This is a genomic window from Rathayibacter sp. VKM Ac-2801, from assembly GCF_009834245.1.
GTDB lineage: Bacteria > Actinomycetota > Actinomycetes > Actinomycetales > Microbacteriaceae > Rathayibacter.
Map to the genome: position 1 here is coordinate 3159777 of NZ_CP047183.1, position 56248 is coordinate 3216024.

The window sequence follows — 56248 nt, forward strand, 5'->3', positions numbered from 1 at the left end:
CGTTGTAGGCGGGTCCGTTGTAGCCGAGGGTCTTGGTCGACGTGCTCTCGGAGCCGAGGACTCCGGTCGAGGCCGCGGAGGGCGCGGTCTTGACCACGCTCGGCTGCTTCACGCCGTTGCGGTAGAAAGCGACGTCCTTCGTGGCCTTGTCGTAGGTCGCGACGACGTGCGTCCACTCCCCCGCGGGGAAGAAGCCCGAGCGCGGGGTCTCGACGGCGACCTTGTACGGCTGCCCGCTGGAGGGGCCGATCGAGAGGGCCAGCGGAGTGCCGTCGCCCTCCGAGGTGAGGTACCAGCCGTCGGAGTTGTAGGTCGTCTTGTTCCAGGTGAGCACCTGCTCGCCGCTCATGGCGCCGGAGGGCTTGAACCAGAACGACACGGTCAGGTCGGCGGGCTGCAGCGCGGCGGCGGTGCCGAGCTTCACCGCGTTCGACCCGGTGAACTCGAACGCCTGGCCGCCGAGCCCGGTCCCGTATGAGGCGGTGCCCTTCTGCATGCCGAGGGCGTTCCCGCGGCCGCTGGTGTCGGCCAGCGATCCGTCGAAGGGCAGTTCGAGGACCTTCGCCGAGTCGAGCGAGGTGGTGGGGGCGGCCTGGGCCGTGGGGCCGACCGACAGGAGACCTGCCGTCAGCGCCATCACCGCCACGGTGGCCAGGGGGAGTCGTCGTCGCATTCGTGAGGCCTCTCGTCGTTGAGAAATCCGGCCCGAGGGGGCGGGCCGCCTCGAATGTTACCGTTAACAATAGCTTTCGGTGAGGTTTCGGTGAGAGGACTGACAGGCTCCCCGGCGCTCAACGGCGCCGGTCCAGGGCCGCCCGGAGGTACGGAGCGGTGCGGCTGCCCGCGGCCTCGGCGACCTCCTCCGGAGTGCCCGTGGCGACCACCGAGCCTCCCGCGCGGCCCGCCCCCGGACCGAGGTCCACGACCCAGTCCGCGTCGGCGACGACGCGCATGTCGTGCTCGACCACGATCACCGTGTTGCCCGCGTCGACCAGGTGCTGCAGGTGCTCGAGCAGGCGGTCGGCGTCGGCGGGGTGCAGGCCCGAGGTCGGCTCGTCGAGCAGGTAGAGCGTGTCCCCGCGCTGGGCGCGGCGCAGCTCCGAGGCGAGCTTCACCCGCTGCGCCTCTCCCCCGGACAGCTCGGGCGCCGGCTGCCCGAGCGAGACGTAGCCGAGCCCCACGTCCACCAGCGCATCGAGGTGGCGCGCGACCTCGCGGTCCTCGGCGAAGGCCTCGCGCGCCTCGGCGACGCTCAGCGCGAGGACGTCGGCGATCGTCCGGCCGCCCAGGGTGACCTCGAGGGTCTCGTCGTTGTACCGCGTCCCGCCGCACGCCGTGCAGGGCGCCTCGACGGTCGGGAGGAACAGCAGCTCCACCTCGACGGAGCCCTCGCCCTTGCAGACGGGGCAGCGCCCGCTGGGCAGGTTGAAGGAGAAGCGGCTCGCGGAGAAGCGGCGGCGCTTCGCCTCCGGGGTCGCCGCGAAGAGCGTCCGCACCCGGTCGAACAGGCCCGTGTAGGTCGCGACGTTCGAGCGCGAGGTCCGGCCGATCGGGGTCTGGGTCACCTGCACCACGCGGCGCAGGCGGTCCGCGGGCCCGGAGGCGGTGCCGCGGGTCGCCGCCGCGGCCGCGTCCAGCAGCGGGTCCGCCTCCCCGCCCTCCTCCGCCGGCGCGTCCTCGGCGACGTCGGCGCGGAGCGAGGCGCGCAGCAGATCGGGCAGCGCCTGGTTCACGAGCGTCGACTTGCCCGATCCGGAGACGCCGGTGACCGCGGTGAGCACCCCGACCGGGAGCGCGACGGAGAGGTCGTCGAGGGTGTGCCGCGAGACTCCGGCGAGCTCGATCCACTGCTCCGCGGTGCGGCGGGAGCGCAGCGGCGCCGGGTCGCCCTCGGGGAAGAGGTAGCGGCGGGTGACGGATCCGCGGGCGCTCGGCAGGCCGTCGAGCGGGCCGGAGTAGACGACGGTGCCGCCTCCGGATCCCGCGCCCGGGCCGATGTCGACGATCCAGTCGGCCTCGCGGATGACGTCGAGGGAGTGCTCGACGAAGAAGACGGTGTTGCCGGTCGCCCGCAGGGTCCGCAGGATGCCGAGCAGCGCCTCCGTGTCGGCGGGGTGCAGGCCCGTGGACGGCTCGTCGAGCACGAAGACGACGCCGAAGAGGCGCGAGAGCACCTGCGTCGCGAGGCGCATCCGCTGGAGCTCCCCCGAGGAGAGCGTCGGCGTGGAGCGGTCGAGTGAGAGGTGGCCGAGGCCCAGGTCGACGATCGGCGCGAGGCGGGCGACGAGGTCCTCGACGAGGCGCTGTGCGGCCAGGCGGGTCTGCGGAGCGCCGTCGGCCGGGCTCCAGCCGGGCTCCAGCACGCGCCGGGCGACGACGACCAGCTCCTCGAGCGGGAGCGCCGACAGCTCGGTGATGTCGAGCCCCTCGAAGGTGACGGCGAGCGCGTCGGGCTTCAGCCTCCGGCCGCCGCACACGGGGCAGGCGACGCTGACGACGAACGAGGCCGCGCGCTCGCGCATCCGGGCGCTCTTCGAGCCGGCGAAGGTGTCGAGCACGTAGCGGCGCACCCCGAGGAACGTGCTCATGTAGCGCGGCTCGTCCCCGGCGGCGACGGAGGCGCGCACCTGGGCGGGCGAGCGGTCGGTCCACACGGGGACCTGCGGCGAGTCGGGCGTGTGCAGGATCCAGTCGCGGTCCTCCGCGGGCAGGTCGCGCCACGGAGCGTCGATGTCGTGGCCGAGCGAGATCAGGCTGTCGCGCAGCTGCTTGCCGTGCCAGGCGGTCGGCCAGGCGGCGAGCGCCCCGTCGCGGATCGAGAGCGAGTCGTCCGGCACCATCAGCTCGTCGGGGACGTCGTAGACCCGGCCGATGCCGTGGCAGCTCGGGCACGCGCCCTGCACGGTATTGGCCGAGAAGTCCTCGGCGAGCAGCATCGGCGCGCCCTCGGGGTAGGCGCCGATGCGCGAGAACACCATCCGCACCACGCTCGAGAGCGTCGTCGCGCTGCCGACCGTGGAGCGGGCCGACCCTCCGGAGCGCCGCTGCGGGAGGGCGACGGCCGGCGGCAGGCCCTCGATCGAGTCGACGTCCGGCACGCCGACCTGGTCGATCAGCCGCCGCGCGTAGGGGGCGACGGACTCGAAGTAGCGGCGCTGCGCCTCCGCGTAGAGCGTGCCGAAGGCGAGCGAGCTCTTGCCCGATCCGGAGACTCCCGTGAAGGCGACGAGGGCGTCGCGCGGCACGTCGACGTCGATGCTCCGGAGGTTGTTCTCGCGGGCGCCGCGCACGCGGACGCGGTCGAGGGGGTCGGTGGTTCCAGGCGCGCTCATCCGTACAGCCTGCCGTGCCGGGATGTGGGGCGGCCCGCGCGGAGCGGGCGGCGGTGGCGAGACGTCCCGGTGTGCACCCGGGCACCGTCGAGTCGGGGGTGTCTCGGCGAGGCGGCGGTGTCTCGGCGCCGAGGCCCGGCGCGGGCGCGCTCCGGGGGGATCGACTGCTCCGGCCGGTGCGCGCCAGGATGGGCGCCGTCGGGGCGGAGCAGCCCCGACGGGGAGGAAGCCGCCATGGAGCTGACGTACGAGGACTACACCCTGCGAGTGGTCGACGGCGGGGTGGAGGTGCTCCGCGGAGAACGGGCGCTCTACGCCGCCGCGCTGCCGATCTCCGTCACCGTCAAGACGGCCGCCGCGGCGAGCGAGTTCCACCGCGCGGCGTACTCGGAGGCGGCCGAGGCGGACGGCGGCATCGAGGCGACGGGTGTCCTCCGACTCCCCTCCGGCTCGGTCTTCGCCGTCGCCGACCGCTACGAGCCGGCTGACGTCGGGATCCGGATCAGCCGGAGCGTCGAGGTCCTGGAGGCGGGCGACGACCTCGGCTTCGCGAGCGCGATCTCGTTCCGGCTGCTCGGCTCCGACGACGTCCGCGACTACGACTGCTTCGCCCCCGGAGCCTGGTACCGGCAGCAGGAGTTCGCGCCGCCGGGCGCCGTCGGCACGGATACCGGCGGCGAGTACTTCTGGCTGAACGAGACCCGCTACGGGCTGCCGCTGTTCGCCGCGCAGAGCCGTGCCTCGGGCGAGACGGTCGCGCTCTCGCGCTGGGCGGCCGACGTGACGCTGCCGACCCTCGGGATCGTCCGCTCCGAGAACTACACCGACCCGGCCTGCACCGTCGGCTCGATCGGCCTCAGCCGCCCCGAGCCGCGCACCCTGAACTACACCTACTACGGCTACGGGATCCGGAAGGACCTGCCCGTCGAGGCGCCCGGCCTCTCCCTCGACTACGTGTACCCGGGCGCCGAGGGCCAGCTGCCCTCCGACAACCCCTACGCGGGGCTCGACTACGACGAGCAGCCGCGCGCCTTCCGCCGCGTGAACCACCCGGTGACGCGCGGGTTCGTGCAGCGCTACTCCGTCGCCCTCTCGCTCGGCCGCCACGACGGGTACCTGCCGATGATGCGCGACATGTGGCGGCGGGCGTACACGCGCCTGCGCGACGACCTGTTCGAGGTCGACAACGAGCAGCACTTCCACCACGGCATGGCGATCCTCGAGCGGTACACCCGGCAGTACGGGGACGCATGGGGGCTCCCGTTCGCCTGCCAGCTGCCGGACATGGACGTCTCGAGCGTCTCGTTCCAGTTCGGCTTCGTCGGGCAGCAGCCGGGGATCGGCTACCAGCTGCTCCGGTACGGCGAGAAGGAGGCGTCGGCGTCCGCGCGGGAGAAGGGGATCGGCATCGTCGACTTCTGGGCGCGGAACGGGCTCGGCGACTCCGGCCTGCCCCGGATGTGCTTCAACCCGACCCTCGGCGGTTTCGAGCCCTACCCGCACTACCTCCGGATGCTGGCCGACGGCGTGGAGGCGGTGCTCGACGCGTTCCTCCTCCTCCGCGCCGCCGGTGACGAGCGCCCGGGCTGGCTCGAGTTCTGCACGCGCGCGGCCGACTGGCTCCTCGGGGCGCAGAACGCCGACGGCAGCTGGCACCGCGCCTACCACTCCGACGGATCCGTGCGGATGGAGTCGCGGGCGAACACGCCCAGCGTCATCCGGTTCCTGGTGCAGCTGCACCTGGTCACGGGCGACGAGCGCTACCGGGAGGCGGCGCTGCGGGCGGGCGAGTGGACGCTCGAGAGCACCTTCGAATCGCTGGAGTACCGCGGCGGCACCTGCGACAACGCGGACATCCAGGACAAGGAGGCGGGCATCTACGCGCTGTGGGGCTACCTGGCCCTGCACGACCTGACCGGCGAGGAGCGCTGGCTCGACGCGGCGGTCGGAGCCGCGGACTACACCGAGACGTGGACGTACGCCTGGCGGTTCCCGGTGCGGACGCCGTACCCGGCCCACCCCTTCGACCACTACTCGATCAGCGGCCAGAGCATCATCACGCTCCAGGGCGGCGCCGACGTGTACCTCGCGGCCTGCTCGTACACCTACTACCGGCTGCACCTGCTCACCGGCGACGAGCACTACCTCGACGTCGCCGAGCTCCTGCACCGCAACACCCGGCAGTCGACCGACGTCGACGGCTCGATCGGCTACGCGATGCCGGGCCTGGGGCACGAGAGCGGCGACTTCGCCGACCAGACGCTGCGGAGCCACTACCACTGGCTGCCGTGGTGCACCTTCGTCGAGGTCGACCCGGCGTCGCGGCTGCGCGACACGTTCGGCGTCTACGAGATCGCCGACGCCCAGCGGCTGCCGACGGCGGAGCGGGCGCGGCGGAACCGGATCTACGACGGGTACGGGCAGCGCTGAGGCGCTCCACGCCGAGACGGCCCGCTCCCGGCTGAGGCGCCGCGGTGGGGGCGGTGTCTCGGCGGGGGCGGGCCGTCTCGGCGTCAGCGGTGCGCGTGTGTCAGCGGCGTGCGCGTGTCAGCGGCGCGAGTGCGTCAGCAGGTGCGCGCCGGATAGGCCGCGGTCAGGGCGCCCGCGGTGAGCGAGGCGGTCGGGACCGAGGTCTGGCGGGTGGTGAAGGCGGCCGAGGCGCCGGCGCCGGGAGCGGCGGTCAGCGTCTGCGAGGCGCCGTACGGCGAGCGGATGACGACCGAGAGGGGCGTCGTGCCCGTGTTCTTCACCACTCCGGTGAGGACCACCCTGCCCGCGACGCAGCGGGAGGAGGCGGTGAGCGTCGCGGTCGGCGCCGTCACCACCACGGTCGCAGTGACCGTGACCGCCGTGGAGCTCGAGAGCCGACGGTCGGCGGCGTTGTACGCCGTCGATCCGTTCGCGCCGACCCACTGGTTGTCGTTCGCGCCGATCGTGCGGACGACTCCGGTGACGGTGTAGCGGCCGGGCGCCGTCGCCACCGCGGAGGTGTTCCAGGTGACCGGCTGCGAGGCGGTGCCGCGGTTGTAGGCGAGCACCACGTCGGCACGGGCGGGCAGAGCCGCCGCGGCGTCGGCGCCGGAGGCGACCGTCACCTCGCCGAGGTCCGAGCGCACCGCGGAGGCCGCGTCGGCCGAGCGGACCTCGGCGTACTGCCCCGCGGTCAGCGAGACGATGCCGCCGTGCTTGGTCGAGGGGGCGAGCGAGAAGCCCGGGTCGGTCAGCTGGGTCCAGCCCGCGTCGAGGTCGTTCGTGACCATCGGCCGGTAGCCGGTCGAGGGGATCACGTCGACGTAGAGGTACCAGGTGTCCTCGCCGTGGTCCTTGAACACCGCGGGCCCCTCGACTCCTCCGGCGTTGCCGCCGGCCCACACCGCGCCGATGCGCGACTGGATCGGGGTCCACGACGTCGTCGGCAGCCACCAGGTCGCCGAGGTGGTCGACTCCATGTAGATGCCCTTGCCGGTGCCGTTGTCCTTCGAGATCCGGTAGGTCGTGCCGGAGTCCTGGATCAGCGTGGTGTCGATCGTGTCGGCCCCGGTATCGATGAAGGTTCCGCCGTAGGAGTAGGTGGCCTGCGTGAAGTCCGTGGTCGCTCCCCAGAGCACGCGGGAGGATCCGGTGCCCGGCGTGTGCGCCGCGGTCGGGTAGACCGTCGAGGACCAGTAGACGACGAACGAGCCCTTGCCGGGCCCTGCGTAGTCCGGCACCCAGGTGGCCTCGGGGGCCCACATCATGCCGGCCTCGAGGGCCTTCTTCCCGGCTCCGTCGAGCGCGACGTCGAACTGGCGCAGGTCGCTCCACGACACGAGGTCGCTCGACTCCCAGACGTTCATCTTCGTGCTGCCCTGCGTGGTCCAGTAGCACCAGGTGGTGCAGGAGCCGGTGCCGGAGTCGCCGCCGAAGACGCGGAGGTCGGTGGCGATGATGAAGTACTTCTTCGTCTCGGGGTTGTAGGTCAGGTACGGGTCGCGGACGCCGGTGGTGCCGAGGTCGGAGGCCAGGATCGGCTTCCCGCCGTTCAGCGGGTCCCACTTCTCCGGGTCGTCGCCGCGGGAGACGTCGAGGTAGATCTTCTCGGCGTAGCCCTGGGCGTCCTCGACGAAGTGGACCATCAGGTAGCCGTAGGGGGTGTCGACACCGACCTGCGGCTCCACGGTCACGGCGATCGAGCGGGTCTGCACGACTCCGCGGATCGACGCCGTCGCGGTGAGCGACGAGGTGCGCGCGGCCTGACCCGCGGCGGGGCGGTCGGCGCTGAGGGTGCGGCCGTCGGCCGAGACGCGCAGGGTCGGGTCGCTGGAGGACCAGGTCACCGCTCCCCCGTAGTCGGGCAGGTTCGTGGTCGAGTCGTCGACGGCGAGCGGGGCGACCCCGGCCAGCACGGCGGCGGCGATCGGGGAGAACGTGGAGGCGTGCGGCTTCGCATCGACGGTCGACACGGCCGCCACCTCCGCCCCGGTGAGCGCGCGGTCGTAGACGCGGAACGCCGAGACCTCGCCGGTGTAGAACGGGTCGGGGTACGGTGCGCGGCCGATCGTGTTGAGCGACTGGTCGGCCACCGACGAGGGGCGCAGCGCGGTGGGAGCCGAGGCGACCCGGACGCCGTCGACGAAGAACGAGATCGTGCCGGCGCTGCCGTCGATCACGGACGTGAGGCTGTACCAGCGGTCGGCGGTGAGGGCGGAGCCGCTGCGGGCGTTGTTCTCGCCGCCGCCGCCGTTCGTGGTGATCGCGGTGCGCACCCGGTCGCGGACGGACGCGAACCAGTACTGGTTCGTGCTGTCGCTGCCGATGTTCCACACGAAGTGGAAGTTCGAGAGCATCGACGCGTCGGCGCGGGTCTCGATCGTGACGGTGGCCGACGAGCGGCCGGTCAGCAGGTTCGCGGGCAGCTGCACCCACGGGGCGGTGGTGCTGCTCTTGGGGCCGCCGGTGAGGCGGAGCGACGTGCCGGTCCAGAGCGCGTCGGTCGCGTTGCGGACCGTGGCGGCTCCCACGCCTCCGCTCACGGCGTTCGGGACCGAGCTGCCGGTGGTCTGCGTGAACCGGTAGTCGGCGAGGAGGCCCTGCTGCGGGATCACGGCGTCGGCCGCCTGCGCGGCGGGAGCCGGGGCGACGAGGCCCGAGAGCAGCACCGCTCCGAGGCCGAGCGCGGCGAGCGCTGCGCGCAGCGGCGCTCGCCGCGCGGGGGTGGTGGTGGGCATGGTGCTCCTTCAGTGGAGTGGTTTGGTTCGTGGGGAGGGTCTCGGGGTGCCCGACCCCTGCTGGTCGAGCAGCCCCGCCAGGGGCGTATCGAGACCGTGCACGAGGCAGGGTGGTCTCGATACGCCGCTGCGCGGCTGCTCGACCGGCATGAGGTCGCCGCTGCGCGGCTGCTCGACCGGCAGGAGGGGTCAGCCGCAGGTGAGGGCGGGGTGGCTCGCGGTGACGGTCGCGGTGCGGCCGGCGTCGTCGGTGCCCGCGACGGCGACCGTCGTGGATCCTGCCGGGACGCTCGCCTGGCGGGTCGTCACGGCGGTCGACGTGCTCACTCCGCCGGCGAGCGCGGTGACCCGCTTCGCCGCGGTGCCGGTGCCGATCGTGACGTCGACGGGCAGGTCGTCCGCGTTCCTCACGACCGTGGTGACGACGACCTTGCCGGCGACGCAGCGCGCGGCCGAGGTCGCCACCGGCTGCAGCGGCACCGTCGACGCCGGGGCGCCGAGCGAGACGCGGAAGCGCTGGCAGTCGTTGTTCAGGACGCTCCACTGCCCGATCCGGGTGCCGTTCTGCGCGGAGCAGTTCGACAGGTCGAGCGCCTTGCCGCTGTGCGCGGCCCGCAGCTCGACGGTGCCGTCGTTACCCGGGCGGAGGCGCCAGCTGCTGCCCGCGACGCCGCACGCGCCCTGGGTGACGGTCGCGCCGTCGGCCGTGGAGCCTCCGGTGACCGCGAGGCACTTGGCGGCGGCCGAGACGGGGTGCATCTCGAGCGCGCCGTCGGCGGCGGAGCCGAAGGTGACGCGCTGGCAGGGCGAGCCGAGCCAGTCCTGCTGCTGGAGCAGGGCGCCGTCGGCCGTGGAGCAGTTCGGCAGGTCGAAGGACTTGCCGGTGACGAAGGACGTGACGGCGACGGGCCCGGCGGGGCGCAGCACCCACTCCTGAGCCGCGGCGGAGGTGGCGGCCGCCTGGCGGACGGTCGAGCCGGACGCCTCCAGCAGCTTGCCGCTGGTGCGGTTCGTCAGGGTCGAGTAGCCGCCGGTGGCCGGGGCGACCGTCCACTGCTGGCAGCTCGTGGTGAGCCACGCGGACTGCTGGAGTCCGGCGGTGCCGGTGGCGCAGCCGACCGGGCCGAGCGCCTTGCCGCTCGAGGCGTTCATCACGCGGAGGGTGCCCTCGCCGGTGGCGTCGAGCATCCAGTTCGCGCGCGGAGTCGAGCAGGAGCCCTGCACCACGCCGGCGCCGTCGCCGCTCTGCGCGGAGGAGACGGTGGCGCAGAGGCCGGTGCTGCGGCTGACGAGCTGCCACGGGGCGCCCTCGACGCGAGCGGTGATCGGGGCGTTCTCGCCGCTGGGGACGGGGATGCGGGCCGCCGTGCCGAGCGGGGCGCCGAAGTCGGGCTCGCCGGTCGCGGTCCAGTCCACGATGTGCGCGCGGGCCGAGCGCTGACGGCCGCAGCCGTCGTTCGGGCCGGGGTTCGCGTGGTACAGGTTCCAGGTCTCGGTGCCGTCGGGCGAGTCGAAGAAGTCGTTGTGGCCGGTGCCGTACTCGCCGTTCGCCTTCGAGAAGACGGGCCCGTCGCTCTTGGTCCAGGAGGAGGCGAGCACCGGGTCGCCGGTGCCGTCGTACTCGAGGGTTCCGAGCTGGTAGTCCTCGGTGCCGCAGAAGCTCGCCGAGTAGACGATCCAGGTGCGGCCGTCCTTCTGCAGCGGGATCGGTCCCTCGTTGACGGGCATGCCGATGGTCTCCCACGGCTCGACCGGCTCCGAGAGGACGTTGCCGGTGCTGGTCGCCGTCCACGGGTCCGACATCCGGGCGATGTAGTTGCTCTGGAGGCCGTTCCCGGGCTGGAACTCGGACCAGGTCATGAACAGCTCGCCGTTCAGCTCGAGGTACGCGCCGTCGATGTTCCACCGGTCGGTCGGCACCGGGCGCCCCTTGTAGGTGTACGGCCCCATCGGGTCGTCCCCGGCGCTCTCGATCACCTGCAGGTGCTGGCCGTCGAAGTTCCCCGCGGCCCCCATCGTGTACATGAGGTACCAGCGCCAGCCGTTCGGGCCCTGGAGCCGCTGCAGCTCGGGCGCCCACATGTTGGCGTTCCGGCCGGGGTTCGTGTCGGTGTAGACGGTGGTCGGAGCGGTGGTGCCGAGCGCCGCGAGGGTGGGCGCCTTCCGCATCACGACGCGGTTGTCCCAGGTCGTCGCGACCATGTAGTAGTTGCCGTCGTGGAACTCGATCGTCGGGTCGGCGGTGTCCGGCGCGATCGGGTTGGTGAAGGTCGGCTCGCCGAGCGCGGCGGCCGGGGAGGCGGCGGTGAAGGGCAGTGCCACCACCGCGGCGAGCAGGATCAGCAGGCCCGCCGTGAGGCGGCGGCGGAGCCCCGCGGATCGGGGGCGCTCGGCTTCGGCGGGCGTCGGTGCGGTCGTCATCGTGACTCCATCGTCAGGGGGCGGCGTGGGGCCCGGAGGCGCACCGTGGAGCGGCGCGCCCCCGGGGGCGCACCGTGGAGCGGCGCGCCCCCGGGGGCGAGGGGGCTCCGGAGAGACGCCGGAGGGCGCCGCGGAGAGAGGCCCGGTGGGCCTCGGAGAGGGACTGGCCGTGCCTCGCAGGATCCGGCGCGACCTCCACCTCGAGGTCTCCGACGCCGCCTGCCGCACGGTTTGTTCACGGTAACAGGGCGTTTGCGCAAACTCAACGGCCCCCGTCAGCGGGGGTGGCATCGCCTCACGGCACCGGCGGCCCCCGGTCGCGTTCGCAGCGGAGGAAGGATTCGCGCCGCCCCGCGGAACGGCGCGGGCGGAGAGGGCCGGATCGGACGTTCTTCCTCCGTTCTGAACACCACCGTCGCCTCGAGCCGCCGCCCCGGCCCCCCACCGCCGCTGTCAAGAGGGGAGAGACGGGCCGCGCCCCTCGCCTAGGGTGCCGGGATGCCCCGCACCCGGACGTCCCGCGCCGCCCTCGCCTGGCGGGAGGCGCTCACCGGCGCGCGCCTGATGCTCGCGCTCAAGACGGCGCTGGCGGTGGGCATCGCCTGGGCCGTCGCGCCGCTCGCCCCCGGAGTCGCGGAGCAGTACCCGTACTACGCGCCGCTGGGCGCCCTCGTCAGCATGTACCCGACGCTGATGGGCTCGGTCCGGACCGGGATGCAGACCCTGCTCGGACTCGCGGCGGGGATCGGGCTCGCCGCCCTCGTGGTGGCCACCGTCGGCCCGACCTGGTGGACGATCCCGCTCGTCGTGGGGATCGGCGTGGTCCTCTCGGGGACCGGCTGGTTCGGCGCGGGCCGCGAGTACGTGCCGATGGCGGCGCTCTTCGTGCTGATCATCGGTGGGGCCGACGCCGAGGACTACTCCCTCGGCTACCTCGTGCAGATGGCTGTCGGCGTGCTGGTGGGACTGCTGGTGAACGTGGTCGTCGCCCCCGGGCTGACCGTCGAGGCGGCCTCCGCCCGGGTCGACGCGTTCCAGCGCGAGCTCGCGGAGCACCTGCGCCAGCTGGCCGCCGCGCTCGAGGAGACGTGGCCGCCCGAGCACGAGGCCTGGGCGCGCAACGGCGAGGAGCTGGCCCGGACGGCGGAGGAGGTCCGCGCGGCCCTCGCGGACGCGGACGAGAGCCGCAAGGGCAACCCGCGCGCGCTGCTGCACCGGCGCGACTCCCGGCCCGACCACCTCCGCCTCGAGACGCTCGACGCGATCCTCTTCCACGTCCGCGATCTGAGCGGCGCCCTCGCGGACACCATCTGGGAGCGGCCGGGCGCGCTCCCGTTCGATCCGGCGCTCGGACCGCCGCTGAGCGAGGCCTGCCGGGCGGTCGCCGACGCGATCGACCGCGACGACGCCGGCTCCCCCGCCGCGCACCGGGCGATCGGAGGCGCGGCCCGCGCGGTCCGGCACCTCGTGCAGGTCGTCGACGAGCGGACCGCCGCGACCTCTCGGACCCTCGGGCCCGGCGTCCTCGCGGCGATGCACCTCCGCCGCGTCCTCGTGCGCCTGCAGCACGACAGCGCGGAGCCGCAGGAGGCGTGAGCCATCGGCTCGGCCCGTGACGACGCCCGCCGGGCGCGTCCCCCGACCTCAGCCCTGATCGGTCGGAGGAGTCCCGAGCCGCTTCGCGTAGCAGCGGGCGTTCGGCTCGTCGCCCCAGTAGCCGTAGCCCGCGATGGGCTCGTAGCCGGCGCTCGCGTAGAGGGCCATCGCCTCCGGCTGCTCCGTGCCGGTGACCAGCCGGAGCAGCTCCACGCCCTCGCGCGCCGCCAGCCGCTCGACGCCGGCGAGCAGCACGCGGCTGAGCCCGCGGCCCCGCGCGGCGCTCACCACGAACATCCGCTTGATCTCGCCGATGCCGTCCTCGACCGCGAGCGCCACGCAGCCGACGAGACCGCCGTCGCCCTCGAGCAGCAGGGTCGGGGCCTCCGCCGGGGGACGCGGACCGGTGTCGTCGCCGCCGTAGCGGGCGAGGAGGTCGGCCTCCTGCAGGGCGAAGAGCTCCGTGGCTGCCGGGTCTCCGGCCGTGGTCTCGATCAGGCGGGGCACGGCTCGATGCTACGGCGCGGCGGCGAGACCCGCGGCGATCCCGGTCAACTGCTCGAGCACGACCCGCACGGCCGAGCGCTCCAGCGTCTCGGGTCGGGCGAGGCAGTCGATGTGGCGGCCGAGCCCCGGGATCCCGAGCGGCCGCAGCACCACCTCCGGCGTGCGCCGCAGGTCGGTCGTGTACCGCGGCAGCAGCGCGACGCCGTCGCCCGCCGCCACGACCGCCGCCGCGACCAGGAAGTCGTTGATCCGGTGCGGGATCCGCGCGTCGCCGCCCGCGAGGACCGCGATGGCGTCGATCGCCCGCTCCAGGGGGAAGCCCTCGTGCACCGCGACCCACTCCTCGTCGCGGAGGTCGGCGGGCCGGATCACGTCCTTCGCGGCGAGCGGATGGTCGCGCCGCAGCGCGAGGTCGAGCGGCTCGAAGAGGAGGGGCGTCGACCGCACGGTCCCGGGCCACTCGGCGCTGCCGGCGAGCCGGTGCGCGACGACCAGGTCGTGATCCGCGGTCAGCCCGGCGAAGGCGCTCTGCGCGACGTCGAAGTCGGCGAGCGCGACGCCCGGCCGCCCGGGTGGGCGCAACGCCTCCAGCAGCGGGCCGAACATCGCCAGCCCCGCGCTGTGGAACGCGGCGACCGAGACCGTACCGCTCGGCTCCCCCTCGAAATCAGCGACAGCCCGGGCCGCGCGCTCGAGCGCCACCTCCACCTCGACCACCGCCGCGGCGAGAGCGCGGCCGGCGGGAGTCAGCGCGGTCCGGCGCCCGTCGCGGAAGGTCAGCGCCGTCGGCGTGCGGCGCTGCAGCGCGCTGATCTGCTGCGAGACGGAGGAGGGGGACACCCGCATCGCGGCGGCGACGGCGGCGATGCTCCCGCGCTCGCCGAGCTCCCGCAGGGCTCTGAGCTGTCCGAGTTCCATGAGTTCCAACTTACGCGTCGGCGAAGAAGATGCAGTCTTGTCCTGCGGGTCTCCGTGCCGCCACCATGAGCCGTGCGCGCTCTCCTCTCCCGCTTCCGGGTCGACCTCCTCCTGCTCGTGGTCGCCGCCTCCTGGGGCTCGACCTACTTCGCGGCGAAGGAGCTCGTCACCGACTCCAGCGTGATGGCGCTGCTCGGCTCCCGGATGACCCTCGCCGCCCTGTGCCTGGCCGTGATCGTCGCGGCGCGGCGGCACCGGATCACCGCGGCGGAGTGGCGGGTCGGCGTGACCATCGGGGCGCTGCTCGCGACGATCTTCGCCCTCGAGACCTACGGCATCGCCGGCACCTCCGCCACCAACGCGGGCCTGATCATCAGCCTGACGATCGTGATCACGCCGATCCTCGACTCCGCCGTCTCGAAGCGCCGGCTCCCGGGCCGCTTCCTGCTCGCGTGCCTCGTCGCGGTCGTCGGAGTCGCGCTGCTCGCGGGCAACGGCGCCCTCCGCCCGCTCTCCCCCGGCGACCTCCTGATCCTCGGCGCCGCCGTCGTGCGGGCCGTGCACGTCACGTCGATGCACCGCCTCTCGGCGCGGGCGCCGATGGACTCCCTCCGCCTGACCACGGTGCAGCTCGGCACCTGCGCCGTCGTGTTCAGCGCCGCCTCGCTCGTCGTCGGCGTGCCGATTCCCGAGTACGTCGCGGGGCTCGATCCCGTGGGCGCCGGCCTGTTCCTCTACCTCGTCCTGGTCTGCACCGTCTTCGGCTTCCTCGTGCAGACCTGGGCGGTCCGCCGCACCTCGCCCTCACGGGTCAGCCTGCTGCTGGGCACCGAGCCGGTGTGGGCCGCGGTCGTCGGAGTCGCGCTCGCCCGCGACCCGATCGCGCCGGTCGGCTTCCTCGGCATCGCGCTGATCCTCGCGGGCACCGCGTGGGGCCGCTCCCTCGAGCAGCGGATGCCCGCCGACGTGCCGACCGCGGCCGCCGCCCCGGAGGCGCTGCTCGCCCCCGCGCCGGAGGACGAGCAGCGGCGTCCCGTCGAGCGGTAGCCGGGTCAAGGGACTCGCGCGCGGCGCCCCGATGTGGGGGAATCGGGTCGGAAGGCGTCCGCCGCGGCCGCCGCCGGAGGAGGATCCATGTCGCTCAGCGTGCTGTTCATCGGCGGGACGGGCATCATCAGCGCCGCCTGCGTCCGCGAGGCGCTGCGGCTCGGCCACGACGTGACCGTGCTGAACCGGGGGCGGACGTCGCTCCGCCCGCTGCCCGAGGGCGTCCGCGAGGTGCAGGGCGACGGCCGCGACCGCGACTCCGTCACCGGCGCCCTCGGCGACCGGAGCTTCGACGCCGTGATCGACTTCGTCGCCTTCACCCCCGAGCACGTGCAGCAGGACATCGACCTGTTCACCGGCCGCACGGGCCAGTACGTCTTCATCAGCTCGGCCTCGGCCTACCAGAAGCCGCCGCGCAGCCTCCCGGTCACCGAGTCGACTCCGCTCCGGAACCCCTTCTGGCAGTACTCCCGCGACAAGATCGCGTGCGAGGACCTGCTGATGGCCGAGTACCGCGCGAGCGGCTTCCCGGTCACGATCGTCCGCCCCTCGCACACCTACGACCGCACCGCGCTGCCCGTCGACGGAGGCTGGACCGTCGTCGACCGGATGCGCCGCGGCCAGGAGGTGGTCGTCCTCGGCGACGGCACCTCGCTCTGGACGCTCACGCACGCGGACGACGTGGCGGTCGGCCTGGTCGGCCTGCTCGGCGCCTCCGCGGCGATCGGCGACGCCTTCCACATCACCGGCGACGAGACGCCCACCTGGGACGAGATCCACCGCTGCCTCGCCGCGGCGGCCGGAGTCGAGCCGCGCCTCGTGCACGTCGCCTCCGACGCGATCGCCGCGGCCGACCCCGAGCTCGGCGCCGGGATCATCGGCGACAAGGCGCACTCGATGGTGTTCGACAACGCGAAGATCCGCCGACTCGTGCCCGCCTACTCCCCCTCCGTGCGCTTCAGCGACGGCGCCCGCGAGATCGTGGAGTGGTACGACGCCGACGAGTCGCGCCGCGTGGTCGACGAGCGGATGAACGGCCTGTTCGACGCACTGATCGAGCAGTACCGGCCGCGCCCGCTGTGACGGGGCGGGCGGAGGGGGTGCGCAGGTCGGCCCGCTCCGTCCCTCCCGGCCGCTCCGCCCGGGCAGGCTGCTCCGCCGGCGCCGACTCCTCCGCCTCCGCTCAGCCGATCGGCTCGAGCCGCACCAGGAACCCGCCCGGCACTCCCGGCTGCAGCTCCTGGTACTCGGACGGCACGCGGTAGGAGCCCTCGCCGACCGCGGTCACGGTGAAGGCGTCGTCCGTGCGGGTCCCCGCGAGGAAGACGGTGTAGACGTCCGTGCCGTCCTCGGTGGTGCGCTTCCCGGCCGCCGCGCCGACCCAGCGGTGCCCGCCCGGATCAGCCGACGCCGTCGAACCGAGGGTCGCGTCGATCGCGGGCGGGTCGACGCCCTCGGTGCGGATCCCGTCCTGGCACTCGCGCCAGATGCCCGTGAATCCGGGGTCGGGGTCGGAGTAGCAGAACATCATCGATCCATCGGGCGCGACGTGCAGGTCGCCGTAGCCGCCGACCACCTGCCCGGAGACGGGGGCGGTCGTGGGCCCGGTCGTCGGCTCGGGGTCGGCTGGCGCCGTGCAGCCCGACAGCGCGACGACGAGCGCCGCCACCGCTCCCGCTCGCCACCTCATGTGCGCAACCTACTGGAGCGGGGTCTCCCCGCGGCAGGGCGTCGCGCTCGGAGTCCGCCGGGGTGGGAGCCCGTTCGCCGCCGCGCGCGGCGAGCGGCCTCCCCTCAGCCCGGCAGCCCCTCGCTCCTGTCCGCCCGCGCCGGCCCGATCGCGCCCGGAGCGACCGCAGCCAGGTGCGCGCGGCGCAGCACCGGGAAGCCGATCCGCAGGAGGGCGGTGACGAGGCGGAGCGGCGCGTGCGTGACCCCGTGCGCCCGGAAGGTCCGCGAGAAGCGGCTCAGGTACTCGTCGAACTCGGCCGCGCTGCAGTTCAGGCGCCGAGCGGAGATGCTCGCCCGGACGGTGGAGTCGAACCGGATGGGGAGCGCCCGCCGGGTGAGGTGGACGGCGAGGTCGATGTCCTCGTGGAAGCGGTCGTCCGTGTCGGCGCAGACGTCGTCGGCGATGAGCAGCCAGGCGCTGCGACGCACCGCCATGTTGGAGCCGAAAAGGTACGGCTGCCGGCGCCCCGCCGTGAAGACGAGCCGCCGGACGACGCCGTCCAGCCGCGTCAGGGCGGGCGAGCAGGCGAGGTCGTAGTAGCCGACCGGGCCGGTGACGGCCTCGACGCCCTCCGCCGCGAAGCACGCCGTGAGCCGCTCTACCCAGTCGGGGTCGACGACGGTGTCCGCGTCGATGCGCGCGAGGACATCGCCCCCGGCCGCCGCGAAGCCGTGATCCCGCGTCGGGATCAGCCCCTGACGGCCGGACTGCCGCAGGATCCGCACGGGAACGTCGGACGGCGTCATCGCCAGGACCCGGCTGACGGTGTCGTCGGTCGAGAGGTTGTCGATCACCAGCACCTCGAACGGAGCGACGGTCTGGGTCAGCAGCGCCTCGAGGCAGCGGACGATGCAGTCCTCCTCGTTCCAGACGGGGACGACCACCGACACGCGCACCCGCCCATCATCGCCCGTCGAAGGTGCTTGCGGGGGACCGCGCCGCCCCGTCCGTCCTCGCCGCGCCGCGCGCGTCGCCGCAGGTCCGAGACGCGCCGGACCCTCCCGTCAGACCAGCCGGCGCCCGCTGAAGCGGTCGATCGGCGCGTCGTGGCGCATCGCCCGCTCGTACATCCGCCGGAACGGCTCCGTGAGCACCCCGTTCGTGCGGTCCAGCGAGTCCTGCCAGGCGACGATCTCGCCCAGCTGCGCTGCGAGATCGGCCCGCAGCGACGCCTCGTCGACGGTCGTCGACGCGCCGCCGGAGACCACGATCCGGCCCGCGACGATCACCGTGTCGATCGACGAGCCGTTCTCGGAGTAGACGAGCTGGTTCTCCAGCCGCTGGCGGGGAGTGAAGTTCAGCGTCTCGAGGTCGAAGATCACGAGGTCGGCCTGCTTGCCGACCTCGATGCTGCCGGTGACCTCGTCGAGCACGGCGCTGCGCGCGCCTCCGATCGTCCCCGCGGTGAGCACCTCGGCGACGGTCGGCCAGCTCGCGAGGTCCGGGTCGGTGACCTTGTGCAGCAGGGCGGCGGCCTTGACCACGTCGAGCATGCGCGGGGAGTCGCTGCTCGAGCAGCCGTCGGTGCCGAGGCCGAGGTTCACGCCCGCGTCGTGCAGCGCGCGCCACGGGGCGATGCCCGAGCCGAGCTTGAGGTTGGAGATCGGGTTGTGGGAGACGGACGTGCCGGCGGCGGCGATCCGCTCCATGTCGGAGTCGGTGAGCCAGATGCCGTGGGCGAACGTCGTGTTCGCCGAGAGGGCGCCGATCCGCTCCATGTACTCCACCAGGGTCGAGCCGTAGGACAGCTCGCCGGTCACCAGCTGCGTCTTCGTCTCGAGGACGTGGATGTGGCACTCCGCCCCGTGCTCGAGCGCCAGCTCGGTCGCTCCGACCAGCAGCTCGGGTCCGCAGCGCTGGGGCGCGGAGGGGGCGACCATGTAGCGCAGCCGCCCGCCTCCCCTCCCGTGCTGGGTCGCGAACGCCTCGCGGCTGAAGGCGAGGTAGCCCTCCGTCGTCGGGCGCGATGCCGACCGCGCCTGGTCGAGGATCTCCGCGGGCACGTACTCCTCGAGGAAGGGCATCGTCTCGTGGAAGGGCCTGCTGATCACGTGCCCCGAGATGTTCGCGCGGATGCCGATCTCGTCGTAGGCGTCGAAGACGGCGCCGAGCTGCGCCGCGTCCTGGTCCGGGTTCTCGAGCACGTCGTCGACCAGGGTCGTGACCCCGGCCTTGAGCGACTCGAGGGCGAAGAGCGACGAGCGCAGCCGCACCAGATCCGGAGCGACCCGGCTGTTCCCGAGGATCGGGTACGACAGCAGCATCCACAGCTCGAGCGGCAGGTTGTCGTAGCGGCCCTTGTAGAGGTACTCCCACGAGTGGGTGTGCGCGTTCACGAAGCCGGGCGTGACCAGCCGGTCGCGCCCGTCGATCACCTCGTCGCCCGGCTCGGGGACGAGGCCCGGGCCGATCGCGACGATCAGCTCGTCGACGATGCGGATGCTCGCCGTGATCGGGACGGCGCCCGAGACCGGGTCCATGGTGATCACGGAGGCGTCGGAGAGGAAGAGGGGCATGGCGGTTCCGTTCGTGGTGCTGGAGGGGACGGGGCGGGCCGGCTCGCGGACGAGCCGACCCGCGGACGGGCGGGCGGGGTCAGCCGCGGACGGGCTCGGGCTGCGCGGCGCGCGGAGCCGCCTCCGCCTCCCTGCGCTCGACCCAGCCGGGGGCGTCCCGCCCGAGGAGGAGGTACGCGACGCCGGCCGAGACGCCGCCCGCGAGCCACGAGACGTCGATCCCGCCGAGGGCGGTCGCGGCCGGACCCTGCAGGGCGGGCACCGAGCCGTTCATGAACAGCCAGGTCAGGGTCGCGCCGATCGCGAAGGAGAGCAGCGCCCGCCAGCGGACGTCGGGCAGCAGCGGGGAGCCGACCGGGGCGAAGAGGTGCCCGAACGAGCGGACCCGCGGCTCGAACACCGTGTAGTGGACCAGGACGATCGCGCCCCAGGGGGCGACCCAGCCGACGAGGCCGACGAGCCACGCGTCGAGGGTGGTCGCGAGGTCGTCCTGGAAGACGAAGAACACCGAGGCGGCGAACGCCAGCACTCCGACGATCAGGCTCAGCGTGCGGCGCCCGAGGCGGATGTCGAGGGCCTGCGTGGCCATCCCGAACGAGTAGATGTTCAGCACGTTGGTCGCGATGGGTCCGTGCACCACCAGCAGCAGCACCGGGATCGCCAGCGCGCCGAAGTTCTCGACGATCAGCTGCCCGGGGTCGACCGAGCCGTTCTTCGTCGCGAGGGTCGCGCCGAGCACTCCCAGCCAGACGACGGGGATGAACTGCCCGAGGACGCTCGCGAAGTAGAGCTTCCGCTTCGAGGAGCGGGGGCCGACGAAGCGGGAGTAGTCGCCGGCGTAGGCGAGCCAGGTGAGTCCCCAGCCGATGCCGATCGCGGTCATCACGATGGACATGGCCGCGAGCCGGTCGGCTCCGGTGAGCGCCCCCTCCGCGGGGCCGGCGTAGGACCAGTCGATGTCGAGGAAGAACCAGGCGACGATCGACATGATCGCCAGCACCAGCAGGGTGGGCGGCACGGTCCAGCGCTCGAAGGCGGCGATCGCGCGGTAGCCCAGGAAGGACACCGCGACCTGGATCGCCATGATGACGGCCGCGACGGCGATCTTCCAGCCGATGTTCGCCTCCGCGGGATCGACGACGCCGACGGAGCCGAGGAGCGCGATCACCAGGTCGAGGACGATCCAGGTGTTGATGGCGCACCAGCCGATCACGACCACGGCCTGGATCGCCGCCGGGGCGTAGTTGCCGCGCCGGCCGAAGACGGCCCGGCCGACCAGCATGCCGGTCGCCCCCGTCCGCTGCCCGAGCAGGACGAAGAAGCCGAACACCGCCATCCCGACGACGTTGCCGAGCACGAGGACGGTGACGGTGTCCCAGAGGCCGAGGCCCATGTTGACGCCGAGGGCGCCGAGCACCCAGTTGATGGGGGCGATGTTGGCGCCGGCCCAGATCCAGAACTGCCCGTCGAGCCGGGCGGTGCGTCGGGAGTCGGGCAGTGGACTCAGCGCGTCCTCGGCGTCGGCGGTGCCGTGCAGGGTGTCGGTGCTCATGGCGGATCCTCTCGGGGAGGGAGATGGCGGGGAGGGCGGGGCGCCCGGTGCGGCTCCACTCTCGTGCGGAGCCGTTTCGGGCGTCGCGCTCGCGTGTAAATTCGCCGTGACGCGAGAGGACGTTCTGTATGGCCTACCTGCTCTCGGACGCGATGCGCGATCCGCGGCTCGCCGCGATGCTCCCGGTCGTCGCGGCGGGGCACGCGGCCGCTGAGCGCGCGGTGATCCGCTGGGCGCACACGAGCGAGCAGCTCGACATCGCGCCCCTCCTCCTCGGGGGCGAGCTGCTCCTGATGGAGGGCGCGCTCCTCTCGACCGACCAGGACCCGGCGGAGTGCCGGGACTACGTGCGGTCGCTGGTCGACGCGGGGGTCGGCGCCCTCGCCCTCGAGCTCTCGCCGCGGCTGCCCGCGGTGCCGCCGGCGATCGTCGCGGCGGCGGACGAGCTCGGGCTGCCGGTGCTCGCCCTGCCGCGCCGGGTCCCCTTCGTGCAGGTGTGCGAGAGCATCAACACCCACCTCACCGAGCAGAAGTTCCGGAGCATCCGCCTGGCGGACAGAGTGTCCGGCCTCCTCGCCGACGCGGCCTCCTCGGACGCGGGTATCGACGAGCTCCTGCAGGTCGTCGCCACCGCGACCGGCGCCTCCGCCTCACTCGTCTCGCTCACGGGCGACGAGATCGCCCGCGCGTCGCCCGGGCCGGAGATCGACACGGAGCCGACGGCCGGGACGTTCTCGAACGTGCTGCACGCGGGCGACTCTCTGCTGGGGACCCTGCACCTGCGGGCCCACGCCGACGCCGACCTCCACGCCGTCGCCGTCGCGCTCGACCGGGCGCCGGACGTCCTCGCGATCGCGGTGCTCCGGCACCGTCCGCCGTCGGTCACCGAGCGGCTGACCGCCCAGCTCTTCGCGATCGCGGCGGTCGAGCGGGCGCGGGCGGACCCGGCGGCCGACCTGCAGATCGACGCCTTCCTCGGCCGCCTCGGCGCCGGCTCCCGGGTTCGCTACCTCGGCGTCCGGGCCGACACCGGTCACGACGACCGGCGGCTCCGCACCCTCCTCCGCCTCCTCGCGGGCGCGGGAGCGGATCCCGGCCCGGTGCTCTGCGTGGTCGGCTCCGAGCTGCTGGCGCTGCTGCCGTTCGCCACCGCCGTCTCGATGGAGGAGGGCCGCGCGGAGCTCCTGCGCCTCGGCGCGGCCCTCGACTCGGACGCTCTGCTCTGCGTCGGCAGCGGACTCGGCGGGCAGGAGCGGGTTCCCCGGGAGCTGGCGGAGGTGCGCGGCGTGCGCGAGTGGGCGCCCGCGGGCGGAGTCGTCGACTCCCGCCAGTACCGCCTGGAGCGGTTCGCGAGCTCCCTGCAGGACGACCCGGAGGCGGACGACCTCGTCGAGGAGGTGCTCGGGCCCCTGCGCGCGCAGCGCGGCGAGCTGCTCGCCACCCTCGAGGCCTACGCGTCGCTGTGGGGGAGCAAGACGGCGACGGCGGCCGCGCTCGGCATCGGGCGGCAGACCCTCTACGACCGCCTCGCGCGGATCGAGGAGCTGATCGGCCCGCTCGACTCGTCGCCGGCCCGCGCCCGGGTCGTCATGACCGCCGTCTTCCTGCACAGGGCGCGAGCGGCGCTGCCGGCGGGCTCGCCACCGGTCGGGCGGGCGTTCCCGCCTCCCGCCGAACGCTGACGCGGCCGGACGCCGCCGGACGCGTCAGGCGGGCAGCAGCTCCGCGACGAGCGCCTGCACGCGGGCCCTGATGTCGTCGCGGATGGAGCGGACCTCCTCGAGGGGGCGGCCCTTCGGGTCGGCGAGGTCCCAGTCCTCGTAGCGCTTGCCGGGGAAGACGGGGCAGACGTCGCCGCAGCCCATGGTGATCACGACGTCGGAGGCCTGCACCTGCTCGGTGGTCATCACCTGCGGGACGGCCTGCGAGATGTCGATGCCCTCCTCCGCCATCGCCTCGATCGCGATCGGGTTGATGCTGTCGCCGGGCTCGGAGCCGCCGGAGCGGACCTCGACGGCGCCGCCGGAGAGGGCGCGGAGGTAGCCGGCGGCCATCTGCGAGCGGCCGGCGTTGTGGATGCAGACGAAGAGGACGGTGGGTGCGGCCATCGGAGGCTCCAAGCGGGTCGTCGGGCGGGCGGACGCCTCCGGACCGCTGAGGCGGGCGAGGGCACGGCGAGGGTATCGCGCACCGGTCCTCGACCGGCTCGACCGGGAGCTCCCGCAGGAGCGGAGGCCCGGCTCCCGGGGCCTAGGCCTGCAGCCGCCGGTAGTGGCGGTTGCGCACCGAGAGGATCGCGCCGCCGATCACCGCCGCGAGGAAGGAGCCGGCGAGCACACCGACCTTGACGTGGTCGTCGGACTCGCTGCCGACGCCGTACGAGAGTTCGCCGACCAGCAGCGAGACCGTGAAGCCGATCCCCGCGACGAAGGCCATGCCGATCACGTCGCTCCAGCGGATCGTCGGATCGAGGGAGATCCCGCGGAACCGGGTCAGGAGGAAGGTGCTGCCGGCGATGCCGAGCGGCTTGCCGAGCACCAGACCCGCGATGATCCCCAGGGCGATCGAGTCCTGGAACGACTCGACCAGGCCGGCGAACCCGCCGACGGTGACACCGGCCGAGAAGAAGGCGAAGACCGGGACCGCGAACGCCGAGGAGAGGACGCTCCAGCGGTCGGCGAAGTGCGCGGCGAGGCCGTCGTAGAGCGGACGGCCCTGCTCGTCCGAGCCGACCCGCACCCGCGCCCGCTCCGTGGCGACCACCGGCACCATGAAGCCGAGCAGGACGCCGGCGACGGTCGCGTGGATCCCGGAGGCGTGCACGAGGGCCCAGGTCGCGACTCCGAGCGGGATCAGGACCCACCAGGCGCGGACGCCTCGCTGCACGCAGACGGCGAAGACCGCGAGGGGGATCAGCGCGAGCAGCAGCATCACCACGTCGATGCCCGCGGTGTAGAACACCGCGATGATCGTGATCGCGATCAGGTCGTCGACGACGGCGAGGGTCAGCAGGAAGGTGCGCAGCGCCGGCGGGAGGAACTTTGCGACGACGGCGATCACGGCGACCGCGAACGCGATGTCGGTCGCGGCCGGGATCGCCCAGCCGTCCAGGGCCGCTCCGCCTCGAGGCGCGTTGACGGCCACGAAGATCAGCGCGGGGACGACGACGCCGCCGACCGCGGCGACGATCGGCACGAGTGCGGTGCGCGGGTCGCGGAGCTTGCCGGCGACGAACTCCTCCTTGAGCTCGAGGCCGACCACGAAGAAGAAGATCGCGAGGAGCCCGTCGGCGGCCCACGTGCCGACGCTCAGGTCGAGATGCAGCGCCTCGGGGCCGAACGAGAAGTCGCGCACCGCCTCGTAGAGGCCGGAGGCGGGGCTGTTGGCGATGATCAGGGCCAGCAGGGTCGCCGTGAGCAGGAAGGCCCCGCCGACGGTGTCCTTCTGGAGCGTCTGGCGGAGGCCGCGCCAGATCGAGTGCGGGGCCTGGTCTGCGGGCAGGGGGTGGTGCTGAGGCGACATGTGTCATCCAGTCGGAGAGGAGGAACGCGGGAAGGCGCGCCCACGGGCTCCGGAGGAGGGGTGGTCGCGGATCAGGCTCGCGGAGGCGGACAGCCGGCGATCTCGCCGTGCGCGTTCGTCCCCCAGAGGCTCATCCACCCGTTCGTCCCCGAGGTGCGCTTGGTCAGCAGCAGCCGCTTCGGGTACGCCGCGGAGACCGGCGCGGAGGCGCGACGGACGAGCGGGAGGGAGGACGGCACAGGACCAGGGTAGCGAGACCGCCTGGGCATCGGCAGGTGCGTCCCCCCGCGGTCGGCCGCCCGCCTGCAGGCCGCGCTGGCACCCCAGCACGTTCCGGCGCTCGCCGACACCCCTTCACCTGCCGGGGCAGGAGAGGCGATCGTGGTCGGATGAAGCAGATCCAGTACGCCGGCGCGACCTTCCAGGTGGGAGACGCGGTGGCCGATGCGCTCGTCTCCTACGCCTCCGGACTCGCCACGCGCGGCCGGACCGACAGCGTCGTGCTCCCGGTGGTCGCCCCCGACGGCCGGGCGACGACGGTGACGCTGCTCCTCAACTCTGCCACCAACCTCGTGGTCACGGGCGCCGCGGGCCTGCTCTCCGGCCTCGACGAGAAGGCCGTGGCCGCCGATCTGCTCCAGCGGCAGCACTGGCTCGACACCGCTCCGACCGTGGCGGCGGTCGAGCCGAGCGCTCCCGAGGACATGATCTGGCTCGAGTTCCCGGAGGTCGCCGCCCTCATGCAGGACGCGGAGGCCGACGAGGTCGACGCCTCGGTGCTCCACCTGGTCGACCCGCACCGATCCGCGGGCGGCACGGGCCTGATCTTCACCGTCGTCTACGTCAGCACGCTCGACCGCGATCTGCGCTCCGGCGAGATCCGCGAGCTGCTCGAGACCAGCAGGCGCAACAACGCCGATCACGACATCTCGGGGATGCTCGTCTTCCGCGGTCGGCGCGTCATGCAGGTGCTCGAGGGCGAGGAGGCGGACGTCCGCGAGCTCTACCGGAGCATCCTCGCCGACCCGAGGCACCACGACGTCCTCACCGTCTGGACGAGCGTCCACGAGCAGCGCCGCTTCCCCGACTGGTCGATGGGCTTCGACGAGCTCGAGATCCCCTCCGACCGCTCAGCCTCCTGGCCCGAGCCCGACGTCGCCGCGCTCACCTCCTCCGCGCCCGGCGAATCCGAGGAGTACGTGCGCCGCCGCTCCGAGGCGCTGCGCGAGGCGCTCATGAGCAGCGACGGCCTCGTCGCCGCCCTGGCGGTGATCCTGCACGGCCACCGCCCCGAGGCCGTGCTCGACGGCGAGACCGGCACCCGCATCCGCTGCGCCGAGTGCCGGCCCCGCGCCTCCTCCGACGGCTACCCCTGCCCGACCGCCCGGAACGCCGTCCAGGCGCTCGAGGAGGCCTGACATGACCGGCACCGAGCGGCACGACGTGCTCATCATCGGCGGCGGCAACGCGGGCCTGTCGACCGCAGGGCGCCTCCGCCGCTACGGGGTGTCGGACGTCGCCGTCATCGAGCCCCGCGCGACCCACCTCTACCAGCCGATGTTCTCGCACGTCGCCGGCGGCACCGCCCCGGCCTCGAAGGCGACCCGGCCGCAGGGATCGGTGACGCCGAAGGGGGTCACCTGGATCCAGGACCGCGTGGAGGGCATCGACCCGGTCGCCCGCACCGTCACTCTGATCTCGGGCCGGAGCGTCGGCTACGGCCAGCTCGTGGTCTGCCCCGGGATCCAGAAGGACTGGGCCGCGGTCCCCGGGCTGCAGGACGCGATGGACTCGCCCTTCGGCGTCTCGAACTACGAGTACGAGTACGCCCGCAAGGCGTCGCGAGTGCTCCGCGAGGTCCGCTCGGGCACCGTCGTCTTCACCCAGCCCGGTGGACCGGGCACCTGCTCGGGCGCCTCCCAGAAGCCGATGTACCTCGCCTGCGACTACTGGCGCGCGACAGGGGTGCTCGACAGCATCCGCGTGGTGCTCGTCGTGCCCACGCCGACGCTGTTCGGCATGCCGCTGATCGACTCCGAGCTCGAGCGGAAGGTCGCCGAGTACGGGATCGAGGTCCGCTACGGCCGGGAGCTCGTCGAGGTCGACGCCGCCGAGCGGACGATCGTGATCGCCGGCGACGACCGCGGCACGGCTCTGCCCGGGCCCGACACCGCGACCCGCTCCGAGGACGGCCGGCGGGAGACGCTGTCGTACGACGTGCTGCACGCCGTCCCGCCGCAGTCGGCCCCGGACTTCCTGACCGGCACCGGCCTCGCCGCGCCGAGCGACGAGGGCGGCTTCGTCGAGGTCGATCCGCTGACCCTCCGCCACCCGCGGTACTCCGACGTCTGGGCGCTCGGCGACGCCGCCGCCACGGTCAACTCGAAGTCCGGAGGCGCCCTCCGCCAGCAGACGACGACGCTGGCGAAGAACCTCGTGGCCGCGCTGAAGGGGAAGCCCCTCCGCCGCGTCTACAACGGCTACTCCGTGTGCCCGTTCGTCGTGTCGCGCTCCACCGTCGTCTTCGCGGAGTTCGACGACCGCTACCGCCCGAAGCCGACAGTCCCGTTCTGGACGGGCCTCGCGAAGGAGCGCCGCCTCACCTTCCTCGCGGACCGCTACCTGCTTCCGTGGGTCTACTGGAACCTGATCCTGCAGGGACGGGCCTGAGCGCCCTCTTCCGGACATGTCCGGAAGAGGCGCTTGCCGCTGCGCGACGCGATTCCGAGACTGAGGGGTCGGCACCACCGTCCGACGCGCCCCCTCGTCTCCTGGAGGACCCGATGCGGCCCAGCCCGACTCCCGACCGCTCCGGCACCGCGCGATGACGACGGCGCAGGACTGGGGACCGTCCGTCGACGCCGAGGATCAGCCCGCCACGCGGAGGCTGCGCCTGCGCGCCTGGATGCGCGGCGGCTCCTTCGGGCCGACCGGCCTCACCCGGCGCGGATGCCTCCTGGTGCTGGCGTCGGTGCTCGTGGTCGCGGTGCCGGTCGGCGCGCTGACGCTCGCGCACGTCGATCCGCACGCGTCGCTGAAGGTCTGGGTGCTCGCTATCACGCTGATCGCACTGGTCGGGGCGCTGCTCCGGGTCGTCGCCGACGCCGGTCCGGACCCGCAGGCCGACCTCGACCGCGCGGGCAAGGCGGTCGGAGCGGTGGCCGCGGCCTACACGGCGCTGGCCGTGATCATCGACTGGGGGATGCTGCACCTCTGAGCCGCGGTCAGCGGTCCTCGTTGCGCCGGTCGCCGGTGGCGTCGGGAGCGCCGCCGCTGCTGTCGGGAGCACCGCCGGCGCCGCCCTCAGCGCTGCCGGCGCCGTCCAGTGCCGCCCGCTCGTCCTCGAGCCGACTGAGCCAGCCGGGGCCCTCGCGCCGCAGCCGCTCCGCCTCCGGGCTCGGGGTCGGCGGAGCCGTCGACGGCCGCCGCAGGAGCCGCACCTGCCGCACCGCGCCGAGCACCACTCCGGTGCCGAACAGCGGCAGGCCGAGCAGGAGCACCAGCCACAGCGGCGCATGCCGGCGGCCGCCGCCGACGATCGCGCCGAGATCCCAGCCCGCGTCCGCCGCCAGCCAGAGCATCCCCGCCACGAAGACGGCGCTCACCAGCGAGAGCGACCAGGGATGTGCGAGGAGGAGCGCCTGCGCGCGCTCCGTGCGGATCCCCTTCGCCATGCGCCGATCCTAGGGGCGCGTCAGCCGGCGAGGATCCGGTCGACGAGCCCCTGCGCGTCGCCCTCCGCCGGCACGATCTGCACGGTGTCCCCCTCCATCGGCTGCATCACGGAGAGCGCCGACTCGACCCGGTCGCCCGCGCGGAGGAGGAGCCGGGCGTCGGCCCCCTCGTCGATCGCCGCCTGCGAGCCGCGGCGCAGGAGGGCGGCGCCGGCCTCGTCGAACCGGACGTCGACGACTCCTGTGCCCGGATCGGCCTCGACCGCGGCGACGCCCGCGCGGGTGAAGTCGGCGGGATCGACGAGGACGTCCTGCCCGCCGACCGAGACGCACTGCGGAGCGGAGCCGGCCTCGCAGAGCGCGGAGACGGCGACCCCGAGGCCGCCGACGGGTTCCGGGCCGGCGGGCGAAGACGCCGCGGGCGACGACCCGGCGGAGCAGCCGGTCAGGGCGAGCAGGAGGAGCGCGGCGGCTCCGGGGGCGGTGCGGCGGATCACGGGTCTCCTCGGGTCGCGTCGGAGCGCGCCATGATACCGAGGCCCCGGCGCAGCGGCCACCCCGCGGCACGGCTCGGGCGGGCGGCTGCGGCCCGACCTCAGAGGCGGACGACCAGCTTCACCGCCGACACGCCCCGGTGCAGCCGGTCGAGAGCGGGCTGCAGCGCGGCCAGCCCCTCACCCACCACCTCGGGCGCGGGGGCGCAGACGTGGCGGCCCTCGGCGAGCGCCGACGGCAGGTGATCGCGCCACAGCATCGGCCCCACCTCGTTCGTCATCAGCGAGCCGCCCCAGACGAAGCGGGCGCGGACGCCGCGGCGCCGGGCCGCGATCTGCAGCGCCGCGGTACCGCCGGCCACGCGCAGCATCGTCCGCACGAAGGCGGCACTGAGACCGCGCCGCCGCGGGAGCGAGCCGAACGAGACGGAGGGGCTGGCCAGGGCGACGCGTCGCGCTCCGGTGGCCGCGGCGACCGCCACCGACGGAGCGCCGGAGCCCGTCCCGATCGCGAGCACCCCCGCGACCTCGTGGCCCGCGAGCGCCGCCACCAGGTCGGCGACGACGGTGGGGCTGCGGTAGTCGAGCACGATCTCGGCACCCAGCTCGCGCATCCGCTCGTGGTTGCGGGGAGACGCGGTCGTAGCCACGCGGTGCCCGGAGGCGACGGCGAGCTGGATCGCGTTGCTCCCCACGCTCGTCGTCCCGCCCCAGACCACGACCGTCCTGCCCGTCGGGCGGACCGGGACGCTCGGGTGCGGCAGGGCGAGGTGGTCCCGCTGGAACAGCGCCGTCGCCGCCGTCGAGACCGCGAGCGGCAGCACCGCCGCGTCCTCGAAGCCCAGCCGGTCGGGGATCGGCGCCGCCAGGTCCTCGCGCACGACCGTGTACTCCTGGAACGCGCCCTCGTCGCGGTTCCGCCGCCCGCGCTCCATCCCGACCGCGTACGCGACGACCCGATCGCCGACGGCGAAGCGCGTGACTCCGGGGCCGACCGCCTCGACGACTCCCGCCACGTCCTCCCCCAGCACAGCCGGGTACGGCACCCACCGGAACATCAGGTCCCCCGTCCACTGCTTCATCTCGTCGACCGGATTCACGGCCAGGGCCCGGTTGCGCAGCAGGACCTCCCCCGGTCCGGCGACGGGCATCGGAGCGGGGCGGACGACGAGGTCGGCCCGTGGGGCGGTCAGCAGGGCGGCGGTGTTCTCGGGCACGAGCGGCTCCAGTCGGAAGTGATGGCAGGACGTGTCGTCACCCTACTCCTGATGACACGTCGTGTCGTCAGCTATCCTGGCCGGATGTCACGCTGGGCCCCCGACGCCGCCCTCCGCCTCGAGCAGGCGGCGATGGAGCTCTTCGCCGAGCACGGCTACGCGGGCACCACCGTGCCCGCGATCGCGGAGCGCGCCGGGCTCACCACCCGCACCTTCTTCCGCCACTTCGCCGACAAGCGCGACGTCCTCTTCCTCCGCGAGCGCGAGTTCCCCGAGATCGTCGGCCGGCTGCTCGCAGGCGCCCCCGCGGGCCTGGGCCCGATGGATATCGTGATGCACGGCCTCGAGGCGGCCGCCTCGGGCGACCTCCAGACCTGGCGCACTCCGATCGCCGCCCGCCGCGCCGTCGTGCGCTCCGAGCCGCAGCTGCGCGAGCGCGAGCTCCTCAAGTCGGCCGCCCTCGCCGAGAGCATGCGCGCCGCCCTCGTCGACGCCGGATTCGCGCCCGACGACGCGGCCCTCGCCGCCCTCGCGGCCTCAGCCCTCTTCGACCTCTCCCTCGAGCACTGGCTCGCCGCTCCCGAGGGTGCCCTCCTGGTCGACGTCCTGCGCGCCGAGCGCGCCCGCCTCGGCGCACTGCTCGCGCGCTGACCCGGCACGCCGCTCCGCGCGTCGCGGCCGATCCTCCTCCGGCTCGGCCGCCATCCGGGTCGCCGCGACCGGGTGGTCATCCGATGCGTCACGAACGGTCGTCATCCGCGGCGGGAGACGACCGTTCGTGACGCCTCGGAACGGCGAGCGGGGGGGTCGGTCGCTCAGGCGGGCAGTGCCCAGGGGAACGCGGGGGCGTTCGAGCGGGCGCCCTGCGCGGCCTTCGAGCGGCCGGGCTCGCCGAGCTCCGCGAGCAGCGACTCCGACTCGCCGACGAGGACCGCGAGCGCGTCGGGCGTGAACCACTCCGGGCGCAGAGCGAACAGGAGGTCCTCGGTCGCCGTGTTGCCGCTGGCGCCCGGTGCGAAGGGACAACCGCCGAGGCCGCCGAGCGCTCCGTCGACCACCGCGGCCCCGGCCTGCACGGCCGCGATCGCGTTCGCGACGCCCGAGCCCCAGGTGTCGTGCCCGTGGAACACGATCTCGCGGGGCGGGGTCTCCGCGGCCACGCGCGAGACGAGCGACGCCACCTGGCCGGCGTGCGCCTGCCCGAGCGTGTCGCAGACGACCACGTCGGCCGCCCCCTCCGCCCGCGGGTCGCGCGCGATCGCGAGCACGCGCTCCGGGTCGACCGGGCCCTCGAACGGGCAGGTGAACGAGGTGGCGATGCACAGCTGGATCCGCCCGCCGACGCTCTCGGCGAGCGCGACCGCCTCCGGCATCGCGGCCAGGCTCGCCTCGGTCGGCCTGCCGACGTTGGCGAGGTTGTGCGAGTCGGACGCGGAGAAGCAGTACTGGAAGCGGCGCGCCCCCGCGGCGGCCGCGCGCTCCACGTGGCGCGGAGTCGCGACCCACACCCAGCACCGCTCCAGCTCCTCGGGAGTCAGCGCGGCGATCACGTCGAGGGTGTCGGCCATCGGAGGGACGAGGTCGCCGCGCGCGAGCGAGCCGATCTCGAGCTCGGGCACCCCCGCCGCCAGCAGCGTGCGCGCGAGGTCGACCTTGCGCTCGGTGGTCAGGAGCTTGCCGGTGAGCTGCAGGCCGTCGCGGAGGGTGACGTCGCGCAGGCGCGCGGAGGCGAGCGCGGTCACCGGCCGGCCTCCTCGGCCGCAGCGGCGGAGGCAGCAGCGGCGGAGGGAGCGGGATCGGTGCGCCGGAGCATCCCCAGCACCTCCTCGGTGTCCTGGCCCAGGTCGGGCGCGAGCGAGCGGATGGGGAGGGATCGGCCGCCGAGCACCGGCACGATCCCCGGGAAGCCCACGCCGCGCAGAGTGCCGCCGGCGTCCTCGACGTCGAAGGCCTGGATCATGTCGCGCGCCGCGTACTGCTCGCTCGCGCTGATGTCGGCGGCCGTGTAGATCGGACCGGAGGGGACGCCCTCGTCGTCGAGGACCGCGAGCGCCTCGGCGGCCGTTCGGCCCTCCGTCCACGCGCCGATCGCCGCGTCCAGCTCGTCGCGCCGGGCCCAGCGCTGCTCGTTCGAGGCGAGCGCGGGGTCCTCGCCCAGGTCGGCGCGGCCGATCACCGCCATCAGCCGCTGGAAGATCGCGTCCGCGTTCCCCGCGATCACGATGCTCGCCCCGTCGGCGCAAGTGTAGGCGTTGGTCGGGGCGATGCCCTCCATCCGCCCGCCGACGCGCTCCCGGACGATGCCGTGCGCCTGGTAGTCGGGGATCAGCGACTCCGTCATCGAGAACATCGCCTCGTGCAGCGCCACGTCGACGACCCGCTCGGCCAGCGGCGCCGCATCCAGCCCCGCGGACCGGCGGGTCTCGCGCTGGAACAGCGCCATCATCACTCCGTAGCCCGCGTACAGGCCAGCGATCGAGTCGCCGATCGAGACGCCGACGCGCACGGGCGGCCGGTCCGGGTCGCCGACCAGCTCGCGGAACCCGCCCATCGCCTCCGCGACCGCCGCGAACCCGGGGCGGGCCGACAGCGGGCCGGTCTGCCCGAACGCGGAGATGCGGCCGATCACGATGCCGGGCCGGGCCTCGTCGAGCACGTCCGGCCCGATCCCCCAGCGCTCGAGCGTGCCGGGCCGGAAGTTCTCGAGCACCACGTCGCACTCGGCGACCAGGCGGCGGACGGCGTCGCGCCCCTCGTCCGTGCGCAGGTCGAGAGCGATCGAGCGCTTGTTGCGGTTGATCGTGTGGAAGAGGAGCGAGGTCTCGGACCCCTCGTGCAGCCGCCAGCGGCGCAGCTCGTCCCCCGTGCCGGGCCGCTCCACCTTGATCACCTCGGCGCCGAAGTCGGCGAGCAGCCGGCCGGCGGTGGGCGCCGCGATGAAGTTGCCGAGCTCGAGGACGCGGACGCCCGCGAGCGGGAGGGGTGCGGTCATGGCGCGGCCTTTCGCTCCCGTCGAGGCTAGCGCGGAGGACGGCGCCACCCCCTGCCCTCACGCGGACGCCCGACCTACACTTGCCGGACACCATGCGCAGACACACCCTCACTCCGCGACCGGACTGGCGAGCCCGCTGCGACGAGATCGGCTTCAGCTTCTACGACCTCCCCTCCGAGGGCGGCCGCCCCTACTGGAACGAGTCCGCGGCCTACTCCTTCGAGCCCGCCGAGATCGACCTGCTCGAGCGCACGACCTCGGAGCTCTTCGACCTCTGCATGGAGGCGTGCGAGCTCGTGGTGCGGAAGGGCCGCTTCGCCGAGTTCGGCATCCCGCCCCGCTTCCACGAACTGGTGCGCACCTCGTGGGACGAGGACGACCCCACGGTCTACGGCCGCTTCGACCTCGCCTACGACGGCGCGGGCGCGGTGAAGCTGCTCGAGTTCAACGCCGACACCCCGACCTCGCTCGTCGAGACGGCCGCGGCCCAGTGGCAGTGGCTCGTCGAGACGAAGGGGCCCGACGCCGACCAGTTCAACAGCCTGCACGAGCAGCTCGTCGAGCAGTGGCGCCACCTCCGCCTCGAGCGCTGGAGCCTCGACGAGGGCGCCCGCCTGCACCTCGCGTCGCTGCACGACTCCGGAGACGGCGAGCTGATCGTCGAGGACGCCGACACCGTCGCCTACATGGCCGAGACCGCCGCGCAGGCCGGCTTCGACCCCAAGCTGATCTTCGTCGAGGACATCCGCTACGAGCTCGACGGCGCCGGCTTCCTCGACGGCGACGGCGAGCCGATCCGCCACGTCTTCAAGCTGTACCCCTGGGAGTGGATGCTCGGCGAGCAGTTCGGCGGCCTGCTCCTCGACCGGCGCGAGCGCACCCGCTGGGTCGAGCCGGCGTGGAAGCTCCTGCTCAGCAACAAGCAGCTGCTGGTGGTGCTGTGGGAGATGTTCCGCGGCCACCCGAACCTGCTGCCCGCCTCCGTGCATCCGCTGCCCGGCACCGCGCAGGTGCGCAAGCCGCGCCTGGGCCGGGAGGGCGCGAACGTGACGGTCCTCGACGCCGACGGCTCGATCGTCGCCGAGAACGGCGGGAGCTACGGCGCGGAGGGCTTCATCCACCAGGAGCGCGCCGAGCTCGCCCGGGTCGACGGGAAGACCGTCGTCATCGGCAGCTGGATCGTCGGCGAGACCCCGGCCGGCATCGACGTGCGCGAGACGAGCGGCCTGATCACCGGCGACCTGGCGGAGTTCGTCCCCCACTACATCGAGGGCGGACGGAGCGACGGGGCCGCGACGGCCGCCTCCCGCCCCGAGCACCGTTCCACCCCCGCCTACGGCGCTCCCGCGCCCGGCACCCCCGCGCCCGAGTACGGCGCCCCCGAGCACGACCGGCCCCAGGACACCCGCGCGGCCCGGCCGCAGGACGAGGAGACCCGATGACGGACGACGACCGCACCCCCGGCGATTCCGGGACGCCGAGCTCCGGGAACGACTGGGGCAGCCGTGAGCCCGGGGCGGGCTCGGGCACGCCGAGCGGCGGCACGAGCCGCGGCACCGGCGACGGCGCCACCCGCACCGCTCCCCACCGCTCCCGCAGCGTCGGCATCAGCGGCATCGCGAAGAACCGCCGCGGCCTGCTCATCGGCGGCGCGGTCGCGGTCGGCGCGGTCGGCCTGGCCGTCGCCCTCGCCAACGGCGGCCCCTCGACCGACGGCGTCGTCGCCACCGGAGCCGACGGCCAGGACTACGTCATCCCCGAGAACGCCGAGCGCCCCGTCTACGCGAGCCGCGAGGACTGCCTCGCCGACGTGCGGGAGCAGATCGCCCAGCTCCAGGCGCAGGGCGAGGAGGTCGGCGACGACCCCGAGCAGCTGTGCGAGGCGACCGACGAGTACCGCGGGCACTACGCCGGCGGCTTCTGGCTCGGCCCGCTGATCTTCGCGTCCTCGCGCTGGAACTCGACGCGGGCGACCAGCTGGGCGCCCGTCGCGTCCGGCGGCTTCGCGGCCCGTGGAGCGACCCAGCCCGACGTCGTGCAGCGGGCGCCGGCCGGCTCGACCGTCGGCTCGAAGGCCACCCTCTCCGGGGGCTTCGGCTCCTCCGGCAAGTCCGGCTTCGGCTCCACGGTCGGCGGCTGACCGCGGCGCTCCTCCCCCTCGCGCCTGAGACGCCCGCCGAGGCGTCCGTCTGCCGCCGAGACACCGCCGGCAGGATGGTGTCCCGGCGCTCACGAGGACGGCTCGCCGCCGGCCCCTCCTCAGGAGGAGGGCGTCGCGCTCGGGAAGAAGTGCCGCTCGACGGGATCGCCGTCGGCGTGCGCCAGCGCCGCCGCGCGGATCTCGCGGTCGCGGCCGGTGAGCCGCTGGGTCTCCTGCCGCCGGAACTCCCCCCACGAGGGCACCATGAACGTCTCCAGCTGCACGTCGGCCTCCTCCCCGCTCCGGTAGAGCGCCCACCTCGAGGCCCCGGTCCGGCGGCGGGAGCTCTCCAGCGACCGCATGGCCGACCGGAAGGCCGCAAGGGAGTCGGGGCGGACCGTCCACGAGACCTGCACCATCACCGGCCCGTCCGTCGGCTCCGGCTCGAACACCAGCGTGGGCGTGGGCCACGACATCGAGATGCTGCGGTCGACGGTGCCCGTCCCCGGCAGCAGGGGGAGCACCCGTACGCTGGCCGCCACCAGGAGGAGCAGAGCGGCCGCCGCGGCGTACGCGGGTGCGGTGCCGAGCACCTGCGCCGCCAAGCCCCAGCCGATCGAGCCGATCGCCATCGTCCCCATGAAGACCAGGATGTAGATCGAGGCTCCGCGGGACCGCACCCACTGCGGCAGCGTGAGCTGCAGTGCCGCGTTCAGCACGGTGAGGGTGCCGATCCAGGCCAGCCCCGCGAGGACCAGCAGGAGCAGCGCCGGGACGAGGGGCAGGAAGGCCGCCGCGAGCGTCCCCGCCGCGAACAGCACGGCGCTCGCCCCGATGACGACGTCGTCCGAGAGCTTCCGGCGGGCGAGCGGCAGGGCGAAGACGCCGAGCACGGCGCCGGCCCCCAGTGCCCCGAGGAGGAAGCCGTAGCCGCTCGAGTCGAGCTGGAGCCGCTTCGCCGTGATTGGCAGCAGCGCCCAGAGCGCACTGGCCGGCAGCGCGAAGAGCGCGGAGCGGAGGAGGATCCGGCGGACGAGGTGCGCGGAGGCGACGTACCGGATCCCTCCCTTCAGCGCGGCGCCGAACTGCTCGCGGTCGTCGAGGCCCGTCTGCGGAGGCCGCTTCCACCAGAGCAGGGCGAGCACGGCGCCGATGAAGCTCAGGGCGTTGACGCCGAAGACCACCGGAGCGCCGAACGCCGAGAGGACGACCCCCGCCAGGGCCGGGCCGACCGCGCGGGCGCCGTTCACCGTCACGCCGCCGAGGGCCGACGACGCCGCGATCAGGTTCCGGGGCACGAGCTCCGGCTGGATGGCCTGCCAGGCGGGCGAGGTCAGGGTGGAGGTGATGCCGAGGAGGAAGGTGAAGGCCAGGATCGTCCACGGCGTCAGCGCGCCGACCGCCGCCACGACCGTCAGAGCGGCCGCCAGCAGCGCGCTGGCCGACGACCCCCAGATGAGCAGCCGCCGCCGGTCGAGCGAGTCGGCCAGCACGCCCGCGGGGAGGGCGACCAGGATCGAGGGCGCCAGGCTCGCCGTCTGCACGAGCGCGACGACCGCCGCGCCGGCGGCCGCCTCGACCAGGTACCACTGGGCTCCGACGGTCTGCATCCAGGTGCCGATGTTGCTGCCCAGCTGGGCGAACCACAGCACCCGGAAGGCGGTGATCGCCATGGGCGCCCAGGCCGACGGCTGCGCCGACGCGGCGGGCTCGGCCGAAGCGGATGCGGCGGGAGCGGGAGCGACGTCCTCAGTCACGGGGCACGGCCTGCCGCACCGAGAAGAGGTTGCCGAAGGGGTCCAGCAGCTGGCACAGCCGCTCCCCCGTGAACACCGTCTTCGGACCGCGGTGGGCGACGGCGCCGTTCGCCGTCCAGTCGGCGACGACGGCGTCGACGTCGGGGACCGTCCAGTACGGGCTCGTGCCGTCGGGTCCGGGCCGGTTCAGCGCGTCCCGCTCGTGCAGCGTCAGGCGGGTGCCGTCCAGGTCGAAGGCCACGAGCGCCCCGCCCCGGACGACCGGGTCGCGCTCGAGCCGCGCCGAGTACCAGGCGACCGCGGCGTCGAGGTCGTCGACGAAGTAGAAGACGTTGCCGACGCCGGCGAACTCCGTCCTCATGCTCGGGCCGGCGGGAGGGCGTCGCGGAGGAAGGCGAGCGAGGGGCCGATGGCCGCCTCCGTGTACCCCTCGGCGTGACGGGTGCCCGGGATCAGCTGCAGTGTGCTGGCGACGCCGACCGCGGAGAGCGCCGCCTGCATGGCCTGCGCGTCACTCACGGGCACGAACTCGTCGAGCGAGTTCGCCAGGAACACCGGTCCGCCGTCAGGCGAGGCGTGGCGGGTCGTGGAGGCGGCGGTGAGCAGGCCGCGGTCGCCTCCGACCTCGTTGAGGATCGTCCAGCGCAGGAAGGCGTCGTTCCGGCCGGTCTGGTTGATGTCGGCGCTCTTCATGGCGTCGAGGTCCTGCGTCGTCGGCGTGGCCGGCAGGTCGTCCGTCGCCTCGACGATGCTGAGGAGGTCGAACATCCCCGACCAGCTGACGGCGGGCCGGCCGGTGGCGATCGCGGCCTCCACGACCAGGTTCCCGCCCGCCGATCCGCCGAAGAAGGCCAGCCGGCTCCGGTCGAACGCCCACTCGGACGCGACCGCCCACCGCTCCGCGGCGAGCACGTCGTCCCTGCTGGCCGGGAAGACCGAGTCCGGAGCCTCGCGGTAGTCCGCCGCGAACACGAGGTAGCCGGCGTCGACCAGCATCGTCGCCAGCGCCCGCTCCTTGCTCTTGTCCCCCCGGAACCACCCGCCGCCGTGGATCAGCACGACGGCCGGCCGAGCGGCGTCCTCGGCCGGGGACACCGTCCTGCTGTACACGTCCAGCACCTGATGCGGGGAACCCCCGTCGACGTACGCGACGTCGATGCTCACTGACGGCTCGTCCGACACGATGACCCCCTCCGGTTGCCTGCTGCTGACTGCAGTCCCGACGGTAGGAGCCCGGGTCGGCGCGAGCCAGGCCCTGCCGGGGTCACGCAGGAGGGCGGGCACGTGGCCCCTCCCGGGGAGGGCCGCCGACGCGGCCCTCCCCGCCCCTGCTCGCGCGTGGACGGGCTCCGCGAACCGGTCGGCGGAGCCCGGTGCCCCACTCCGGGATCAGCGCGTGATGGAGACGGCGGCGCTGCGTCCCTCGTTCCCGGCGGCGTCGAGGGCGCGCGCGGTGATGCTGTACCTGCCGGCGGGATAGGCGGAGGTGGAGACGGTCAGGCGCCAGGATCCGTCGGTGGCCCTGGTGGCGTCGCCGAGCCTGGTCGAGCCGCTCCAGAAGCTGACGCGGGTCGTGCCGACGTTGTCGGAGGCGGAGGCGACGAAGGTCACGCTGGAGCCGACGGTCGTTCCCGTCGCGGGCGAGGTGATCCGGACGGAGGGCGCGATCGTGTCGACGACGGGCGTCGAGGTCGGCGTCGAGGTCGGCGGCGAGGTCGGCGTCGAGGTCGGCGTCGGAGTCGGCGTGGTGCCGCCCAGCGGCAGACCCCAGGCGTTCCAGGTGGTCGCTGCGATCTTCGCCTGTCCGCTCACGTTGGGATGGAAGTAGTCGACGTCGGTCGCGATGGTGCTCAGGGGCACGCTCATCCGAGTGATCGCTCCGCCGTCCCAGATGCAGTCGTTCGCTGCGGCGTCACAGGCCGAGAGGAGGGCGCTGTTGTAGGCGGAGGCGCGGGCGGCCGCCTCGGCGACGGAAGCGCTGTACGCGGTACCGGTCAACTGGTTCCCACTGCTGTCCACTCCGCGGGTCTTGCGGCAGAGCTTCGCGGCAGACCAGATGGCGGCTCCGGGCGTGGATCTGACGCTGTTCCACTCGTCGGCGATGTTCGGCACGGACGCGACGAGGATCGTCGCGTCGGGCCACGCGGCACCGATCTTCGACATGACATCGGCAGCGGAGGACGTGAAGCCTGCGGCGGAGGTCATGTCGAAGGACTTGCAGAGGTCGTTGCCGCCGATCAGGAGCGTGACGAAGTCGGGGTCCGCACCGGCGGCAGCGGCGCCGGTGATCTGGGCACCGACTCCAGCGATGACACTGCCGGAGACGGCCTTGTTGGACGTGGTCACTGTCGTCGACGAGCTCGACGCCTCCAACCGGGTCGCGATGGAGTCGACGGCCGCGTTCTGTCCCGTCGACCAGCTGTTCGCCACGCAGTCGCTGGTCGACTGGTTGCAGGTCGACGCTCCGCGGGAGATGGAGTCGCCGAGGGCCAGCACGGTCTGAGTTCCCGCGGCCTGGGCCGGACCGGCGACGAGAAGAGCGCTGAGCAGCGCGACAGCCCCGACGCCGGCGCCGAGTGCACCGCGCCACCGGTGCTGAGTGGTCGATCGTGTGGTCGATCGTGTGGTCGTGACGGTCATGCGAGGTCCCCCTGGTGTCGTGCGTGAGCAACGGGACACGCGAACGCGACGCCCCCGTGAGGAGCCAACCCAGAGGACACGGCGGCGTCAAGCGGACGGTGCATCCCGGCCCTGACGGGGGGCGTCGAGGCGAGACCGTCTCCGTCCGGCGGGAATCGGCTCGCGGCGGATCCTTCGCGACGACGCGGCGGGTGGCCGGAGCGGGATCGTCACGGTGCACGCGGCCGCACGGCCGAGGTCTGCTCCTGTACGCCGGCCGGCGGCCGGCGCGCGCCTCCTGTCAGTCGTGCTGCGATCGCTGGAACGACGACGACGAGCGCCCTCGTCGATCGCATCCGCACACCGCCGCGACGCGGATCGCGACTAGCCTCGGAGGGTGTTCCTGACCGAGCCGTACGGCTTCCGCGACCGCTCCGCCCTCGACGAGCGCCGGGCCCTGCTCGAGGACGAGCCCTCGGTGCAGCCCCTCCGGGCGTTCCGCGAGGAGCTCCTCGCCCGGCGCACCCGCAGGCATCCCGGTGCCGTCGTGCCCGACTTCGACCCGGCCGAGGCGGGCGTCGAGGCGCGCGCGCTCCTCGTGCTGGAGGCCCCGGGACCGATGTCGGCGGGCCCCGACGGCTCCGGCTTCGTCTCCGTCGACAACGACGACGCGACGGCCGCGGCGACCTGGGCCCTCCGCGACGAGGTCGGACTGCACGCCCGCACGCTGGTCTGGAACATCGTGCCCTGGCGGCTTGACGGCGTCCCCGACGCGGACGAGGTGCGGCAGGGCGCGATGGAGCTGCGCCGGCTCCTGCCGCTGCTCCCCGACCTGCGGGTCGTCGTCAACGCCGGGACCGCGCCGACCAGCGGCTGGAAGAAGAACATCGAGCCGTACCTGGTCGACGGCCCGACCGTCATCGACTCCTGGAGCCCCGGCCAGCGGGCCATGAACCAGCCCCGCAAGCGCGACGAGCTCAAGCGCGCCCTCGAGCGCGCGACGCACCTGGTCGGCTGACCACCGCAGGGCGCCACTCGCCGTGCTCGCGCGCTCGACCCGCGCTCCAGGCGTCACGAACGGTCGTCATCGAGCCGGTGAGAGGACCGTTCGTGGCACCTCGCAGTGCGGGCGGAGGAAGAGGACGATCGACTCCTGGAGCCCCGGCCGACGGGCGACGAACCAGTTCCGCAAGCGCGACGAGCTCGAGCGCGCCCTCGAGCGCGCCGCGCAGCCGGTCGACTGACCGCCGCCCGGGGCCGTCCGCCCGCGCGAGCCGCTCCTGACCGAGCCGACGTCCTCCGATCCCGGTGCCGGCCCCCATCAGGCGCTGCGCTCGTGCCCGCATCGCGGACGCACGAGCGCCTCCGGCGCCCGGCCCGCGCACTTGACCGCGCCCGCTCCGCCGTCCATACTCGTCAAAACGAACTAAGAGTTCATCTAGTGAACTCCTACTCCCTCAACGACGAGCGGAAGGAACACCCCATGGGGTTGGCTGTCTGGGCCCTCATCGCGTACATCGCGGTCATCGTGATCTGGAGCGTCGCACTCAAGCGCGGGATCGGCGAGGCCATGGTCGTCGGCTTCCTCGTCGTCTGCGCGTTCGGCGGGAGCGACTTCCTCCGCCTCGTGCTCGTCGGCATGCAGGCCGCCTTCGACCAGGAGATCGTGTTCGCCGCGCTGGCGTTCACGTTCATCGGCTTCCTGCTCGCCTCCACCGGCGTGATCGACCGGCAGGTCGATCTGCTGAACTCGCTCCTCGGCCGCCTCCGCGGCGGAGCGGGCTACGTCGCGACCGTCGGCTCCGCTCTCTTCGGCGCGGTCGCGCACTCCGGCTCGGCCAACGCGGCGACCATGGGCTCGGTCGCGATCCCGTGGATGAAGCGCTCGAACTGGCCGCCGCACGTCGCCGCGACGCTGATCGCCGGGAACGCCGGCAACGGCACGGTGATCCCGCCCAGCGCGTCGTTCTTCATCCTGATCGGCACCGCGACGGTCGCGCCCTACATCTCGATCGACCAGCTGCTCCTGGCGATGTTCGCCGCCGCCGCCTGGTGCATCCTGTGGCGCCTGATCGTCGTCTTCTACTTCGTGCGCAAGTACAAGATCGGCCGGGTCGCCGCCGCCGACATCCTGCCCTTCGCCACCTCGTTCCGGCGCGGCTGGACCTCGCTGCTCGTCTTCCTGGGCATCGTCATCCCCGTCGTCGTCACCCTCGGCCCGACGGGCGAGGCGCTGACCGGCGTGCTCGGCGAGGACGTCATGGACTCGATCAGCATCATCGTGTGGATCCCGGTGCTGCTCGGCCTGTTCGCCGCCGCACTCGGCTGGCGCGGCCTGCCGAAGTCGGGCCGGGAGTGGTACGGCTTCGTCGCGAAGACCGCGCCCCGCTACCGCGACATCGGCGCCACCCTGGTCTTCGCCTTCGCCGGCGGCGCCGTGCTCACCGAGCTCGGGCTCGCGGAGCAGCTCTCGAGCGTGCTCAACGGGCTCGACGCCTCCCCGGTCGTGATGTCGATCATCGTCGCCGTGCTGGTCGTCCTGGTCGCGGGGCCCCTCAGCTCGACCGCCACCATCGCGACCATCGGAGGCATCGGCTTCAGCGTCCTGGTCGCCTCCGGCGTCGATCCGATCCTCGCCGCCTGCGTCGTCCTTGTGGCCGCCTCCACCGAGGGCGCCTCCCCGCCCGGCGCCTCCGCGATCTACATCGCGACCGGCATCGCGCAGGTCAACCCGGTGAAGACGTTCGTGCCGCTGATCATGCTCTACGTCCTCCCGATCCTGGTCATCGCCGCCCTCATCGGGCCGGGATGGCTGCCGGTGCCGCACTGATGCGCACCCGATCCGCCCTCCTCCCGCCCTCGTCCTGGAGTCTCTGATGTCCGAAGAATCCGCCCCCCGCGACACTCCCCACGGGCCCGGCCGCCAGCGGGTGATCTCGCTGATGACCACGGTCTTCGTGGTCCTGCTCGTCACCATGCTCGTGCTCGGCACGATCCTCGTCCTGCTGCAGATCGTCGGCCTGATCGTCGTGAACGGAGCCTTCATCTCCGGTGTCTCGGCCGCGCTCAGCCCGTGGACCTTCGGCGTCGCCGGCGTGCTCGGCATCTGGACGCTCCTCCTCTCCTACGCCCACGGCTGGAAGCCCGCCGACTAGGCGGGCACCTCGACACGGAACGAGACCGACATGACCGAGAAGACCCTCCTCGAGCGGTTCGCCGCCCTCCCCGTCGCCAACGTCGGCGACTCCATGGACCGCCTGGGCGTGGTGGACGCCGCGATCCGGCCCGTCTGGCGCGGTGCCCGTCTCGCGGGGCCCGCCTTCACGGTCGAGGTCGCCGGCGGGGACAACGCCGGCATCCACGAGGCGATCCCGCAGCTCAGCCCCGGCGACGTCCTCGTCGTCAACGGCCACGGCGTGCAGGACCGCGCTCTCGTCGGCGAGCTCATCGGCGAGCGACTGCGGAAGGCCGGCTGCATCGGCATCGTCCTCGACGGAGCCCTCCGCGACGTCGACGACCTGGAGGAGATGGGCTTCCCCGCCTTCGCCCGCTCCGTCAGCCCCGCGGGTCCGTACAGGAACGGTCCCTACCGGCTCGGCGTTCCCGTCGCGATCGGGTCGGTCGTCGTGTCGCCCGGCGACCTCGTGCTCGGCGACTCGGACGGCCTGGCCGTGGTCCCGCGCGATCAGGCCGAGGCCGTGCTGGAGCGCGCGGAGGCCAAGCACGCCGCCGAGTCCGAGACGCGGAAGAGCATCCTGGCGGAACCGTGACCAGCGCCCGGGACAATGGGGGGCATGGCCCAGACTCCCGCGGACGCGTCCGCCTCGACCGTCCGCAGCATCGACCGGGCGCTCGACCTGCTCGAGCTGCTCGAGCGGAGCGATGCGCCGCTGCGCCTGGTCGAGCTGAGCCGGGGTTCCGGGCTGCAGAACGCCACCGTCCTCCGGATCCTCGGCTCCCTGCAGCACCGCGGTCTCGTCGCCACCGAGAACGGGCTCTACCGCCTGGGACCGGCAGCTCTCGGGATGGGGCACGGCTACCTGGCCACCGATCCCCTGAGCAGCCGCGCCCGCCCGGTTCTGCAGCAGCTGGCCGGCAGCACGGGCCTGACCGCGTCGCTCTACGTCCGGATCGGAGACTCCCGCATCCTGACGGTCCGCGTCGACGGGCAGGACCCGCTGCGCTACCAGCTCCCGCTCGGGCGCCGGCTCCCGCTCCACGTCGGAGCCGGGAAGAACATCCTGGCCGCGCTGCCGGCCGACGAGCTCGAGCGCATCCTCGACCGGATCGGCGACACCGACACCGCGGCCGGCGAGCGGATCACGGCGGCGGAGCTGCGTGCGCAGCTCGAGCAGGTCCGCCGCGACGGCTCCCACATCTCCATCAATGAGCGGGAGACCGGCGTCGCCGCCGTGAGCGTCCCCCTGCAGGACGCCTCCGGTGACGTGATCGCCGCGATCTCGGCCTCGGGCCCCCTCGAGACCACTCCCCGCGCCCACCTCGAGGCGCAGGTGCCAGAACTGCGCCGAGCGGCAGCCGCCCTCCAGCGCTGACCAGCCGGCTCGCACGAGCGTCCGGCGAAGGAAAGGACACTCGATGCGAATCGGATTCATCGGACTCGGCGAGGCCGGAGCCCTCTACGCGGCGGCCGCCGCGGCCCACGGCGACACCGTCTCGGGCTACGACCCGGCAGCGCCCTCGACCCCCGAGGGCGTGGAGCGGACCCCGGACCTGGCCGGAGCCGTCGCCTCCGCCGATCTGGTGATCGTGCTGACCGCCGCCTCCCTCAGCGAGCGGATCGCGCACGACACGGCGCCGCACCTGCGCGAGGGAGCCGTCTACGCCGACTTCACCACCGCCTCCCCCGCCACGATGGAGGCGGTCGAGCGCACGATCGAGGGTGCGGGCGCCCGGTTCGCGGACGTCGCGATCCTCGGCCCGGTGCCGGCGAAGGGCGCGCGGACCGAGACGATCGTGAGCGGCACCGCGGCGGCCGACGTCGAGGCCTACCTCCTCTCCCTCGGCGCGGAGGTCGAGCGGATCGACGGACCCGCCGGAGTCGCCACCTCTCGGAAGCTCCTGCGCAGCGTCCTCATGAAGAGCCTCGCCGCCGTGGTCGTCGAAGCGGTCACCGCCGGACGCGCGGCCGGCTGCGAGCCGTGGATCCGCGAGCAGATCGCGGCGCAGCTCTCGGGCGACGTCGAGGCGAAGATCGAGCGCTACGAGACCGGGAGCCGCAAGCACGCCGTCCGGCGCAGTCACGAGATGACCGCGGTCGTGGAGTACCTCGGCTCCCTGGAGGTGCCGTCCGAGATGTCCGCCGCTTCCGAGCGGTTCCTGCAGCGCCTCGCGGACGAGGAGGCGGGAGCCGGCCGCTAGCTCCCGCCGACGGTCTGCTGCCCGAGCACCGCGAGCAGCTCGAGCTTCCCGTAGCTCTCGCTGCCGGGCGCCGCGGTGTAGACGAGGAGCCGGTGCGACTGGTCCGGATCGAGCAGGGTCTGGCAGTTCAGCTCGAGCAGCCCCACCGCCGGATGCACGAAGCGCTTGACCTCGCTCGGGCGCACGCCGACCTCGCGCGTCTCCCAGAGGAGCCGCAGCTCGGCGCTGCGCGCGAGGGTGAGGTCGGCCAGGTGGGCGGCCGGCGTGCCCGGCCCGCGGAGGGCGACGAGCTCGCGCAGGTGCGAGGCGTAGAGGCGCGACAGGAAGGCGTGCTCCTCCGGGGCGTACCGCTGCCTCGCGTCGGGATCGGCGAACCACCGGTAGCCGAAGCTGCGCGACGGGCCGTCGAACCGCGAGGCGTCGCCGGTCAGCGCGATGCTCAGCGGAGTCTGCCGGAGCGTCTCCCCCAGCTCCGTGACGATCTCGGCCGGGGTGTCGACCAGGCGGACCCGGACGCGGTCACCGCCTGACGGGCCGACGGCGCGACGACGGGATCGGGCCGGCTCAGGAGGAGGAGCGCGCGGCCCGCAGCGTGTCCGCCGCCTGCTGGGCGGCGCGGCGCACGTCGCGGTCGGGGTCGCGCAGCATCGCCGTCAGCGTGCCCTCGACGCTGGCGGCGAACTCGCCCTTCTCGTCGCGACCCGACGTCGTCCCGGCGACGGCCGCGGCGACGAGCGCGCGGGCTCCGGCGGCACGGACGCGGGGATGCGCGTCGGTGGTGAGTCGGGCGAGCTTCTTCTGGCCGCCGAGGACGCGCTCGGCGCAGACGCGGGCGCACATCTCGCGGACGCGCCAGGAGGAGTTCGCGAGTCCGGCGATCACCGCGTCGGCGGCGTCGTCGTCCCAGACGTAGAGGAGCGCGCGGGCGCCCCAGAGCTCGGGCCAGTAGAGGGAGGGTGCTCCCTTGAGGATCCCGTCGGCGTGCTCGCCGCCCACGGTGAGGAGGAAGGACTCGCCCTCGTACCCGCCGGTGAGCAGGGCCGCGGATCGCAGAGCGACGACGCGCTCCCCCTCGCGGGCGACCTGCGCGCGCAGGCGCTCCTCGAGCGGATCGGTGAGGGTGACGGTCGGTTCGTTGTCGCGTGCCATGAGGCTCCCGAGAGTACCCGCCCGTGCGGCCTCCAGGGCGGCCCGTCCCGGCGGATCGCGCGACCCGGCGGCCGATCCGCGTCCGCTCAGCAGGCGCCCACCGGCCGTCCGGGCCCGTCTGGCTATGCTGGTCCCACCTCCGGCAGCCGAGCCTCCTCCGCCTCGTCCGCGCCTGAGGAGCGCGGCTCACCCGCCCGGGGAGCGGAGGAGGTCCTCTCATGGCCGATCGGCCGAACCTCCGCCATGTCGCGGCGGTCGCGGGCGTCTCGCACATGACCGTGTCGCGTGTGCTCAGCGGGCACCCCAACATCAAGGAGTCGACCCGCCAGAAGGTCCTCGAGGCGGTCGACGAGCTCAACTACCGGCCGAACATCGCCGCCCGCTCCCTCGTCACGCAGCGCACCGACCGCATCGGCGTGATGATCGAGAGCGGCGCCGAGTACGGGCCGTCGAGCACCCTCCGCGCGATCGAGCGCGCCGCCCGCGAGAAGGGGTACTCGATCACCTCCGTCGCGCTGCGGCCGGACCTCGAGATGACCCCCACCGACGCGATCGACCACCTGATGGGCCTCGGGATCGACGCGCTCTGCGTGATCGCGCCGCGCTCCTCCTCGGTGGCGACCCTCCGCACCGTCGAGATCGGCGTGCCGACGCTCGTGGTGAAGAGCGACAAGGACCCGAGCTTCCTCACCGTCTCGGTCGACCAGCAGGCCGGCATGTTCCAGGCCGTCGACCACCTGGGCAACCTCGGCCACCGCGACGTGCTGCACCTCTCCGGCCCCCTCGACTGGCTCGACGCACGGGCCCGCGAGCGCGCCTTCCACAGCCGCGCGAAGTCGTGGGGGATGCACGAGCGCCCGATCGTCATCGGCGACTGGACCCCGGATTCCGGGTACGACTTCGCCGCGAGCCTGCAGTCGGTCCCCGACTTCACCGCGATGGTCGTCGCGAACGACGAGATGGCGCTCGGAGTGATCCACGGCCTCGTCGAGCGGGGGATCCGCGTGCCCGAGGACGTGAGCATCGTCGGCTTCGACGACCTGCCCACCGCGCGCCACTTCCTCCCGCCGCTGACGACGGTCCGCCAGGACTTCGACAAGCTCGGGACCACGGTCGCCGAGGTGATCCACGCGCGGATCCGCGGCCAGGAGATCCCGCAGCGCACCCGGATCCCCACGGAGCTGGTGATCCGCTCCTCCACGGCCGCTCCCCGATCGTGACCCTCCTGTTCCCGTCCCGCCGCACGCGCTCGCGTATCATCGGCGGCAGCCCCTGGCACGCCGGACCCTGACGGCGCGCCGCACACGAACCGAGGACGGCACGTGGCGATCTCATCGAGGACGACCCGGAGTTCCGCGGCACCCGTCGTCGAGATGACCGGCATCCGCGTCTCCTTCGCCTCCGGACCCGCTCTGAAGGACGGGAACCTGCGGCTGGTGCCGGGCGAGATCCACGGGCTGATGGGCGAGAACGGCGCGGGCAAGTCCACGCTGATCAAGACCCTCACCGGCATCCACCAGCCCGACGCGGGCGAGATCCTCGTCGACGGCGTCGCCCGCCGCTTCAGCGGCCCCGCGGAGGCGAAGGCCGCCGGCATCACGGCCGTGTTCCAGGACGAGCGCCTCACCGACAACCTCAGCATCGGCGAGAACGTGATGCTCGGCCACGAGGTCCGCGGCCGCTTCGGCATCTCCTGGTCGCGCACCCACGACCGGGCGGCCGAGATGCTCGCCGAGCTGGGCCTGGAGGACCTCGACTCCCACCTGCCGCTGCGCTCGCTCTCCCCGGCGATCCGCCAGCTGGTCGCGATCAGCCGGGCGATGGTGGACCGGCCGCGCGTGCTGGTGCTCGACGAGCCCACCTCGAGCCTCGACCTCAGCGACGTGGCCCGCCTCTTCACCGTGCTGCGGAGGCTCCGCGACCAGGGTGTGGCGATCCTGTTCGTCTCGCACTTCCTCGAGCAGGTCCTCACCCTCAGCGACCGGCTGACCGTTCTGCGCGACGGCGGCACCGTGGGCGAGTACCCGGCCCACACCATGGACCGCGCCGAGCTGATCGCGAAGATGATCGGGAAGGACATCGACGCGCTGAGGCAGATCGGCTCCGACCGCCGCGAGCACCGCCGCCAGCCCGTCGGCCCGGCGATCTACCGCGCGCACGGCATCGGCCGCCGCGGCGCCGTGGGCCCGACGGATCTGGAGCTGCACCGCGGCGAGATCGTGGGCTTCGCGGGCCTGCGCGGCTCGGGGCGCACCGAGCTGGCGTCCCTGGTGAGCGGAGTGGAGAAGCCGGACACCGGTGAGGTGCTGATCGACGGCGAGCCCGCCCACATCTCCGATCCGGTGTCGGGCCTGCGCCACCGCATCGCGCACTCGAGCGAGAACCGGCGCGAGGACGGGATCATCGGCGACCTCTCCCTCCGCGAGAACCTCGTGCTCGGCCTGCAGGCGCTGCGCGGCTGGGCGCACCCGCTCTCGGCCGCCGAGACGGACACGCTGGTGCGCACCTACGTCGAGGCGCTGAACATCTCGCCGGCCGACCCGGACATCCCGGTGAAGTACCTCTCCGGGGGCAACCAGCAGAAGGTGGTGCTCGCGCGGTGGCTCGCGACCCGTCCGCGGCTGCTCGTGCTCGACGAGCCGGCGCGCGGGATCGACGTGGCGTCGAAGGTCGAGATCCAGGCGCACATCGCGCAGCTCGCGAAGGAGGGGGTGACCGTCGTCTACATCTCGTCCGAGCTGGAGGAGGTGGTGCGCCTCAGCGACCGCATCGTCGTCTTCAAGGACCGCGAGAAGATCGGCGAGGTCAGCAACGGCCCCTGGCTCACCGTCGACACCATCGTCGAGATGATCGCCGCCGACCGCGACGACGACCTCGACGACGACGAGGACTGACCTCCCCCGCGGATCGAGCGGGTCCCGTTCGGGCGCCGGGCCTGCGAGGATCCGGGGGTGGACGATCAGCGACCGGACGAGCTCGCGGAGCTGCAGCGGCGCGCGTACGGCCGCGGCTCCGACATCGAGCGGGACCCCGGCGCGCTCGCCCGGCTCTCCGCGCTCGAAGCCCGCGCGCATCCCGCCCCGGACACCGCGCAGCCGGACGCGGCGGCTCCCGAGGAGGCCGCACCTCCCGCGGACGCCCCCGCCGATGAAGCGTCCGACCCCCTCGACCACGTCCCGCCCCGCCGCTCCCGTCGGCGCGGCCTCCTCCTCCTCGCCGCGCTGGCCGCGACGGCCGCCGTCGCCGTGGGCGCCACCCTCCTCGCCACCGCCGGGGACGGTCAGCCCGGCCGCGAGGTCGCCGTGCTGCCCCTGTCGAACGGCACCGACCTCCCCGGCTGGGAGGGACTGGGATTCGACGGCTCGGTGACCACCGAGGACTTCGGCGGGCTCACCGTCGTGAGGCAGAGCCGACCCGCCGACACGGGGCTCACCGTCGTCCGCCAGCGCCGATCCGCGAGCGACGGCTCGTGCCTGTACATCGTCCGCACCGCCGAGCCGCAGGACGGCCTGTTCTTCCAGGGGTGCACGGCCGGCGCGTTCCCCGCCGTCGCGCAGTTCACCGTCACCTCGACGGCGCCGGAGGCCCTGCGGGAGCGCTTCGCGGTCGGCACGTCGCTGCGCTTCACCCTCGAGGGCGACGAGATCCGCGTCCGATCCGACGCCCCCTGAGAGCCCCGCGACCGGATCGTTACCGAAGCACCGTGCCGCGCTGTTGCGTGACAAGAATTGTTCACGGTAACATTTCGACGCGGCGCTGCTTCGGCCGGCGCCCACTGCACATCCTGCACTCACCGCACCTCGGGCCGCTAGGCCCGCATTCGAGGCCCTTCGGGGTCCACCATCTCGGGCGCGCTCTCCGTGCCCGCGATCTCAAGGAGGAGATCTATGTCCAAGACGAGGCGTATCGGCCAGTTCCTGGGTTTCGCAGCAGTCGGCGCACTCGCGTTCGGACTCGCGGGCTGCTCGGGCGGTTCCGGCTCCGACTCGGGCTCCGGCTCGAGCGGTGACCTCACCACCGTCGGATTCGTGGCCGTCGGCCCCGAGGGCGCGTGGCGCCAGGCGAACGAGACCAACATCGAGGACACGTTCACCAAGGACGCCGGCTTCGACCTGAAGTACGCACCCGCCACCAACGGAGACCAGAAGTCGCAGATCGACTCCTTCACCTCCTTCGTGGACGAGGGCGTCGACATCATCCTGCTCTCCGCCACGGAGGGCTCCGGCTGGGAGGACTCGCTCGAGCGCGCCCAGGAGGCCGAGATCCCGGTCATCCTGATCGACCGCGGCATCGAGCCGGACAACACCGACCTCTACGTGACCCGCATCGCGCCGGACAACATCGCGGTCAGCACCTCGGTCGCCGACTGGGCCAAGACCACCTTCCCGAGCGGCGCGAAGTACTTCACGCTCGAGGGCCCCGCGGGCGTCTCGGTCGTCAACGAGCGCAACGAGGGCTGGGACGAGGTCATCGGCGCCGACTCGAAGTTCACCAAGATCGGCGCGCAGACCGCGAACTGGTCCACCGAGGAAGCCAAGAGCGTCTTCGAGACCGTCCTGAAGTCGAACAACAACGACGTCCAGCTGGTCTTCGCCCAGAACGACGAGATGGGCCTCGGCGCCGTCCAGGCCGTCCAGGAGGCCGGCCTCACCCCCGGCACCGACGTCAAGATCGCCACGATCGACGGCACCAAGAACGCCCTGCAGGCGCTGGCCGACGGCGAGCTGAGCTTCGTCGCCGAGTACAACCCGCTGTTCGGCGAGACCGCCCTCGACGCGGTCGAGAAGACTCTGGCCGGCGAGACGGTCGAGTCCTCGATCGTCGTCCCGAGCGAGACCTTCGACTCGCCCGAGGCCGCCGCCACCGCGCTGCCCGACCGCAAGTTCTAGTCGCTCAGCACCACCGGTCGCCCGGCGTCGTCCTCGACGCGGCACCAGTCCCCCGGAGCGACCGGGGCCGGCTCTCCCGCCGGCCCCGGTCGCTCCGACCCTTCGGCGCACCCGCTCGGCTGCGCCCCGCTCGAGAACGGAACGACGCGACATGACAGGTTCGCCTCCGATCGTCGAGATGAAGAACATCTCGATCAGCTTCCCCGGCGTGAAAGCCCTCGACGGCGTCGACTTCCGCCTGTTCCCGGGCGAGGTCCACACCCTCATGGGTGAGAACGGCGCCGGCAAGTCCACGCTCATCAAGGCCCTCACCGGCGTCTACCGCATCGACAGCGGCGACATCGTGATCGACGGGGAGACCCGTCGCCTCACCGGCACCGCCGACTCGCAGGCCGCGGGCATCTCCACCGTGTACCAGGAGGTCAACCTGGTCGCGAACCTCTCCATCGGAGAGAACGTGATGCTCGGCTACGAGGTCCGCGGACCCTTCGGCATCAACTGGAAGGCCACCCACCAGGCCGCGAAGGTCGCGCTCGAGAAGCTCGGCCTCGGCCACCTCAACACGCGCCAGTCGCTCGCCTCGCTCTCGATCGCGATGCAGCAGCTCGTCGCGATCAGCCGCTCGACGGTGAGCGACTCCAAGGTGCTCATCCTCGACGAGCCGACCTCGAGCCTGGACGCGAACGAGGTCGAGAACCTCTTCGTCGTCATCCGCCGCCTGCGCGCGGAGGGCGTCGCGATCCTCTTCGTCTCCCACTTCCTCGACCAGGTCTACGCGATCAGCGACCGCCTGACGGTGCTGCGCAACGGCACCTTCGTCGGCGAGTACCTGACCCACGAGCTCGACCGCACCTCGCTGATCTCGAAGATGATCGGCAAGGACATCGCGGCGCTGCGCTCCCTCGACTCCGAGCGCGAGAGCCAGGACCACCTCTACCGCGACGCCCCGCTCTACACCGCGAAGGGCATCGGCAAGAAGGGCTCCATCGAGAGCACCGACCTGACGCTGCACCGCGGCGAGGTCGTCGGCTTCGCCGGGCTCCTCGGCTCCGGCCGCACCGAGCTCGCGCGCCTGATCTACGGCGTCGACAAGCCCGACACCGGCGAGATCACCATGCACGGCAAGAAGATCGACGTCCCGACGCCGACCGCCGGCCTCGCCCACAAGATCGCGTTCTCGAGCGAGAACCGCCGCGACGAGGGCATCATCCGCGACCTCTCGGTCCGCGAGAACCTCATCCTCGGCGTGCAGGCCAAGCGCGGCTGGGCTCGCCCCCTCTCCAAGAAGGAGAAGGACGAGATCGTCGGCAAGTACCTCGTCGAGCTCAACGTGCGCCCGGCCGACCCCGACCGCCCGATCAGCAAGCTCTCCGGCGGCAACCAGCAGAAGGTCCTCCTCGGCCGCTGGCTCGCCACCGCCCCCGAGATCCTCATCCTCGACGAGCCGACCCGCGGCATCGACGTCGGAGCGAAGGCCGAGATCCAGGAGAAGGTCGTCGCCCTCGCCGGCGAGGGCGTCGCCGTGGTCTTCATCTCGTCCGAGCTCGACGAGGTCGTCCGCCTCAGCGACCGCATCATCGTCCTGAAGGACCACCGCGTGATCGCGGAGATCCTCAACGGTCCCGCTGTCACTGCGGAGTCGATCGTCACTACCATCGCCGCAGAGGGAGTCGTCGACGAGGACGTCGTCGTCCTCGAGAGCGCCACGCAGGAGGCCGCATCATGAGCAGCGACACCCGACCCGCCCGGGGATCCGTCCTCGGCGGGATCATCCGCCGCCAGTACTTCTGGGGAGTCGTGGCGATCGCCCTGCTCCTCCTCGTCAACGTCGTCAAGGACCCGGGCTACCTGGCCGTCTCGGTCAGCCCCACCACCGGCTACCTCGTCGGCAACGTCATCGACATCGCCCGCGCCGCCGCTCCGATCCTGATGATCGCCGTCGGCATGTGCCTGGTCGTCGCGACGGGGGGCATCGACCTCTCCGTCGGCTCGATCATGGTCGTCGCCGGCGCCGTCTCGATGGAGTTCCTCAACTCCGCGGGAGCGCCCGACTCGCTCGGCGCCGCAGCGGGAGCCTTCGCGGTCGCCCTCCTGGTGGCCGCCGTGCTCGGAGCCGTGAACGGCGTCCTGGTCTCGGTGGTGGGCCTCCAGCCCTTCATCAGCACGCTCGTCGTGATGCTCGCGGGCCGCGGCCTGGCGAAGGTCATCACGGGCGGTCAGAACACCGCCGCCACCAACGAGCCCTTCCGCTGGCTCGCGAACGGGTACGTCTTCGGGCTCCCGGTCGTGTTCCTCCTCGCCATCGCCATCGTCGTGGTCGTCGGAGTCCTGGTGCGCCGCAGCGCGCTCGGCCTGATGATCGAGGCCATCGGCATGGACCCGAAGGCGGCCCGCCTCGCGGGCATCAACCGCCGGGGCCTGCTGATGACCGCCTACATCGGCAGCGGCATCCTCGCCGGAGTCGCGGGCGTCTTCGCCACCGCGAGCGTGATGACGGTCGACGTCTCGCGCACCGGCTACCAGCTCGAGCTCGACGCGATCCTCGCGGTCGTCATCGGCGGCACCTCGCTCGCCGGCGGCAAGTTCAACATCACCGGAGCCGCCGTGGGCGCGATCCTGATCGCCACCCTCGACAAGACCGTCGTGTTCCTCGGAGTCTCGTCCTCCGCGACGCCCGCCTTCAAGGCGATCGTCATCGTCGCGCTCTGCCTCCTGCAGTCCGAGCGCGTCCGCTCCGCCTTCAAGTCCCGTCGCGAGGCGCGCCGCAGCGTCCCGCAGAAAGAGGCGATCCCCGCATGAGTGCCGTGATGACCCGCTCCGCCCCTCCGGCGAGCACCAAGCGCACCTCCGGGGCGCGCGGCTGGCTGAGCCAGCACCTGGACAAGCTGCCCACCCTGGCCGCGCTGATCATCTTCTTCGGGATGATCGTCTACGGCGAGGCCGCCTACGGCCGCATCCTGCAGGCGAGCACGATCTCGAACCTGCTGGTCAACAACGCGCACCTGATCATCCTCGCCGTGGGCCTCACCTTCGTGATCCTCACCGGCGGCATCGACCTCTCGGTCGGCGCGGTGATCGCGTTCAGCAGCGTGAGCGGCGTGCTCCTGATCAACGCCGGCTGGAACCCCTGGCTCGTGATGGTCCTGATGGTCGTGATCGGCGCCCTGTTCGGCGTGATCTCCGGCGTCCTGATCCAGTACTTCAACGTGCAGCCGTTCATCGCGACACTCGCGATGATGTTCCTGGCCCGCGGTCTCGCCTCGATGCTGAGCACCGTCCCGGAGCGCCTCCCCGAGGACTCGGCCGTGCTGAGCCTGGCCACCCCGATCAAGCTGATCGACGGCCCGAAGGTGAACGACTTCGTCATCAGCCCCGGCGTGATCATCGCGATCCTCGTCGTGGCCGGAGCGTTCTTCGTGCTGCACCGCACCCGCCTGGGCCGCACGGTGTACGCGATGGGCGGCTCCGAGCAGTCGGCGGCCCTGATGGGCCTCCCGGTCGTGCGGACCAAGCTGTTCATCTACATCATCAGCGGCACCCTCGCCGGTCTCGCCGGCGTGGTCTACACGGCCCGCCTCGGCAGCGCGCAGAACATCACCGGCACCGGCTGGGAGCTCGACGCCATCGCGGCGACCGTCATCGGCGGCACGCTGCTCACGGGAGGCGTCGGCTTCGTCCTCGGCTCGGTGGTCGGCGCCCTGGTGCTCGGCCTGATGAACGTCCTGATCACCCGCGACGGCGGCATCCCGCCGGAGGCGACCACGATCATCACCGGAGGCATCCTCCTGGTCTTCGTCCTCCTCCAGCGCGCCGTCATGGCCCGCAGCAAGACCTGACCGGGCTCACGCCCGAGCACCCGACGCCCCCTCGTCCCCCGCGGACGAGGGGGCGTCGACGCGCTCGGACCGTCCGGCGGTGTCAGCGGGCTCCGGCGAGCCGGTCGAGCGCGCGCACGGCCTGCCCGACCGACGCGAAGCCCGACTCCTCGGCGAGCCGCGCCAGGTCCGCGGCGGTGCGCGGCCGCGAGCCGATCCGGCGCCGGAGGGTCCCGGCCCGTCGCGTCTCGATCTCCGCACAGGGCTCGCGGCCGAGGACTGCGAAGGCCTCCCGGAGTGCGCCCGCGGACACCTGCAGCTCCCGTTCCAGCAGGTCGGCGGTGAAGCCGGGATCCCGATGGCGCTCCTCGATGACCGCCAGGGCGTCGGCGTAGACGTGATCCGGACGGCGGCCCGAGCGCCGCGGAGCGCTGTGCTCGACGATCGCCTCGAGCATCAGCTCGCCCGCCCGCATCGCGCTCGGGGAGGCGTCGGCGCCGAGGCCGCTCTCGAGCAGACTGTTCGCGAAGGCGCGCAACGGGGACCAGACCGGCTTCGGCACCGGCACCACCTCTCCGAGGCGGTCGCAGACCCACTGGCTCCGCCGGGCGGTCCCGTCGAGGTCCCAGACGTACGCGAGGGTCGACCGGGTGAAGTCGACCCGTCCGGGTGACCGGGCGTCGAGGACGACGACGGTGTCAGGCCCGAGATCGAGGCTCTCACCCCGGTGCTCGACGGAGGCTCCACCCTCGACGGTCAGGACCGCGTGCACACCGGCCGAGGCGCCCGAGTGCTCGGCGCGCTCCGGGTCGAGACGGAGCCCCCTCGGCGCCCACACCCTCGTCAGGCGGCGTCCGGGCCACCCTGCGACAGCGATCCGCAGCCCCGACGCGCCCGCCGCGTGCTCGTTCCACGCCTCGACGACCTGCTCCTGAACCGCCTCCGACCGACCAGCCATCACTCCCCCTGGATTCCGAACGACAGCTTGCTTCGGGGCGTTGCGCCCCGCAGGCATGCCGACCGATCTCCCAGGAGCGGGATCGAACCGGTTCGTTCCACGGCCGAGCGGTGTCACCGCGTCAGGGACGCAGCGGAGCCCGCGGCTCGGGCGGCGCGTCAGCGGCCGTCCGCCAGCCTGCGGAGCGCCCGTTCCGCGGCCTCGACGGAGGTGAACCCCGCTTCCTCCGCCTCACGCGCGAACTCGGAAGACGCCTGCAGCCGGAGGCCCGTCCGGAGGCGGAGCGCTCCCGCCCGGCGCCGGTCGAGCTCCTCCCGGGCGGTCCTGCCCAGGAAGGAGAACGCCCGGGCGACCGTCCGCTCGGACACGAGCAGCTCCCGAGCGAGCTGCCCTGCGCTGAAGGCGGGATCGCCGTACCGGTCCTCGATCAGCGCCATCGCCTCGCCGTAGACCTGGTCGGCACCGCGACGCGTCCACGGGGCACTGCTCTCGACGACCGCCTTCAGGAGGGCCTCGCCCGCCCGCGCGATCGCCGGCTGGTCGGTGAGAGCGGGATCGCCGTCGAGGAGCCCGTTGGTCAGGCCGCGCGCCGGCGACCAGATCGCCTCCCGCACCGGCAGCACCTCGCCCAGCCGCTCCCTGATCCAGCGGCTCCCGAGCACGCTCCCGCCCAGTGACCACGCGTAGGTGACGCTCGGGCGGGGGAAGTCGATCCGCGTCTCGAGCTCCGCGTCGAGGATCACCACATGATTGCGGCGCGCCTCGAGCACCCGCCCCTCCTGGTGGACCCGGCCTCCGCCCTCGACGACCAGGAG

49 protein-coding genes and 1 pseudogene (2 of these 50 only partly in view) are annotated in these 56248 nt (G+C 73.2%); 24 read left to right on the forward strand and 26 right to left on the reverse strand.

Annotation, left to right across the window (positions count from 1 at the left end; genetic code table 11):
* Both GSU45_RS14765 and GSU45_RS14770 read right to left on the reverse strand, forming a co-directional pair.
* On the reverse strand, nucleotides 1–673 hold the 5' end (the start) of the coding sequence (locus GSU45_RS14765) for a beta-L-arabinofuranosidase domain-containing protein (protein ID WP_159916035.1). Its footprint begins 3461 nt before the window's first position; the window shows 673 of its 4134 coding nt (coding positions 1–673); it begins with the start codon at nucleotides 671–673; the stop codon falls past the left edge of the window.
* A gap of 118 nt (nucleotides 674–791) precedes the next feature.
* Nucleotides 792–3332: an excinuclease ABC subunit UvrA gene (locus tag GSU45_RS14770; RefSeq protein WP_159916037.1), complete on the reverse strand. Its 2541-nt coding sequence runs from the start codon at nucleotides 3330–3332 to the stop codon at nucleotides 792–794.
* 234 nt (nucleotides 3333–3566) lie between these two features.
* Here GSU45_RS14770 and GSU45_RS14775 point away from each other — a divergent pair, with 234 nt between their 5' ends.
* A complete protein-coding gene (locus GSU45_RS14775; RefSeq protein ID WP_159916039.1) occupies nucleotides 3567–5762 on the forward strand; it encodes a hypothetical protein in 2196 nt (731 codons plus the stop codon).
* 134 nt (nucleotides 5763–5896) lie between these two features.
* Here the strand turns inward: GSU45_RS14775 and GSU45_RS14780 are convergent, their stop codons facing one another.
* Nucleotides 5897–8539, reverse strand: a complete 2643-nt coding sequence (locus GSU45_RS14780; protein WP_159916041.1) for a LamG-like jellyroll fold domain-containing protein — start codon at nucleotides 8537–8539, stop codon at nucleotides 5897–5899.
* Nucleotides 8540–8728: 189 nt separating this feature from the next.
* Nucleotides 8729–10960, reverse strand: a complete 2232-nt coding sequence (locus tag GSU45_RS14785) for an RICIN domain-containing protein (RefSeq protein ID WP_159916043.1) — start codon at nucleotides 10958–10960, stop codon at nucleotides 8729–8731.
* A 498-nt stretch (nucleotides 10961–11458) separates the two neighbouring features.
* On the opposite strand from GSU45_RS14785, the gene GSU45_RS14790 reads away from it, so the two are divergent.
* Complete coding sequence (locus tag GSU45_RS14790; protein ID WP_159916045.1) at nucleotides 11459–12556, forward strand: aromatic acid exporter family protein; 1098 nt, start codon at nucleotides 11459–11461, stop codon at nucleotides 12554–12556.
* Nucleotides 12557–12604: 48 nt separating this feature from the next.
* Here GSU45_RS14790 and GSU45_RS14795 read toward each other — a convergent pair whose 3' ends face one another.
* Both GSU45_RS14795 and GSU45_RS14800 read right to left on the reverse strand, forming a co-directional pair.
* Nucleotides 12605–13063 (reverse strand): GNAT family N-acetyltransferase, encoded by a 459-nt coding sequence (locus GSU45_RS14795; protein WP_208543328.1) that lies wholly within the window; start codon nucleotides 13061–13063, stop codon nucleotides 12605–12607.
* Nucleotides 13064–13072: 9 nt separating this feature from the next.
* Nucleotides 13073–13981: a LysR family transcriptional regulator gene (locus tag GSU45_RS14800; RefSeq protein ID WP_159916047.1), complete on the reverse strand. Its 909-nt coding sequence runs from the start codon at nucleotides 13979–13981 to the stop codon at nucleotides 13073–13075.
* 72 nt (nucleotides 13982–14053) lie between these two features.
* Between GSU45_RS14800 and GSU45_RS14805 the strand changes: the two genes are divergently transcribed.
* Nucleotides 14054–15028, forward strand: coding sequence for a DMT family transporter (locus GSU45_RS14805; protein ID WP_208543447.1), 975 nt, complete (start codon nucleotides 14054–14056; stop codon nucleotides 15026–15028).
* Nucleotides 15029–15115: 87 nt separating this feature from the next.
* The gene (locus GSU45_RS14810) at nucleotides 15116–16111 is read left to right on the forward strand and encodes an SDR family oxidoreductase (protein ID WP_159916049.1); all 996 of its coding nucleotides are present in this window, start codon (nucleotides 15116–15118) and stop codon (nucleotides 16109–16111) included.
* A gap of 100 nt (nucleotides 16112–16211) precedes the next feature.
* Here the strand turns inward: GSU45_RS14810 and GSU45_RS14815 are convergent, their stop codons facing one another.
* The 4 genes from GSU45_RS14815 to GSU45_RS14830 all read right to left on the reverse strand — a co-directional run bounded on the left by GSU45_RS14815 (nucleotide 16212) and on the right by GSU45_RS14830 (nucleotide 20828).
* Nucleotides 16212–16718, reverse strand: coding sequence for a hypothetical protein (locus tag GSU45_RS14815; protein ID WP_159916051.1), 507 nt, complete (start codon nucleotides 16716–16718; stop codon nucleotides 16212–16214).
* 104 nt (nucleotides 16719–16822) lie between these two features.
* Nucleotides 16823–17656, reverse strand: a complete 834-nt coding sequence (locus GSU45_RS14820; protein ID WP_159916053.1) for a glycosyltransferase family 2 protein — start codon at nucleotides 17654–17656, stop codon at nucleotides 16823–16825.
* Nucleotides 17657–17764: 108 nt separating this feature from the next.
* The gene (locus GSU45_RS14825) at nucleotides 17765–19276 is read right to left on the reverse strand and encodes an amidohydrolase (RefSeq protein WP_159916055.1); all 1512 of its coding nucleotides are present in this window, start codon (nucleotides 19274–19276) and stop codon (nucleotides 17765–17767) included.
* Nucleotides 19277–19355: 79 nt separating this feature from the next.
* On the reverse strand, nucleotides 19356–20828 hold the full coding sequence (locus GSU45_RS14830) for a cytosine permease (protein ID WP_159916057.1): 1473 nt from the start codon (nucleotides 20826–20828) through the stop codon (nucleotides 19356–19358).
* Nucleotides 20829–20956: 128 nt separating this feature from the next.
* Between GSU45_RS14830 and GSU45_RS14835 the strand changes: the two genes are divergently transcribed.
* A complete protein-coding gene (locus GSU45_RS14835; protein ID WP_159916059.1) occupies nucleotides 20957–22510 on the forward strand; it encodes a PucR family transcriptional regulator in 1554 nt (517 codons plus the stop codon).
* 24 nt (nucleotides 22511–22534) lie between these two features.
* On the opposite strand, the gene GSU45_RS14840 is transcribed toward GSU45_RS14835, so the two are convergent.
* The 3 genes from GSU45_RS14840 to GSU45_RS14850 form a co-directional block, all read right to left on the reverse strand.
* Nucleotides 22535–22936: an arsenate reductase ArsC gene (locus tag GSU45_RS14840; RefSeq protein ID WP_159916062.1), complete on the reverse strand. Its 402-nt coding sequence runs from the start codon at nucleotides 22934–22936 to the stop codon at nucleotides 22535–22537.
* A 142-nt stretch (nucleotides 22937–23078) separates the two neighbouring features.
* Entirely contained in the window at nucleotides 23079–24350 is a 1272-nt protein-coding gene (nhaA, locus tag GSU45_RS14845) for a Na+/H+ antiporter NhaA (protein ID WP_159916064.1), read from the reverse strand.
* Nucleotides 24351–24421: 71 nt separating this feature from the next.
* A complete protein-coding gene (locus tag GSU45_RS14850) occupies nucleotides 24422–24589 on the reverse strand; it encodes a hypothetical protein (protein ID WP_159916066.1) in 168 nt (55 codons plus the stop codon).
* 150 nt (nucleotides 24590–24739) lie between these two features.
* Between GSU45_RS14850 and GSU45_RS14855 the strand changes: the two genes are divergently transcribed.
* The 3 genes from GSU45_RS14855 to GSU45_RS14865 all read left to right on the forward strand — a co-directional run bounded on the left by GSU45_RS14855 (nucleotide 24740) and on the right by GSU45_RS14865 (nucleotide 27567).
* On the forward strand, nucleotides 24740–25768 hold the full coding sequence (locus GSU45_RS14855) for a BLUF domain-containing protein (RefSeq protein WP_159916068.1): 1029 nt from the start codon (nucleotides 24740–24742) through the stop codon (nucleotides 25766–25768).
* Between the two features lies 1 nt (nucleotide 25769).
* Complete coding sequence (locus tag GSU45_RS14860; protein WP_159916070.1) at nucleotides 25770–27020, forward strand: FAD-dependent oxidoreductase; 1251 nt, start codon at nucleotides 25770–25772, stop codon at nucleotides 27018–27020.
* Between the two features lie 154 nt (nucleotides 27021–27174).
* Nucleotides 27175–27567 (forward strand): hypothetical protein, encoded by a 393-nt coding sequence (locus GSU45_RS14865; RefSeq protein WP_159916072.1) that lies wholly within the window; start codon nucleotides 27175–27177, stop codon nucleotides 27565–27567.
* Nucleotides 27568–27574: 7 nt separating this feature from the next.
* Here GSU45_RS14865 and GSU45_RS14870 read toward each other — a convergent pair whose 3' ends face one another.
* The 3 genes from GSU45_RS14870 to GSU45_RS14880 all read right to left on the reverse strand — a co-directional run bounded on the left by GSU45_RS14870 (nucleotide 27575) and on the right by GSU45_RS14880 (nucleotide 29735).
* Nucleotides 27575–28024 (reverse strand): hypothetical protein, encoded by a 450-nt coding sequence (locus GSU45_RS14870; RefSeq protein ID WP_159916074.1) that lies wholly within the window; start codon nucleotides 28022–28024, stop codon nucleotides 27575–27577.
* A 20-nt stretch (nucleotides 28025–28044) separates the two neighbouring features.
* Nucleotides 28045–28521 (reverse strand): hypothetical protein, encoded by a 477-nt coding sequence (locus GSU45_RS14875; RefSeq protein ID WP_159916076.1) that lies wholly within the window; start codon nucleotides 28519–28521, stop codon nucleotides 28045–28047.
* Between the two features lie 98 nt (nucleotides 28522–28619).
* Complete coding sequence (locus GSU45_RS14880; protein ID WP_159916078.1) at nucleotides 28620–29735, reverse strand: zinc-binding alcohol dehydrogenase family protein; 1116 nt, start codon at nucleotides 29733–29735, stop codon at nucleotides 28620–28622.
* Nucleotides 29736–29819: 84 nt separating this feature from the next.
* Between GSU45_RS14880 and GSU45_RS14885 the strand changes: the two genes are divergently transcribed.
* Nucleotides 29820–30386: a TetR/AcrR family transcriptional regulator gene (locus GSU45_RS14885; RefSeq protein WP_159916080.1), complete on the forward strand. Its 567-nt coding sequence runs from the start codon at nucleotides 29820–29822 to the stop codon at nucleotides 30384–30386.
* A 164-nt stretch (nucleotides 30387–30550) separates the two neighbouring features.
* Here the strand turns inward: GSU45_RS14885 and GSU45_RS14890 are convergent, their stop codons facing one another.
* A complete protein-coding gene (locus tag GSU45_RS14890; RefSeq protein ID WP_208543448.1) occupies nucleotides 30551–31477 on the reverse strand; it encodes a hydroxymethylglutaryl-CoA lyase in 927 nt (308 codons plus the stop codon).
* Nucleotides 31474–32727: a CoA transferase gene (locus tag GSU45_RS14895; protein WP_159916082.1), complete on the reverse strand. Its 1254-nt coding sequence runs from the start codon at nucleotides 32725–32727 to the stop codon at nucleotides 31474–31476. Before GSU45_RS14895 ends, GSU45_RS14890 begins: the two co-directional genes overlap by 4 nt.
* Before the next feature lie 92 nt (nucleotides 32728–32819).
* Here GSU45_RS14895 and GSU45_RS14900 point away from each other — a divergent pair, with 92 nt between their 5' ends.
* Together GSU45_RS14900 and GSU45_RS14905 are read left to right on the forward strand one after the other, a co-directional pair.
* Nucleotides 32820–34169, forward strand: a complete 1350-nt coding sequence (locus GSU45_RS14900; RefSeq protein ID WP_208543449.1) for a glutathionylspermidine synthase family protein — start codon at nucleotides 32820–32822, stop codon at nucleotides 34167–34169.
* Entirely contained in the window at nucleotides 34166–34867 is a 702-nt protein-coding gene (locus GSU45_RS14905) for a hypothetical protein (protein ID WP_159916084.1), read from the forward strand. Before GSU45_RS14900 ends, GSU45_RS14905 begins: the two co-directional genes overlap by 4 nt.
* Before the next feature lie 119 nt (nucleotides 34868–34986).
* Here the strand turns inward: GSU45_RS14905 and GSU45_RS14910 are convergent, their stop codons facing one another.
* The 4 genes from GSU45_RS14910 to GSU45_RS14925 all read right to left on the reverse strand — a co-directional run bounded on the left by GSU45_RS14910 (nucleotide 34987) and on the right by GSU45_RS14925 (nucleotide 39264).
* The gene (locus tag GSU45_RS14910; RefSeq protein ID WP_244248134.1) at nucleotides 34987–36624 is read right to left on the reverse strand and encodes an MFS transporter; all 1638 of its coding nucleotides are present in this window, start codon (nucleotides 36622–36624) and stop codon (nucleotides 34987–34989) included.
* The gene (locus GSU45_RS14915; protein WP_159916086.1) at nucleotides 36617–36985 is read right to left on the reverse strand and encodes a VOC family protein; all 369 of its coding nucleotides are present in this window, start codon (nucleotides 36983–36985) and stop codon (nucleotides 36617–36619) included. The genes GSU45_RS14910 and GSU45_RS14915 overlap by 8 nt, the downstream gene beginning before the upstream one ends.
* Nucleotides 36982–37788, reverse strand: coding sequence for an alpha/beta hydrolase (locus GSU45_RS14920; protein ID WP_159916088.1), 807 nt, complete (start codon nucleotides 37786–37788; stop codon nucleotides 36982–36984). The genes GSU45_RS14915 and GSU45_RS14920 overlap by 4 nt, the downstream gene beginning before the upstream one ends.
* A gap of 225 nt (nucleotides 37789–38013) precedes the next feature.
* Nucleotides 38014–39264, reverse strand: a complete 1251-nt coding sequence (locus tag GSU45_RS14925; RefSeq protein WP_159916090.1) for an SGNH/GDSL hydrolase family protein — start codon at nucleotides 39262–39264, stop codon at nucleotides 38014–38016.
* Nucleotides 39265–39640: 376 nt separating this feature from the next.
* Here GSU45_RS14925 and GSU45_RS14930 point away from each other — a divergent pair, with 376 nt between their 5' ends.
* The 6 genes from GSU45_RS14930 (at nucleotide 39641) to GSU45_RS14955 (ending at nucleotide 44622) form a co-directional block, all read left to right on the forward strand.
* The gene (locus tag GSU45_RS14930) at nucleotides 39641–40261 is read left to right on the forward strand and encodes a uracil-DNA glycosylase (protein ID WP_244248135.1); all 621 of its coding nucleotides are present in this window, start codon (nucleotides 39641–39643) and stop codon (nucleotides 40259–40261) included.
* A gap of 465 nt (nucleotides 40262–40726) precedes the next feature.
* Nucleotides 40727–42073 (forward strand): TRAP transporter large permease subunit, encoded by a 1347-nt coding sequence (locus GSU45_RS14935; protein ID WP_159916092.1) that lies wholly within the window; start codon nucleotides 40727–40729, stop codon nucleotides 42071–42073.
* A gap of 46 nt (nucleotides 42074–42119) precedes the next feature.
* Nucleotides 42120–42398, forward strand: a complete 279-nt coding sequence (locus tag GSU45_RS14940) for a hypothetical protein (protein ID WP_159916094.1) — start codon at nucleotides 42120–42122, stop codon at nucleotides 42396–42398.
* Nucleotides 42399–42428: 30 nt separating this feature from the next.
* Nucleotides 42429–43013 carry a methyltransferase gene (locus tag GSU45_RS14945; protein WP_159916096.1) on the forward strand — a complete coding sequence of 195 codons (585 nt, stop codon included), beginning with the start codon at nucleotides 42429–42431 and terminating at the stop codon, nucleotides 43011–43013.
* 24 nt (nucleotides 43014–43037) lie between these two features.
* The gene (locus GSU45_RS14950; RefSeq protein ID WP_208543450.1) at nucleotides 43038–43796 is read left to right on the forward strand and encodes an IclR family transcriptional regulator; all 759 of its coding nucleotides are present in this window, start codon (nucleotides 43038–43040) and stop codon (nucleotides 43794–43796) included.
* 43 nt (nucleotides 43797–43839) lie between these two features.
* On the forward strand, nucleotides 43840–44622 hold the full coding sequence (locus GSU45_RS14955) for an NAD(P)-binding domain-containing protein (protein ID WP_159916098.1): 783 nt from the start codon (nucleotides 43840–43842) through the stop codon (nucleotides 44620–44622).
* Here the strand turns inward: GSU45_RS14955 and GSU45_RS14960 are convergent.
* Nucleotides 44619–45140: pseudogene (locus GSU45_RS14960) on the reverse strand (transcriptional regulator); the annotation flags it as partial. The gene GSU45_RS14955 and the pseudogene GSU45_RS14960 sit on opposite strands and share 4 nt — an antisense overlap.
* A 46-nt stretch (nucleotides 45141–45186) precedes the next feature.
* Nucleotides 45187–45771 carry a HEAT repeat domain-containing protein gene (locus tag GSU45_RS14965; protein WP_244248136.1) on the reverse strand — a complete coding sequence of 195 codons (585 nt, stop codon included), beginning with the start codon at nucleotides 45769–45771 and terminating at the stop codon, nucleotides 45187–45189.
* A 218-nt stretch (nucleotides 45772–45989) separates the two neighbouring features.
* Between GSU45_RS14965 and GSU45_RS14970 the strand changes: the two genes are divergently transcribed.
* The 7 genes from GSU45_RS14970 (at nucleotide 45990) to GSU45_RS15000 (ending at nucleotide 54496) form a co-directional block, all read left to right on the forward strand.
* Nucleotides 45990–46991 (forward strand): LacI family DNA-binding transcriptional regulator, encoded by a 1002-nt coding sequence (locus GSU45_RS14970; protein WP_104238662.1) that lies wholly within the window; start codon nucleotides 45990–45992, stop codon nucleotides 46989–46991.
* A 153-nt stretch (nucleotides 46992–47144) separates the two neighbouring features.
* On the forward strand, nucleotides 47145–48665 hold the full coding sequence (locus tag GSU45_RS14975; RefSeq protein ID WP_159916100.1) for a sugar ABC transporter ATP-binding protein: 1521 nt from the start codon (nucleotides 47145–47147) through the stop codon (nucleotides 48663–48665).
* A gap of 57 nt (nucleotides 48666–48722) precedes the next feature.
* Complete coding sequence (locus GSU45_RS14980) at nucleotides 48723–49442, forward strand: hypothetical protein (protein WP_159916102.1); 720 nt, start codon at nucleotides 48723–48725, stop codon at nucleotides 49440–49442.
* A gap of 216 nt (nucleotides 49443–49658) precedes the next feature.
* Nucleotides 49659–50660, forward strand: a complete 1002-nt coding sequence (locus GSU45_RS14985; RefSeq protein ID WP_104238659.1) for an ABC transporter substrate-binding protein — start codon at nucleotides 49659–49661, stop codon at nucleotides 50658–50660.
* 151 nt (nucleotides 50661–50811) lie between these two features.
* Nucleotides 50812–52386, forward strand: a complete 1575-nt coding sequence (locus GSU45_RS14990) for a sugar ABC transporter ATP-binding protein (RefSeq protein WP_159916104.1) — start codon at nucleotides 50812–50814, stop codon at nucleotides 52384–52386.
* Complete coding sequence (locus GSU45_RS14995) at nucleotides 52383–53459, forward strand: ABC transporter permease (protein WP_104238658.1); 1077 nt, start codon at nucleotides 52383–52385, stop codon at nucleotides 53457–53459. Before GSU45_RS14990 ends, GSU45_RS14995 begins: the two co-directional genes overlap by 4 nt.
* The gene (locus GSU45_RS15000) at nucleotides 53456–54496 is read left to right on the forward strand and encodes a sugar ABC transporter permease (RefSeq protein ID WP_104222391.1); all 1041 of its coding nucleotides are present in this window, start codon (nucleotides 53456–53458) and stop codon (nucleotides 54494–54496) included. The genes GSU45_RS14995 and GSU45_RS15000 overlap by 4 nt, the downstream gene beginning before the upstream one ends.
* A gap of 82 nt (nucleotides 54497–54578) precedes the next feature.
* On the opposite strand, the gene GSU45_RS15005 is transcribed toward GSU45_RS15000, so the two are convergent.
* Nucleotides 54579–55433, reverse strand: coding sequence for a hypothetical protein (locus GSU45_RS15005; RefSeq protein ID WP_159916106.1), 855 nt, complete (start codon nucleotides 55431–55433; stop codon nucleotides 54579–54581).
* Between the two features lie 158 nt (nucleotides 55434–55591).
* Nucleotides 55592–56248 carry the 3' portion of a hypothetical protein gene (locus tag GSU45_RS15010; RefSeq protein WP_159916108.1) on the reverse strand. It continues 168 nt past the right edge of the window, so only the last 657 of its 825 coding nucleotides appear in the window; its start codon lies beyond the right edge, outside the window; the stop codon is at nucleotides 55592–55594.

What these genes read in the sequence shown, in the direction of transcription:
- GSU45_RS14770 (WP_159916037.1), bottom strand. Translation starts at nt 3,332, where the DNA reads ATGAGCGCGCCTGGAACCACCGACCCCCTCGACCGCGTCCGCGTGCGC.
- GSU45_RS14775 (WP_159916039.1), top strand. Translation starts at nt 3,567, where the DNA reads ATGGAGCTGACGTACGAGGACTACACCCTGCGAGTGGTCGACGGCGGG.
- GSU45_RS14780 (WP_159916041.1), bottom strand. Translation starts at nt 8,539, where the DNA reads ATGCCCACCACCACCCCCGCGCGGCGAGCGCCGCTGCGCGCAGCGCTC.
- GSU45_RS14785 (WP_159916043.1), bottom strand. Translation starts at nt 10,960, where the DNA reads ATGACGACCGCACCGACGCCCGCCGAAGCCGAGCGCCCCCGATCCGCG.
- GSU45_RS14790 (WP_159916045.1), top strand. Translation starts at nt 11,459, where the DNA reads ATGCCCCGCACCCGGACGTCCCGCGCCGCCCTCGCCTGGCGGGAGGCG.
- GSU45_RS14800 (WP_159916047.1), bottom strand. Translation starts at nt 13,981, where the DNA reads ATGGAACTCGGACAGCTCAGAGCCCTGCGGGAGCTCGGCGAGCGCGGG.
- GSU45_RS14810 (WP_159916049.1), top strand. Translation starts at nt 15,116, where the DNA reads ATGTCGCTCAGCGTGCTGTTCATCGGCGGGACGGGCATCATCAGCGCC.
- GSU45_RS14815 (WP_159916051.1), bottom strand. Translation starts at nt 16,718, where the DNA reads ATGAGGTGGCGAGCGGGAGCGGTGGCGGCGCTCGTCGTCGCGCTGTCG.
- GSU45_RS14825 (WP_159916055.1), bottom strand. Translation starts at nt 19,276, where the DNA reads ATGCCCCTCTTCCTCTCCGACGCCTCCGTGATCACCATGGACCCGGTC.
- GSU45_RS14830 (WP_159916057.1), bottom strand. Translation starts at nt 20,828, where the DNA reads ATGAGCACCGACACCCTGCACGGCACCGCCGACGCCGAGGACGCGCTG.
- GSU45_RS14835 (WP_159916059.1), top strand. Translation starts at nt 20,957, where the DNA reads ATGGCCTACCTGCTCTCGGACGCGATGCGCGATCCGCGGCTCGCCGCG.
- GSU45_RS14840 (WP_159916062.1), bottom strand. Translation starts at nt 22,936, where the DNA reads ATGGCCGCACCCACCGTCCTCTTCGTCTGCATCCACAACGCCGGCCGC.
- nhaA (WP_159916064.1), bottom strand. Translation starts at nt 24,350, where the DNA reads ATGTCGCCTCAGCACCACCCCCTGCCCGCAGACCAGGCCCCGCACTCG.
- GSU45_RS14855 (WP_159916068.1), top strand. Translation starts at nt 24,740, where the DNA reads ATGAAGCAGATCCAGTACGCCGGCGCGACCTTCCAGGTGGGAGACGCG.
- GSU45_RS14860 (WP_159916070.1), top strand. Translation starts at nt 25,770, where the DNA reads ATGACCGGCACCGAGCGGCACGACGTGCTCATCATCGGCGGCGGCAAC.
- GSU45_RS14865 (WP_159916072.1), top strand. Translation starts at nt 27,175, where the DNA reads ATGACGACGGCGCAGGACTGGGGACCGTCCGTCGACGCCGAGGATCAG.
- GSU45_RS14870 (WP_159916074.1), bottom strand. Translation starts at nt 28,024, where the DNA reads ATGGCGAAGGGGATCCGCACGGAGCGCGCGCAGGCGCTCCTCCTCGCA.
- GSU45_RS14885 (WP_159916080.1), top strand. Translation starts at nt 29,820, where the DNA reads ATGTCACGCTGGGCCCCCGACGCCGCCCTCCGCCTCGAGCAGGCGGCG.
- GSU45_RS14895 (WP_159916082.1), bottom strand. Translation starts at nt 32,727, where the DNA reads ATGACCGCACCCCTCCCGCTCGCGGGCGTCCGCGTCCTCGAGCTCGGC.
- GSU45_RS14900 (WP_208543449.1), top strand. Translation starts at nt 32,820, where the DNA reads ATGCGCAGACACACCCTCACTCCGCGACCGGACTGGCGAGCCCGCTGC.
- GSU45_RS14905 (WP_159916084.1), top strand. Translation starts at nt 34,166, where the DNA reads ATGACGGACGACGACCGCACCCCCGGCGATTCCGGGACGCCGAGCTCC.
- GSU45_RS14915 (WP_159916086.1), bottom strand. Translation starts at nt 36,985, where the DNA reads ATGAGGACGGAGTTCGCCGGCGTCGGCAACGTCTTCTACTTCGTCGAC.
- GSU45_RS14925 (WP_159916090.1), bottom strand. Translation starts at nt 39,264, where the DNA reads ATGACCGTCACGACCACACGATCGACCACACGATCGACCACTCAGCAC.
- GSU45_RS14935 (WP_159916092.1), top strand. Translation starts at nt 40,727, where the DNA reads ATGGGGTTGGCTGTCTGGGCCCTCATCGCGTACATCGCGGTCATCGTG.
- GSU45_RS14940 (WP_159916094.1), top strand. Translation starts at nt 42,120, where the DNA reads ATGTCCGAAGAATCCGCCCCCCGCGACACTCCCCACGGGCCCGGCCGC.
- GSU45_RS14945 (WP_159916096.1), top strand. Translation starts at nt 42,429, where the DNA reads ATGACCGAGAAGACCCTCCTCGAGCGGTTCGCCGCCCTCCCCGTCGCC.
- GSU45_RS14950 (WP_208543450.1), top strand. Translation starts at nt 43,038, where the DNA reads ATGGCCCAGACTCCCGCGGACGCGTCCGCCTCGACCGTCCGCAGCATC.
- GSU45_RS14955 (WP_159916098.1), top strand. Translation starts at nt 43,840, where the DNA reads ATGCGAATCGGATTCATCGGACTCGGCGAGGCCGGAGCCCTCTACGCG.
- GSU45_RS14965 (WP_244248136.1), bottom strand. Translation starts at nt 45,771, where the DNA reads ATGGCACGCGACAACGAACCGACCGTCACCCTCACCGATCCGCTCGAG.
- GSU45_RS14970 (WP_104238662.1), top strand. Translation starts at nt 45,990, where the DNA reads ATGGCCGATCGGCCGAACCTCCGCCATGTCGCGGCGGTCGCGGGCGTC.
- GSU45_RS14975 (WP_159916100.1), top strand. Translation starts at nt 47,145, where the DNA reads ATGACCGGCATCCGCGTCTCCTTCGCCTCCGGACCCGCTCTGAAGGAC.
- GSU45_RS14985 (WP_104238659.1), top strand. Translation starts at nt 49,659, where the DNA reads ATGTCCAAGACGAGGCGTATCGGCCAGTTCCTGGGTTTCGCAGCAGTC.
- GSU45_RS14990 (WP_159916104.1), top strand. Translation starts at nt 50,812, where the DNA reads ATGACAGGTTCGCCTCCGATCGTCGAGATGAAGAACATCTCGATCAGC.
- GSU45_RS14995 (WP_104238658.1), top strand. Translation starts at nt 52,383, where the DNA reads ATGAGCAGCGACACCCGACCCGCCCGGGGATCCGTCCTCGGCGGGATC.
- GSU45_RS15000 (WP_104222391.1), top strand. Translation starts at nt 53,456, where the DNA reads ATGAGTGCCGTGATGACCCGCTCCGCCCCTCCGGCGAGCACCAAGCGC.
- GSU45_RS15005 (WP_159916106.1), bottom strand. Translation starts at nt 55,433, where the DNA reads ATGGCTGGTCGGTCGGAGGCGGTTCAGGAGCAGGTCGTCGAGGCGTGG.